Origin of the sequence: Corynebacterium mendelii (assembly GCF_017307055.1) — a bacterium.
In the GTDB taxonomy this organism is placed as follows: Bacteria; Actinomycetota; Actinomycetes; order Mycobacteriales; family Mycobacteriaceae; genus Corynebacterium; species Corynebacterium mendelii.
The window spans coordinates 190,910-248,580 of the sequence record NZ_JAFLEQ010000016.1 but is presented as its reverse complement, the minus strand read 5'-3'; the positions used below and the strand labels follow the sequence as shown (position 1 = coordinate 248,580).

At 64.0% G+C, this 57,671-nt stretch carries 49 protein-coding genes (1 of these 49 cut by a window edge); 24 read left to right on the top strand and 25 right to left on the bottom strand.

The window, feature by feature from the left end; genetic code table 11:
• Positions 1-150, top strand: partial view of a helix-turn-helix transcriptional regulator gene (locus JZY06_RS09535; protein WP_207279309.1) — the 3' portion only. The gene continues 81 nt to the left of window position 1, outside the view; the window shows 150 of its 231 coding nt (coding positions 82-231); the start codon falls outside the window, past its left edge; it ends in the stop codon at positions 148-150.
• 51 nt (positions 151-201) lie between these two features.
• Positions 202-675 (top strand): hypothetical protein, encoded by a 474-nt coding sequence (locus tag JZY06_RS09530; protein WP_207279308.1) that lies wholly within the window; start codon positions 202-204, stop codon positions 673-675.
• An 86-nt stretch (positions 676-761) separates the two neighbouring features.
• Here the strand turns inward: JZY06_RS09530 and JZY06_RS09525 are convergent, their stop codons facing one another.
• Positions 762-1,295 (bottom strand): GtrA family protein, encoded by a 534-nt coding sequence (locus JZY06_RS09525; protein ID WP_330617243.1) that lies wholly within the window; start codon positions 1,293-1,295, stop codon positions 762-764.
• 114 nt (positions 1,296-1,409) lie between these two features.
• Positions 1,410-2,285 carry a pseudouridine synthase gene (locus tag JZY06_RS09520; RefSeq protein ID WP_207279307.1) on the bottom strand — a complete coding sequence of 292 codons (876 nt, stop codon included), beginning with the start codon at positions 2,283-2,285 and terminating at the stop codon, positions 1,410-1,412.
• 210 nt (positions 2,286-2,495) lie between these two features.
• Between JZY06_RS09520 and JZY06_RS09515 the strand changes: the two genes are divergently transcribed.
• Together JZY06_RS09515 and JZY06_RS09510 are read left to right on the top strand one after the other, a co-directional pair.
• On the top strand, positions 2,496-3,149 hold the full coding sequence (locus tag JZY06_RS09515; protein WP_207279306.1) for a LuxR C-terminal-related transcriptional regulator: 654 nt from the start codon (positions 2,496-2,498) through the stop codon (positions 3,147-3,149).
• Positions 3,142-5,490: a sensor histidine kinase gene (locus JZY06_RS09510; protein ID WP_207279305.1), complete on the top strand. Its 2,349-nt coding sequence runs from the start codon at positions 3,142-3,144 to the stop codon at positions 5,488-5,490. Before JZY06_RS09515 ends, JZY06_RS09510 begins: the two co-directional genes overlap by 8 nt.
• Here JZY06_RS09510 and dapC read toward each other — a convergent pair whose 3' ends face one another.
• From dapC to typA, 6 genes are all read right to left on the bottom strand, one after another.
• Positions 5,491-6,615 (bottom strand): succinyldiaminopimelate transaminase, encoded by a 1,125-nt coding sequence (dapC, locus tag JZY06_RS09505; RefSeq protein ID WP_207279304.1) that lies wholly within the window; start codon positions 6,613-6,615, stop codon positions 5,491-5,493. It abuts the gene before it with no gap.
• Between the two features lie 63 nt (positions 6,616-6,678).
• Complete coding sequence (fdxA, locus tag JZY06_RS09500; RefSeq protein WP_207279303.1) at positions 6,679-7,002, bottom strand: ferredoxin; 324 nt, start codon at positions 7,000-7,002, stop codon at positions 6,679-6,681.
• Between the two features lie 290 nt (positions 7,003-7,292).
• Positions 7,293-7,724 (bottom strand): hypothetical protein, encoded by a 432-nt coding sequence (locus tag JZY06_RS09495; protein WP_330617242.1) that lies wholly within the window; start codon positions 7,722-7,724, stop codon positions 7,293-7,295.
• Positions 7,717-8,676, bottom strand: coding sequence for an N-acetyl-1-D-myo-inositol-2-amino-2-deoxy-alpha-D-glucopyranoside deacetylase (gene mshB, locus JZY06_RS09490; RefSeq protein WP_207279472.1), 960 nt, complete (start codon positions 8,674-8,676; stop codon positions 7,717-7,719). The genes JZY06_RS09495 and mshB overlap by 8 nt, the downstream gene beginning before the upstream one ends.
• A gap of 232 nt (positions 8,677-8,908) precedes the next feature.
• The gene (locus tag JZY06_RS09485; protein ID WP_207279302.1) at positions 8,909-11,014 is read right to left on the bottom strand and encodes an ABC transporter family substrate-binding protein; all 2,106 of its coding nucleotides are present in this window, start codon (positions 11,012-11,014) and stop codon (positions 8,909-8,911) included.
• 150 nt (positions 11,015-11,164) lie between these two features.
• Complete coding sequence (typA, locus tag JZY06_RS09480; protein ID WP_207279301.1) at positions 11,165-13,075, bottom strand: translational GTPase TypA; 1,911 nt, start codon at positions 13,073-13,075, stop codon at positions 11,165-11,167.
• 654 nt (positions 13,076-13,729) lie between these two features.
• On the opposite strand from typA, the gene JZY06_RS09475 reads away from it, so the two are divergent.
• The 5 genes from JZY06_RS09475 (at position 13,730) to JZY06_RS09455 (ending at position 20,059) form a co-directional block, all read left to right on the top strand.
• Positions 13,730-14,446 carry an Rv1157c family protein gene (locus JZY06_RS09475; protein WP_330617241.1) on the top strand — a complete coding sequence of 239 codons (717 nt, stop codon included), beginning with the start codon at positions 13,730-13,732 and terminating at the stop codon, positions 14,444-14,446.
• A gap of 176 nt (positions 14,447-14,622) precedes the next feature.
• Entirely contained in the window at positions 14,623-15,165 is a 543-nt protein-coding gene (locus JZY06_RS09470) for a DUF402 domain-containing protein (RefSeq protein WP_207279300.1), read from the top strand.
• 551 nt (positions 15,166-15,716) lie between these two features.
• Positions 15,717-17,804, top strand: coding sequence for a histidine-type phosphatase (locus tag JZY06_RS09465; RefSeq protein WP_207279299.1), 2,088 nt, complete (start codon positions 15,717-15,719; stop codon positions 17,802-17,804).
• Between the two features lie 263 nt (positions 17,805-18,067).
• Positions 18,068-18,895: a formate/nitrite transporter family protein gene (locus JZY06_RS09460; protein ID WP_207279298.1), complete on the top strand. Its 828-nt coding sequence runs from the start codon at positions 18,068-18,070 to the stop codon at positions 18,893-18,895.
• 309 nt (positions 18,896-19,204) lie between these two features.
• Complete coding sequence (locus tag JZY06_RS09455) at positions 19,205-20,059, top strand: S1 family peptidase (RefSeq protein ID WP_207279297.1); 855 nt, start codon at positions 19,205-19,207, stop codon at positions 20,057-20,059.
• Between the two features lie 119 nt (positions 20,060-20,178).
• Here JZY06_RS09455 and JZY06_RS09450 read toward each other — a convergent pair whose 3' ends face one another.
• The 9 genes from JZY06_RS09450 to JZY06_RS09410 form a co-directional block, all read right to left on the bottom strand.
• Positions 20,179-20,784, bottom strand: a complete 606-nt coding sequence (locus JZY06_RS09450; RefSeq protein ID WP_207279296.1) for a nucleoside/nucleotide kinase family protein — start codon at positions 20,782-20,784, stop codon at positions 20,179-20,181.
• Between the two features lie 10 nt (positions 20,785-20,794).
• Positions 20,795-21,652, bottom strand: a complete 858-nt coding sequence (locus JZY06_RS09445; protein WP_207279295.1) for an energy-coupling factor transporter transmembrane component T family protein — start codon at positions 21,650-21,652, stop codon at positions 20,795-20,797.
• Positions 21,649-23,199, bottom strand: coding sequence for an ABC transporter ATP-binding protein (locus JZY06_RS09440; protein WP_377769041.1), 1,551 nt, complete (start codon positions 23,197-23,199; stop codon positions 21,649-21,651). The genes JZY06_RS09445 and JZY06_RS09440 overlap by 4 nt, the downstream gene beginning before the upstream one ends.
• A gap of 176 nt (positions 23,200-23,375) precedes the next feature.
• On the bottom strand, positions 23,376-24,020 hold the full coding sequence (locus JZY06_RS09435; protein WP_207279293.1) for an ECF transporter S component: 645 nt from the start codon (positions 24,018-24,020) through the stop codon (positions 23,376-23,378).
• 546 nt (positions 24,021-24,566) lie between these two features.
• Positions 24,567-26,297 (bottom strand): dipeptide ABC transporter ATP-binding protein, encoded by a 1,731-nt coding sequence (locus JZY06_RS09430; RefSeq protein WP_207279292.1) that lies wholly within the window; start codon positions 26,295-26,297, stop codon positions 24,567-24,569.
• The gene (locus JZY06_RS09425; protein WP_207279291.1) at positions 26,298-27,299 is read right to left on the bottom strand and encodes an ABC transporter permease; all 1,002 of its coding nucleotides are present in this window, start codon (positions 27,297-27,299) and stop codon (positions 26,298-26,300) included.
• A complete protein-coding gene (locus JZY06_RS09420; RefSeq protein ID WP_207279290.1) occupies positions 27,292-28,218 on the bottom strand; it encodes an ABC transporter permease in 927 nt (308 codons plus the stop codon). Before JZY06_RS09420 ends, JZY06_RS09425 begins: the two co-directional genes overlap by 8 nt.
• Before the next feature lie 327 nt (positions 28,219-28,545).
• Complete coding sequence (locus tag JZY06_RS09415; protein ID WP_207279289.1) at positions 28,546-30,153, bottom strand: peptide ABC transporter substrate-binding protein; 1,608 nt, start codon at positions 30,151-30,153, stop codon at positions 28,546-28,548.
• A 749-nt stretch (positions 30,154-30,902) separates the two neighbouring features.
• Positions 30,903-31,412: an NUDIX hydrolase gene (locus tag JZY06_RS09410; protein WP_330617239.1), complete on the bottom strand. Its 510-nt coding sequence runs from the start codon at positions 31,410-31,412 to the stop codon at positions 30,903-30,905.
• Between the two features lie 186 nt (positions 31,413-31,598).
• On the opposite strand from JZY06_RS09410, the gene JZY06_RS09405 reads away from it, so the two are divergent.
• Positions 31,599-32,207 carry a DUF4232 domain-containing protein gene (locus JZY06_RS09405; RefSeq protein ID WP_207279288.1) on the top strand — a complete coding sequence of 203 codons (609 nt, stop codon included), beginning with the start codon at positions 31,599-31,601 and terminating at the stop codon, positions 32,205-32,207.
• 57 nt (positions 32,208-32,264) lie between these two features.
• On the opposite strand, the gene JZY06_RS09400 is transcribed toward JZY06_RS09405, so the two are convergent.
• A complete protein-coding gene (locus JZY06_RS09400) occupies positions 32,265-33,254 on the bottom strand; it encodes a lactate/malate family dehydrogenase (protein ID WP_207279287.1) in 990 nt (329 codons plus the stop codon).
• Between the two features lie 235 nt (positions 33,255-33,489).
• Here JZY06_RS09400 and JZY06_RS09395 point away from each other — a divergent pair, with 235 nt between their 5' ends.
• The gene (locus JZY06_RS09395) at positions 33,490-34,428 is read left to right on the top strand and encodes a DUF808 domain-containing protein (protein WP_207279286.1); all 939 of its coding nucleotides are present in this window, start codon (positions 33,490-33,492) and stop codon (positions 34,426-34,428) included.
• An 87-nt stretch (positions 34,429-34,515) separates the two neighbouring features.
• Positions 34,516-35,424 (top strand): patatin-like phospholipase family protein, encoded by a 909-nt coding sequence (locus tag JZY06_RS09390; RefSeq protein WP_207279285.1) that lies wholly within the window; start codon positions 34,516-34,518, stop codon positions 35,422-35,424.
• A 255-nt stretch (positions 35,425-35,679) separates the two neighbouring features.
• Here JZY06_RS09390 and ahpF read toward each other — a convergent pair whose 3' ends face one another.
• Positions 35,680-37,245: an alkyl hydroperoxide reductase subunit F gene (gene ahpF, locus JZY06_RS09385; RefSeq protein ID WP_207279469.1), complete on the bottom strand. Its 1,566-nt coding sequence runs from the start codon at positions 37,243-37,245 to the stop codon at positions 35,680-35,682.
• Positions 37,246-37,308: 63 nt separating this feature from the next.
• Positions 37,309-37,872, bottom strand: a complete 564-nt coding sequence (gene ahpC / locus JZY06_RS09380; protein ID WP_207279284.1) for an alkyl hydroperoxide reductase subunit C — start codon at positions 37,870-37,872, stop codon at positions 37,309-37,311.
• A 1,234-nt stretch (positions 37,873-39,106) separates the two neighbouring features.
• Between ahpC and JZY06_RS09375 the strand changes: the two genes are divergently transcribed.
• Positions 39,107-39,382 (top strand): metal-sensitive transcriptional regulator, encoded by a 276-nt coding sequence (locus JZY06_RS09375; RefSeq protein WP_207279283.1) that lies wholly within the window; start codon positions 39,107-39,109, stop codon positions 39,380-39,382.
• A 982-nt stretch (positions 39,383-40,364) separates the two neighbouring features.
• On the opposite strand, the gene ychF is transcribed toward JZY06_RS09375, so the two are convergent.
• Entirely contained in the window at positions 40,365-41,444 is a 1,080-nt protein-coding gene (gene ychF / locus JZY06_RS09370; protein WP_207279282.1) for a redox-regulated ATPase YchF, read from the bottom strand.
• Positions 41,445-41,981: 537 nt separating this feature from the next.
• Here ychF and JZY06_RS09365 point away from each other — a divergent pair.
• From JZY06_RS09365 to JZY06_RS09350, 4 genes are all read left to right on the top strand, one after another.
• Positions 41,982-43,592, top strand: a complete 1,611-nt coding sequence (locus tag JZY06_RS09365) for a sodium-dependent transporter (RefSeq protein WP_207279281.1) — start codon at positions 41,982-41,984, stop codon at positions 43,590-43,592.
• 21 nt (positions 43,593-43,613) lie between these two features.
• Complete coding sequence (metS, locus tag JZY06_RS09360; RefSeq protein WP_207279280.1) at positions 43,614-43,778, top strand: methionine/alanine import NSS transporter subunit MetS; 165 nt, start codon at positions 43,614-43,616, stop codon at positions 43,776-43,778.
• A gap of 279 nt (positions 43,779-44,057) precedes the next feature.
• Complete coding sequence (locus JZY06_RS09355) at positions 44,058-45,248, top strand: DNA recombination protein RmuC (protein WP_207279279.1); 1,191 nt, start codon at positions 44,058-44,060, stop codon at positions 45,246-45,248.
• A 342-nt stretch (positions 45,249-45,590) separates the two neighbouring features.
• Positions 45,591-46,715 carry a DUF6542 domain-containing protein gene (locus JZY06_RS09350; RefSeq protein WP_207279278.1) on the top strand — a complete coding sequence of 375 codons (1,125 nt, stop codon included), beginning with the start codon at positions 45,591-45,593 and terminating at the stop codon, positions 46,713-46,715.
• A 285-nt stretch (positions 46,716-47,000) separates the two neighbouring features.
• Here the strand turns inward: JZY06_RS09350 and JZY06_RS09345 are convergent, their stop codons facing one another.
• Entirely contained in the window at positions 47,001-47,978 is a 978-nt protein-coding gene (locus JZY06_RS09345) for a 4-hydroxy-3-methylbut-2-enyl diphosphate reductase (protein ID WP_207279277.1), read from the bottom strand.
• 314 nt (positions 47,979-48,292) lie between these two features.
• On the opposite strand from JZY06_RS09345, the gene xseA reads away from it, so the two are divergent.
• A complete protein-coding gene (xseA, locus tag JZY06_RS09340; protein ID WP_330617238.1) occupies positions 48,293-49,537 on the top strand; it encodes an exodeoxyribonuclease VII large subunit in 1,245 nt (414 codons plus the stop codon).
• 100 nt (positions 49,538-49,637) lie between these two features.
• Positions 49,638-49,913, top strand: coding sequence for an exodeoxyribonuclease VII small subunit (locus tag JZY06_RS09335; protein WP_207279275.1), 276 nt, complete (start codon positions 49,638-49,640; stop codon positions 49,911-49,913).
• A 41-nt stretch (positions 49,914-49,954) separates the two neighbouring features.
• Here the strand turns inward: JZY06_RS09335 and JZY06_RS09330 are convergent, their stop codons facing one another.
• Both JZY06_RS09330 and JZY06_RS09325 read right to left on the bottom strand, forming a co-directional pair.
• Positions 49,955-50,284, bottom strand: a complete 330-nt coding sequence (locus JZY06_RS09330; RefSeq protein WP_207279274.1) for a hypothetical protein — start codon at positions 50,282-50,284, stop codon at positions 49,955-49,957.
• Positions 50,281-50,904, bottom strand: coding sequence for a DUF4245 domain-containing protein (locus tag JZY06_RS09325; protein ID WP_207279273.1), 624 nt, complete (start codon positions 50,902-50,904; stop codon positions 50,281-50,283). The genes JZY06_RS09330 and JZY06_RS09325 overlap by 4 nt, the downstream gene beginning before the upstream one ends.
• A gap of 615 nt (positions 50,905-51,519) precedes the next feature.
• Here JZY06_RS09325 and glpX point away from each other — a divergent pair.
• From glpX to JZY06_RS09300, 5 genes are all read left to right on the top strand, one after another.
• Complete coding sequence (glpX, locus tag JZY06_RS09320) at positions 51,520-52,533, top strand: class II fructose-bisphosphatase (RefSeq protein WP_207279272.1); 1,014 nt, start codon at positions 51,520-51,522, stop codon at positions 52,531-52,533.
• A gap of 224 nt (positions 52,534-52,757) precedes the next feature.
• Positions 52,758-54,158, top strand: coding sequence for a class II fumarate hydratase (locus JZY06_RS09315; protein WP_207279271.1), 1,401 nt, complete (start codon positions 52,758-52,760; stop codon positions 54,156-54,158).
• A gap of 327 nt (positions 54,159-54,485) precedes the next feature.
• Complete coding sequence (locus tag JZY06_RS09310; RefSeq protein WP_207279270.1) at positions 54,486-54,926, top strand: hypothetical protein; 441 nt, start codon at positions 54,486-54,488, stop codon at positions 54,924-54,926.
• A gap of 231 nt (positions 54,927-55,157) precedes the next feature.
• On the top strand, positions 55,158-55,829 hold the full coding sequence (locus tag JZY06_RS09305; RefSeq protein WP_207279269.1) for a TetR/AcrR family transcriptional regulator: 672 nt from the start codon (positions 55,158-55,160) through the stop codon (positions 55,827-55,829).
• Positions 55,826-57,391: an MDR family MFS transporter gene (locus JZY06_RS09300; protein WP_207279268.1), complete on the top strand. Its 1,566-nt coding sequence runs from the start codon at positions 55,826-55,828 to the stop codon at positions 57,389-57,391. The genes JZY06_RS09305 and JZY06_RS09300 overlap by 4 nt, the downstream gene beginning before the upstream one ends.
• Before the next feature lie 144 nt (positions 57,392-57,535).
• Here JZY06_RS09300 and JZY06_RS12635 read toward each other — a convergent pair.
• Positions 57,536-57,671, bottom strand: a 136-nt coding sequence (locus tag JZY06_RS12635) for a DM13 domain-containing protein (RefSeq protein WP_207279468.1), incomplete at its 5' end; no start/stop codon positions are given.

Here is a 57,671-nt window from a genome sequence, read left to right as displayed (position 1 = left end):
GCCGGGGTGTCCCGGCAGACAATCGCCAATATCGAACGCGGCAACTATTCACCGTCGGTGCATCTGGCATTGGATGTGTGCCGGATTCTGGGCGCGAGCGTCGAGGAAGTTTTCGGCGACGACCAGGACCGGCTCAACCCTGCCGGATGACAGCGCACAGCAACCGCAAACCACGAATTGAACTGACGCAAGGAGAAAACAATGAAACTTTTCGACCGGGAACTCGCCCGCATCGACGCCCTCATGGACGACGAATACCAGCAGGCCATGTACTACCGTTCCATGGCTATCAACACCCAGGTGCAAACTCTGGCGGTGTATGTGACCGCCGCTGTCGTGACCTGGTTTGTTCCCGAATCGGTGCCGTTGATTGTCATCGTGGTGCTTGCACCGCTGGCTGGTTCATTGGCCGGAAACCAGTGGCTGAAACAGCACACAGCCCGGCCGAAGGTGCAGGCGAAACACTATTCTCCGGTACTGATTGCCGCCGCGGTCGTGGTGGTCGCCTTCTGGATGGTCGGCATGTTCCGCGCCAATCCGACCGACAGTTTCGGTGGCGGGCTGCTGGTCGGGTCCATTGCCGGAATCGTCGGGGTGCTGTTGTTGGCACCGTACATCACCGCGCGCAACAACCGTAAAGACACGGCCCGGCTCAACAGCCGACTGGATGACTGACCCACCCCGGCCCCCCCGGGCCGGATTATCGGGCCGTTTTTTAAAACCCGCTGTCAGCGGCGGGCCGGGCGGCCTTCTTCTGCCGGTTATTTGGCCCGGAAGGTCCACAGCTTGTTGACGATGAAGTTCACCGGGGTGGCCACCGCGATCGCAATCAGCGACGCCCAGTACAGCTTGGTGCGGAAGCCGGTGGAATCGTCGAAAACATCGGCCGGTAACGCCAGCGGCGAGTTGGGGTTCATCAGCAGGGTCATCACCACCAGTGAGACCATCAGTGCCCCGATGCCGGTAAGCAGGAAGGGGAAGAATTCCCGCCACCATCCGCGACGGTTGCCGCGGAAGGTCCACATCCGGTTGAGCTGGTAGTTCCAGGTGTTGGCCACCAGGAAAGCAATGGTGAAAAACACGTGGTGGTAGCGGATGTTGTAGGCGGTTCCCAACAGGTTGACGAAAGCATCCTGTTCGTGCACCCCGAAGCCGGAGCCAACCTTGTTGCACACCACCACCATGAGCAGGTTCACGATAGTGCCGGAGCCGCCGACGATGCCGAATTTGAGGAACTGGCGGAAGTTGTGCCGTTGCCACGCAAGGTGCGATGCGGCCGATGGTTGACGGGTCACGGTTTCTCTTGACGGTTGTCGGGCGGGGAAACAATTCGACGATTCTAGTTCACCGGCCGCCGTGAACGACAAAAGGTCTGGGTTGTGCCCCGCTTTTTCCGGTGGGAATATGCGCTATCTCACATTCGGAGGGCAGACGAGGGGGTTTGCCGGGTCCCGGCGGGAGGTAAACGACAGCGTTGTGCCGCCGATGGGGTCGGGCATGCTGAGGGTTTGGGCCACCAGTGCCAGCGGGGTGCGGAAATCGTACAGATCCAGTCCTTTGTCCCGCGGGTAGGTGTCGTCACCGGTGACCGGCATTCCCAGATGGTTCATCACCACCCGCAGCTGGTGGGTGAAACCGGTGCGCGGGCGAAGCTCAACGGTGTGGTCGCCGGTCCGCCGCACGGCAGTAATGGTCGGGGTTCCGGTCGGCTCGACGGTCACGGCCCGGGCTCCGCGGATTTTACGCAGCGGCAGGGTGATGGTCTGCCAGCTGGTGCCGATGGCACCGGGCAGATCGGCGCTGGTGATGGCCGTGTAGGTTTTTTCCACCCGCCGGTCACGGAAGAGGTTCTGCCACATCGACCGGTTGTCCGGGTTTTTCGCGCACACCACCAATCCGCTGGTCAGACGGTCAAGCCGGTGGCAGCACACCAGGTGCGGGTTGCCGGTTTCAATGCGCAGCCTGGTCAGCAGGGTGTTTCTTATCAGCCGCCCGTTGGGGGTGGTGGGCAGAAAAGGGGGTTTGTCGGCGATGAGCAGTTCGTCTGTTTCGGCGACAATGGTGTGGGTGAACGGAATCTCACGCTCCGGGGGACAGACAGGCTGGAACCAGGCGGGCTGCGGCCGCTGCAGAGGGGTGTTCGGCGCCAGCACGGTTCCCGGGGCATAGGGGCTGTCCCCGGCGCGGCCGGCCACGTAGCGGATACCGTCATCCGGCACGGCGCCGGTGAGCACTACCCGCCTGGGCGAGATGCCGTCGACGGCTGCAAGTGGTGGATGGCACATGGTTGACAAACCTAGTCGAAACCACCGGCTGCCAGGTAGTACCGGGGCAGCACCAGCTGCAGATCCGATGTATTATCGTTGAAGGTATTCAATGTGCTTTCCGCTGCGCTGCCCTGCACCGGATTGCTACGTTGGGTGGCAGGCGGCTGGTGCGGCCTATCCGGCGGCCGTCGGACCGGGAAAAATTCGTAATATGTGAAGGGTGTGCCCATGAGCACCGGAACGTTGACGGTTGCCGCAGTCGATGACCATGCGGTTTCGCTGGCGGGTCTGTCGGCGATGCTGGCCCCGCACCCGGAAATACAGCTGGTGGCTTGTGCGGGCACCGTCGTGGACTTGTTTGCCGGCTTGTCCAGCACCCCGGCAGTGGTGCTGGTGGATTTGCGGCTGGCCGATGGCTCGGATCCTTTCGACAATGTCAGTGCCATCAAGGCTGCTGGCGCGGCGGCACTGGTGTTTTCGGCCCTCGATTCGCCGTATCTGATCAGGCGTGCCCTGGCTGCCGGGGTACACGGCCTGGTCAACAAGGCGGCGCCGGATACCGAATTGGTGGATGCCATTGCCCATGCGGCCACGGGGGCGACCTACGCCACCGCTGATTGGGCGTCACTGATTGATTCGGATCCGTTGACCGGCCAGGTGGATTTGACCGACCGGCAGCGCGACATTCTGGAGCTTTACGCCATGGGTGAGCCGGCGAAACGGGTAGCGACACTGTTGGGGTTGGCGAAAACCACGGTGCAGGATCATGTCGACCGGATTCGGGCGAAGTATGCGGCCGCCGGCCGCCCCGCCTACACCAAAGTGGATTTGCTGCGCCGCGGCATGGAAGACGGTTTCATCAAAGGCCCCGGCGATGGGTGATTCGCGGCTGCGGCCGGCCCGGTGGCGGCCGACGGATGCCGGTTTTTTCGCCGAGTCACCGGCCCGTGGTGACGGCGGCGGCACCGATCCGCTGATCGGGGAGCTTGCCCGCACCGGTCATGCAGGCACGGTGGTGGTGCATATCGCCAGTGGTGTGTGCGGCATGGTGTGGCTGGTGACGCTGCTGGTGTCCCGGGCGCTGTCGAATGTGGCTGCTTCTTTTGCGGCCGGTCACCCGGAATGGCCGTCGGCGGTCGCGTTGGCGGCCATGGCTGCTGGAGCGGCTGCACTGGTGGGGGCGGCGCTGATACCGGGCGCGCGGGCCGGGCAGCTGGTGGGCCGGGTTGTGGGGACTCTTTTCGCGGTGGTGAGCCTGTTTCAGCCGGTGAGCATCCTTGTGTTCGGGGACAATGTCTTCGAGCCGTTGAAGATGGGGGACTTCTGCGGCTATCCGCTGGTGGTTTTTGCCCTGGTCAGCCCGCCCAGGATGGCGATTGTGGTGGCGGCAGCGGTCATTGGGGTGGATGGGGCTGTCACCAATGGTGCCGACACGGCGGTTGTTGCGCTGCTGTCGGCCGCCCACTCCTGGATGGTGAGTATGCCGTTCATTGTGGTTGCCGCGTTTTCCGGACATGCGGGACGGATCCTGGACCGGCATGCCCGGCTGGCCGCCCGGGAGCTGGCCCAATCAGAGTCGTCGGCGGCGGTCACCCGGGCGGATTCGTTGTTCCTGAGTTTCGTCCACGACCATGTGCTCAGCCTGTTGAGGTCACTGTGGCGCGGCACCGGCAACCCGTCTGCCGCTGATTTCCGGGCTGTCATCGACAGTGCCGACCACCAGCCGGCCGCCCGGGTGCCGGTGGCCGGGGCGGTTGACACCTGGGTGCGGACGGTGCGCACCCGGGCGCCGGACACGGAGATCGACTGTGTGGTTGACGAGCGGGTTTCCGGGTGCAGCCTGCCCGGCACGGTGCTGGCGGTTTTCGCCGACGCCCTGGCGGAGGCGGCAGGCAACAGTGTGCGCCACGCCCCAGGGGCCGGGCGCCGGCTGATTGTCCGGCTGGAGCCCGCCGCCGACCCGGCCCGGGACGGCGGCGCCGCACCTGTGGTCACACTGCAGTTGTGTGATGACGGGCCCGGTTTTGATCTGCACCGGGTCAGCCACGACCGGGCGGGGGTGCGGTTGACGATTCTGGAGCATTCCCGCATGGTGCCCGGCTGCGGCGCGACGGTGACGACCCGCCCCGGCGACGGGGTGACAGTCACCCTGGTGATGGATCCGGCCGACCGGGCGGGCCAGGTCGGACAAGCGGGCGGCGCCGGGATGTTCGACGGCCCGGAGGCGATCCGCCGCCGGCTCGGCGGCACCCAGTTCACCCACAGCCCGTGGACCGGGGTGGGGGTGGCGGCCACTTTCACCGGGCTGGCCATTCACTCCAGCGGTTCGGTGCAGGCTGTGCCGGATGTCTGGTGGGCGGCGGCCGCTGCGGTGGCGGTCGGCGCGGGCGCGGTGGTGGCCGGCTCCACCAACCGGCTGGCGGCGGCACCGACTGCTGTGGCCGGCACAGCCCTGGTGGTGGCCAGCTGCTGCGGGGCGGCGGTGACGGATTTTCCGCCGTTTGCGTGGCCGTACAACTGGTGGTTCCAGAGCATCCAGGTGATTGGGGTGCTGATGGGGATGCGGCGCCGCCCGGTGGCGGCGCTGCTGTTCGCCATCGCCGCCCTGCAGGCGCCGACGGCGCTGACGCTGGTGGGTTTGGCCGATCACGGCAGCCCGCCGTGGGCACTGCAGTTCCTGCCGCCGATTATCGCCGCCTGTCTGTTTCCGCTGCTGATCGACCAGGCGACCGCAGCACTGCCGGCAACCGAGGAAGCGATGCGCAAAAAAGTGGCCCGGCTGACCAGTTCCGCGGCCTCATCGCACCATGTGCGGCGGGTGCAGGGCTGGTTGAGCGGGCTGGTCGATCAGTGTCTCGACGATGGACTCGACGACGAGGTCAGGCGGGCCAACGCCCGGCTGCTGGAAGCCCGGCTGCGGGATTCGATCCGCTCCCCGGCGCTGCGGGATCCGGGGTTGACGGAAGCCGTGTGGTTCGCCCGGGACCGCGGCTGTGTGGTCCGGCTTTTGGATGACCGGTCCCCGGTTGTGCGCGGCCCCGGCGACACCGACGATCCGCGCGAGAACCCCCAGGTCGCGGAGCTGGTGCGTACCGCGGCCCGGGCGGTGTCGGGTCTTGACCGCGGGGAGGCCACCATCCGGTTGATGCCCGTCGGACGGCGCCGCACCGGTTCGATTCTTCTGGCCGGTGACGGCGAACCGGAACTGATTGTTGTCGACTGATCAGGCGGCGCGGACGATACGCCATCCGGCTTGTTCGCACTGCTGGTCGGTGCCGGTCAGGGCGATACGCACATGGTTGGTGCCCCTCGGGCCGTAGAAGTCGCCGGGGGCGACCAGAATCCCCAGGGAAGCAAACCAGTCCAATGTTTTCCGGCAGTCCTCCCCGCGGGTGGCCCACAGGTACAGTCCCGCCTCGGAGTTGTCGATTCGAAACCCGGCCTCCGTCAGGGCAGCGACAAGCATCTCACGGCGTGCCGCGTACCGCAGGTACTGCAGTTTTTCCTGGTCGGGGTTGTTCAGGGCGGCAATCATGGCCTGCTGCACCAGCCACGGAACCATGAAGCCGGTGTGCTTGCGCACCGCCAGCAGTTCACCGATCAGGCTCCCGTCACCCATCAGCCAGCCGGCCCGGTAGCTGGCCAGGTTCGACGACTTCGACAGTGAATGGATTGCCAGCAGATTGCGGGTGTCCCCGCCGCAGACTTCCTCGTCCAGGATCGACACCGGCGGATTGTCCTTGTTCCAGCCCAGTCCGATGTAGCATTCGTCGGCGGCGACGATACAGTCGCGTTCCCGGGCGAAGTCGACGACTTTTTTCAGGTGGTTGACGCCCAGGACTTTGCCGGTCGGGTTGCCGGGCGAGTTGATGAACATCAGGGTCGGCGAGGAGGGACCCAGCTGGGTCAGGGAATCGGCCCGCACGCACCGTGCCCCGGACATGATGGCCGACACCTCGTAGGTGGGGTAGGCGATCTCCGGGATGACCACCGTGTGCCCGGCACCGATCCCCAGAAGACTCGGCAGCCCGGCGATGAGTTCCTTGGTGCCGATGACAGGCAGGACCGCATCGGTGGTGCAGCCGACCATGTTGTAGCGGCTGCGGCAGTGGTTGACTATGGCGTCGCGCAGCGCATCGGTGCCGTGGGTGGTGGGGTATCCGGGAAAACCGGCGGCTTCGGCCACCGCCAGCTGGATGATCGGGGACACTTCATCGACCGGGGTGCCCACCGACAGGTTGATCAGGCCGTCCGGGTGGGCGGCGGCGGTTTTTTTCGCCTCCGCGATGGTGTCCCACGGAAAATCGGGAAGGTTCGCGCCGGCTGGTGTCCTGGGTGGGTGGCTCATAGCAGTTGTTTCTACCATCCCCGGCCCGCCGGGGATCACCCCAGGGGCGTTTTCCCGGTGCCCCTACTCCTGGTTCTGCGGCGGCAGCTCCGCGACGAACGCCGGATCGAAGTCCTGCGGCCCGAGCCGGGCGGCGCCGCCGGGAGAGCCGAGCACATCGAAAAACGCCGCATTGGCGTCGTTGTAGTCGATCCACTCGTCGGGCACATCGTCTTCGTAGAAAATCGCCTCGGTCGGGCAGACGGGTTCGCAGGCACCGCAGTCCACGCATTCATCCGGGTGGATGTACAGGGAGCGTTTGCCTTCGTAGATACAGTCGACGGGGCATTCCTCGACGCAGGCTTTGTCCATGATGTCGACGCAGGGCTGTGCAATCACATAGGTCATAGGTTGAAAACAATCGTCGTCGGTGGGCGGTCACGGGTTCTGCCCGGCCCGGGTGGGGTGGCACCCGGATCAGGCGGCCGGTATCTCTTGCGGCGGTTGTGCGGGTGGCCGGGGCCGGAAAAATACTGTTCTTTTTTTGAAAAAACGGTGCCCGCACCTGGTGGGCAACCGGTGGCCGCATGGTGTGGGCGGGGTGAACCACCCAGCTCAGCTGTCCCCGGGCGCGGGCTGGCGCCGTGGGGGCCGGGCCGGTTGGGCAAGGGCGGGAAAAAATATTCCCCCCCATTGTGTCACTTGGGCGTCCACAACGGAAAACAGCCGCCCGCCACCCCGCACATCAACAGCAGAACCGACCGCAGATCGCCGAACATGTGGATGTGCCCGCCCAGGGCGGGGGCCAGGGCGAACAAAAAGTAGCCGGCCAGCCACACCCCCACCGGAATCGCGGCGATCGCCGTCACCGGGGTCCACAACAGCGCCGTGCGGCTGATAGCCAGGTTGAGGGCGAACGCAACCACAATGGCCACCGGAAAAACGACCGAATGACCCCCCGGCAGCGGCAGCCGGGCAGTCAGGTAGACGATTTCCATCAGCACCGACATCAGCGAGCCGATGGACAGCCACACCAGCCCCAGGGCCGCTTCCCCGCGGGAGGTCGGCTGGCGGGGAATGCGCACCGGCTTGGCGGTGGTTTCTTCCCGAGCCCTGCGGTGTTCAGCCACGGCACTGACCTTCTTTCCCCGACAGGCCACCGACAAGACCGTCGGCCGGATGGGTGGCCCCGGCCGGATATGCCAGGCCCGCCGGATGGCAGCTGTAGTGTTCGACGTTCAGCAGCGGCTGGGCGATGAGATTGGACAGGGCGAACACCCCGGATGCGGCGGAGAAATCACCGATTGTGGCGCAGGCAGCCCGCGGATTGGTGGGGGTGAGTGACCCGTCGGCGATCCACAGTTGGGTGGCGTGGGCTTTCATCGCCGCTTGTTTGGCGTGGCGGGCTGCGGCATCCAGGTGGACCGCCACCACTTCCCCGGCGGGCCGGCGGTCAAGATGATGGCAGGCGAGTTCCCCGTCGGCCGCGCGGCGCCAGCCGGGCGGAATCGTGGTGATCGCGTCCAGCCCACGGGCCAGGCTGTCATGGTCGGTGACACAACAGACAAGACGGCGGGGGGTGGTGTGTGTGTTTTCCGCCGCAATGACCGCGGCGGTGATGGCATGGGCCTGTTTGTGGTCCGGGTGCCCGTAGCCGCCGTCAGCTTCGTAGGTGACAACCAGCTGCGGGTCGATGTCGGCCATGACCGCCGCCAGGTCGGCTTCCGCTTCCTCGCGGTGGCGGATAAAAGCCCGCGGGTGCTCCCCCGCCGGATCCCCCGCCATCCCGGAGTCCCGGTATTTGCCGGCGTAGCCCAAAAACCGTCCCCGCGCATTCAGTGCGGCCAGGGATGCGGACAGCTCCCCGATACGGAAACCACCGAGCTGGTCGGCATGGTGACTGTCCAACCCGGCGAAGGTGTCGCCGATGACCTCACCCTGTTCACCCAGAGTGCAGGTGACAACAGTGACATGGGCGCCGTGGCGGGCCAGATCGGCCAGCAGCCCGCCGGTCCAGATCGCCTCATCGTCGGGGTGCGCGTGCACGGCCACGACTTTCAGTCCCGCATATTTCGTGCTGATCGGTCTCACCGGGAAATATCCTTTTGGTCTCTGGTGGTTTCTTGGAAGTTGTGTTGTCACGGACGGGATTCGCCCGCCGCGGGGCAAAACAGGAGATGGGTGTCGTATGTTGTGACCCCGCGGCCCGCCCGGCTGCCCCGCCGGTTGGCCGCGCGGCCGACGGTCTGTTTTCTCCAGGGTATACGCCGGGCCGGGACAGCAACCGGTGGCCCCGCTGCGCAGTGTGTGGCGCCTACTGCTCGTTGCCGGGAACGGGGAAAACCGACGGTTGTTGCTCCGGTTGTGTGGTGGTCCAGCGGGCCGCGGTGGCCAGCAGGGTATCGCCCAGCGGCGGGAACGGATCCATGCCGACAATATCGCCGGATTTCACCCACAGGCGGGTATCGGCCACCAGCGCTACGGTGAGTACTTGTTCCGCTTCGATTTGGCGTGCTTTCTCCCGCAGCCGGGCGAAACTGGATGATCCGGCGAGCATCGTCGAAATCTCCCGGTCCATCGCCGGATCACACAACCCGGACAGATTCCCGGCCCGCGGGTGCGCGCCCGCGGCCTGACGGCCGCGCCCGCCGCCGGGCCGGGCGGACGGATCGGCTGACGGTAAACCGACACCAGTGCTACTGCCGGCAGACACCGTCGCTGGTGTCCCGGTGGCCGGCGGGGTAGTTGCGGCAGATCCGGTCACCGTCGGCCGGTTGGTGGCTGTGGCGGTGGTGGCCGGTGCGCCACTGCCGGTTGTTGTGGTGGTGGCACCGGTGGGTGTCACACCGAGGGTTGCGGCAGTCGACGACGGGGACACCTGGACCGCGTCTTCCACCGAGGGGCCTGGGCACAGGTAGCGGTCAGCCAGCAGATTCGGGCTGTCGGCCACCGGCTGCCAGCTGACGTATCCGTCGGCATCGCCGGTGGGAAGCAACTGGCCGGTGGCGGTATCAGCGGTGGCGCGCACCACCGTGGCCGCAACCCCGGCCCGGGCCAGCTGGTCGACGATGATGCTGGCTGCCGCGGTGGCGGTATCGTCAGTGGCTTCCGCGGCAATAACCAGCGGACGACCGGCGGCCTCCACCGCCCGGTGCACCAGCTGCGCAGTGGGATTGCTGTTGTCGTTGATCGGCAGCCGAAGCCCGGTCACCGCGGGGGATTCCCCGGGTGTTTTTTCCGGTGGTGAGTCCCCGGCCCGGTGCCCGGTGGTTTCAGCAGGGCTGACGGTGGGCTGCGGGCCGGTGGTATCGACCGGCACGTCCGGGTCGTTGCCGGAAGGTTCTGCGGGCGGGCCGCCGAAGGGATCGGCCGGGCGGGAAAGCATGGTGGTGCGCCCGGTGGCCAGGCGGGCAACCTGGTCGGCGTCGATCAGTTCTGTCACCGCCCGGCGCAGCCCGGCATCGGATAGCACGGGGGAGGTCACCGACAGCGACAGGTTCAGCTGCATGCCGATGCCGCGGGCGGTGGCCACCGTGGTGCCGCCGATCAATTCCAGTTCCTCAGCTGTGGTGTGCCCCGGGGTCAGGTCAGCCGCCGACATCTGGCCGGCCCGCAGCATTGATGCCGCGGTGGTGGCGTCCCGGATTTCCACAAAGTTCAGGGTGTCGGTGGTGGCGGGAAGCTCCCCCCAGAAACGGTCGTTGCGGTTGACGGTCACATTGCCACGCAACCGGTCGACGGAGGAGACCGTGTAGCGCCCCGCCGAGGCGGGTATCCCGTCGGCCAGTACCAGCCCGAACTGCGACGGTGACTGCGGCAGCAGGTGACTGGGCAGAAGATGATTGAACAGTTCCTGCCAGCGGGCGATGCGGTGGGCGAAGTCGACGGTGACGGTCAGCCCGCCGTCGCTGGTGGAAATCGACTGGATCGCCCGGTAGGCGGCACTGCCCACCGCATCCGGGCTGGCGGTGATCCCCCGCCACAGGTAGATGAAATCACTGCCGGTCACAGGTGTTCCATCCGACCATTGGGCCTGCGGATTGAGGATGTAGCGCACCGACTGGGCCACCCCCGGCCGGGGGGCGACCTGTTCCGCGGACACCAGCAGATCGGTGTCCATGCGCCCGCCGACAAAGGGACTGGGCAGCACCAGATCAGCCAGGCCGACGACGAATTCGGTGCGGTTACCGGCCAGGTGCGGGTTGAAGCCGGCGGTGAGCGGATCAATGCCGATGGTGATCGTGCCACCGGATACCGCCACCGGTGTGCTGGTCGTGGTGGTCACCACAGTCGGTTCCGGGGTTGGGCTGGTGTCCTCCACCAGGGGAAGCTCCGGGGTGGAGCAGCCGCACACCAGGACCGCCACCGCGGCGGCACTGACAAGGCCGGTGGGCACGACGGGCAGGCGACGGGTGTTCACGGGTGAAAATGTTACCGCCTCACCACCGCCGGGGGCGGACGCTGTGATGGTAGGGGAAAAACACCCCGTACTTTCCCGGGCGGACCTGACAGGCACGGCCGGGGCGGGGAAACACATGTTGTCTCCCCGCCCCGTTTTGTGCTGCTGAATTTAGCTGTTGCGCTGCTTTTCGCGTGCCCGGGCACGGCCGCGCTCGGAGGCGGACAGGATCACTTTGCGCACCCGGATAATGTCCGGGGTGACCTCAACGCATTCGTCCTTGCCACAAAATTCCATGGCTTCTTCCAGCGAAAGCACCTTGGCTTTGGCCAGGGTGACCGTGGCGTCGGCGGTGGCCGAACGCATATTGGTCAGTTTCTTTTCCCGGGTGATGTTGATGTCCATGTCTTCGTCGCGGTTGTTCGCGCCGACAACCATGCCCTCATAGGCCTGGTGTCCGGGTTCGACGAAAAACGATCCGCGGTCGGCCAGCTGCTGCAGGGCGTAGGCGGTGATCTGCCCGGTGCGGTCAGCCACCAGGGAGCCGGTGGCCCGGTCCTTGATCTCCCCGGCCCACAGGTCGTAGCCGTCGGAGTAGTGGTTGGCGATACCGGTGCCACGGGTTTCGGTCATGAAGGTGGTGCGGAAACCGATCAGGCCGCGGGCGGGAACCCGGTACTCCATGCGCACCCAGTCACTGCCGGTGGTGTCCATCGACAGCATGGTGCCTTTCCGCGCCGCCATCAGCTGGGTGACCGCACCCTGGTGCTCGGAGGGGATATCGATGACCATGTGTTCGTAGGGTTCGTGGATTTTACCGTCGATGGTGCGGGTGACCACCTGCGGTTTACCGACGGTCAGCTCGAAGCCCTCGCGGCGCATGGTTTCCACCAGCACCGACAGCGCCATCTCGCCGCGGCCCTGCACTTCCCAGGCGTCGGGTCGCTCAGTGGGCAGCACCTTGATCGAGACGTTGCCGATCAGTTCCTGGTCCAGGCGGGCTTTGACCAACCGAGCGGTGAGTTTCTTGCCGCCGCCGCGACCGGCCATCGGGGAGGTATTGACCCCGATGGTCATGGCAATCGCCGGTTCATCGACGGTGATCCGCGGCAGGGCCTGCGGGTTGTCCGGATCAGCCAGAGTGTCACCGATCATGATCTCGTCGATACCGGAGATCGCCGCAATATCACCGGCAATGATTTCCTGGGCGGGAACCCGCTCCACGCCCTCGGTACGCAGAAGCTCCGCGATTTTCGCGGTTTTGGTGTGCTGGTTGCCCTCGTCGTCGTAGTGGATCCAGGCGACCTGCTGGCCTTTTTTCAGTGTTCCGGCATACACCCGAACCAGGGCGATACGGCCCAGGAAGGACGAGGAGTCAAGGTTGGTGACGTGGGCCTGCAGCGCGCCGTCCGGATCGGAGGCGGGTTCGGGGATGACGTCGTAGAGCACGTCGAACAGGGCCTGCAGATCCTCGGTGTCGGGCACGTTGCCGTTACCGGGGTTTGTCGTCGACGCTTTGCCGTCACGGCCGGTGGCATACAGCACCGGCAGGTCAAGCAGATGTTCGGCGGCGGCCTGGGCGTCCGGGTCTTCCAGGGTGGAGGCCAGCTCCAGGAGCAGATCCTGGGATTCCTCAACGACTTCGTCGATGCGGGCATCGGGCCGGTCGGTCTTGTTGACCACAATGATCACCGGCATTTTCGCTTCCAGGGCTTTACCCAAAACGAAACGGGTCTGCGGCAGCGGCCCTTCGGAGGCATCCACCAACAGCACCACACCGTCGACCATGGACAGGGCGCGTTCGACCTCACCGCCGAAATCGGCGTGGCCGGGGGTGTCGATGACGTTGATGATCAGATCCCGGCCGTCTTTGGCCAGGCCCTTGCGGTGGATGGCGGTGTTTTTGGCCAGAATGGTGATGCCTTTTTCCTTCTCCAGGTCACCGGAGTCCATCACCCGGTCAACGGGTTCAGTGTGGGAATCGAAGGCACCGGACTGACGCAGCATGGCGTCAACAAGGGTGGTTTTGCCGTGGTCGACGTGGGCGACGATGGCGACATTGCGGAACTCGGGGTGGGACACGGTGTAGATCTAAACTCCTGGACAAAGCCCCGGCACCTACCGGGCACATGGCGCCGGTGGGGGGCTTGAAAGAAAAAATGGATGGCTGATGGTTTTTCAAAAGAGCCGGCGCCGGCAACTCTGTTTACACGGTGCAGCCGACAGCGGCCGCCGACTGGGGAAAAGAACTTTTCCGGCACGGCGACGGCAGGTATGGCACAGGTCAGCTGGCCTGCTGCCACAGCCGGTGGACCAGAGTACCCGCTGACGGTGATAAAACCCACCCGCCAGCCGGCAACCCTCAGATTCGAAGCCACCCCACCCCTGCTGCGCGGCCACCGGGGCGGCCGCTGCGGGGCGCGGCCTCCACTGCCTGTCCCACCCCGCCACACCCCTTATCGCGACCGTTTTGTAACACTACCGTGATACTGAAGCGACATACCGGGCAGAACAGCCCCTCCAGCCACCTGTCACCCGCCCGGGGCAGACGGCAGGTGGAGGAAGTTGCAAGAAAAAACTTCCGGGTTGTTACTGAAATGAACTAAAGTGGCCTGTGTGGCAGCTGTGCATTCACCGTGCACTACCTGCCACCGGCCACCCGGCGGCCGGTGTTTTCCCACTGCCCCGCCCCGTTGACGCCCATCCCCGATTTTTTGGACAAAGGACCCCATTTTCGTGCGACACCGTCTGGTTTTTTCGGCGATAGCCGCGGCACTGTCTGTTCTCGCCGGTGCCGCGACCGCTGCCGCCGCCCCACCACCCCTCGGGCAGCTGCCGTCCCCGGCGGCGATATCGTCGCCCCTCACCGGCGGCCCACTGGTCGATCCGCTGGGACGGCCCACCCCGCAGGTCATCGAAGCCATGCGGGTGGCATCCCGGGCACCGGCATTGTCTGACCGGGTCAGCGGGATGCTGGAAGCCGCCGCCGGTTTTTTCGAAGGCTCCGGCACCCCCGGTGTCCCTCTTCCGGACAATGCCCCGCGGTTCGCACAGTTCGGCTGGCCGAGTGTGGCCGACAACTGTATCGGCGGCAGCCTGCGGTCGGTGGGCACAGCCATCGCGGTTCCCGGACCTGCCGATCTGCCGCTTCCCGGGGTTCCGGCCGGGCACACCGCTTTCGTGTTCACCGCCCTGGGAACCGGCACCGCGACTGCCACGCAGCCAGAGCCCATGGAAGTCACCTGGGTCAATCTGGCCAGCTTCCGCAGCGGCACCACGCGTTTGACCTACAACTCCATCAACCCGGACGGCCCGGCGACACTCAACGGACTGGCCGACACCGGATCCGGCCCGGTGGTGGCGCTGCTGCAGGGAGCAGTGACCACAACCTCCGACCAATCCCAGTTCACCTGCAGATTCTTACCGACTGTGGGATTTTTCACGGTCCGGTGACGTAATACCGGCCCCACCGGGCGGCGATGGAGAAAGTGACAGCCGCCTGGTGGGGGCGAACCCACAACCGAAGATTTTTTCACACACAACTCCATCCATTCACACACCCGTTGCGGGTGCACCGGTGGCACCGACGCTGCGACAGCACAACCAGCCCCACGGATGAAAGACATACGATGACTGATCTGCATCCCGTCAAACAGGAGTCCTTCGACACCTCGACGAAGACGAATATTGACCCGAAGGGTTTTACCCGCCGGGTCGACACGTACACCATCACCGATTTCGGCCTGTACATGGCCCGGCAGGCCGACCACCCGAAATTCGGCTACCTGGAATCGTGGCTTCTGCCGGATCTCGGGCTGCGGGCGAATATTTTCCACTTCCGTGACGGTGTCGACACCCGGCAGGACTACTACATCGATGTCGTCCAGATAAACCGGGACGGCGCAGTGTGGTCGACCAGGGATTTGTATGTCGATTTGGTCAACATCACCGGCGAGCCGATCGAGGTCCTCGACATCGACGAACTATCGGCGGCCACCTCGGCGGGCCTGATCACCGCCGATGATGCGGAAGCAGCCATCGACGCCACCCTCGCCGCCGTTGAGGGCATCACCCGCCACGGTGATGATGCCATGCGCTGGCTGGCCACCAAAGGCATCGATTTGTCCTGGGCCGATCCCGACAGCCTCGTCTTCGCCCCGGTGGGTCACTGAACCACACTTCCACCTTGACCCGGCCCCACCGGGCTTTTCCCGCGGCAGCCCACCCGCGCCAGTGGTGTTGGCCCGCAAGACAATAACTGGTGCACCACCGTCCCCACCCCGGAAACATCCGGCCTGTGTTCCCGCCTCTTTTTGCGGGCAGGCCCGCCGGATGACCCGGGGTGCAGTTGTGTCATCACCAAAGCTCCCCCATGTTTTTCATCGCGCACCATCCCCGCACCGTCATGGCCGCAGCCTGGGGCGGGGACAACATGCATTCTCCGGATGCCCACCACGGCAGCAGATGCCGGTGGGAGGTTGTTTGTCTTTTCCGGCCCCCGCAGACACATGCGTCGGTAACGGCCGGGAAAACACACGGCAACGCACGCTCCCGCCACTTCAACAGTTGGTGAATTTTCTTCGACAACGCTGTTGTCGATGACCACACCGGACAACAGTTACCGGTGGAACACCTGTCGCGGGCATTGATCGACGCCACGGCGGCGGTTTTTTCCGCTTTCCCCCTTTGATCCTTCCCCCCACCTTCTGCCGGAGCTTTTTTAATGAACACGTTTTCGCGTTCTGTCGCAGCCACGGTGTCCGCGCTGGCGCTGTGCACCGCCGGTGTGGCCGTTCCCCGGGCAACAGCCGACACCACCCCCGATGATCCCCAGTACGGATTCGCCCAGTACTACATTCCCCAAGGCCAGCCGGAGGATGTCTCCCAGCCGCCGGCCGGGTTTACGATGGCCTACACCACGCTGCTCGGGCGCCACGGCTCCCGCACCAACGTGAAAACCAAACACTACAACTCAATCATCAAGGTCATCGACAAGGCCGAGAAAGCCGACCCGGCCAATGTCACCGACCTGGGCCGCCAGGTCCGCGAGGACACCCGGAAGTTAACCGAGATCACCGACAGTATGCCGGCCGACGACAAGCTGGAGCCACCGGATTCCGGCGCTACCGGCACCCTGACCGAACTGGGCAAACGTGAATGGCAGGACATCGCCAAACGCAATTACACCAGAAACCAGGACTTCTACGAAAAGGTCGCGCAGGTAAACAAAGAAAACACCCTGCAGTGGTATTCCTCCCCGAAGGGCCGCTCGCAGCTGTCGGGCATCAACTTCGCCAAAGGCCTGCACAAAGCCAACCGCAACCTGGACGATGCCATGGGCTACACCTCCCGACACGTGCACGTCGACCCGCACGTTTACGAGGGAGACACCAACGATCTTTCGTGGCGTTCGACGCTGATGGTCATGTACAAAAACGAGAACGCGGCAGGCTACGAGGCCTACCACCGCGCCCGGAAGCTTCCCGACCGGACAACCGCCTACGACAGGATCAAAACCTCCGATGCGGTCAAACAGGCCGCCAGACACGTCGCGCTGAAGGTGCTCAGCGAAGACTACGTCGATACCATGGATGAACGCGAGATCCGCCACCTGGCCGAGGATCTGCACGGTGCCGACGGCTATTCACGCTTGTCGTCGATGAACAAAAAAGCCCCCTCATCCTGGAGTTTCGCGCAACTGTTCAGCAACGAGACAGCCAAACAATTCAGGCTGATCGACGACGCGAAAAGCTTCTATACCTTCGGCCCCGGCCGCGCAACCTCGACAGACGGCTACCGAATCTACGAGCCGCTGGTCACCCAGCTTTTGACCGATGTCAAACAATCCACCACCGGCCAAAGCGACATCAAGGGCAGGTTCTACTTCACCCACGGCGAAACCATCGGCCCGGTGCAGTCGATCCTGCAAACCCCCGAGACCTGGTTCCCCACCGCCCCCGGCGAGGTGTACACCCCGGACAACGGCTGGAACTCGTCGGTTGCGGTGCCGATGGCCTCCAACATCCAGTGGGACGCATTCACCAACGAGGCGGGTATCATCCTGGTGCGCATGCTGCTCAACGAGAAGGAAACCTTCTTCGGCAAAAAGTGCCTGCCCATCGCCGACGGGTCGCACTTCTACACCCTGGAAGAACTCCAGGCCTGCCTGCCGTTGGACGGGACATCCGACCATGCTGATGCCCGCCCGAACGAAATCTGGACACCGGTTGTCGCAACCGAACAGGTCTCGGTGTGCACCGGCGAGACAGTAGCCGCCGCACAGGGTGTCACGGGGCTGCCGCACGGCAGCACCCCGGTCATCACTGAGCCCGCCGACACCTCCAAGCCCGGCGGCACAGTGCAGAAAATCGCTGTCACATTGGACAACAATGTCGTGCGCCACCTGAAGGTTCCGGTTATGGTCAAGCAGTGCGTCACGGAGACCACAACCACCACCGTGACACCGGCCACCAAGACGGAGACTGAAACAGTCAAGCAACCTGCCCCGACAGTGACCGTCACCCATGAACCCGCACCGCTGACATCCACTGTCACCGCCACCCCGGCCCCGGTTGTCATCACCCGAGCGCCGAAACCCGAATCTGATCTTCAGGCGGGACTGAAGACTGCTGCGGTGGCAGCACCTGCTGCACTTGCGGCAAGCCTGGTTCCTTTGGCGGCCGTCCCCTCCCTGATTGAGATGGGTGTGATCAACCTGCCCGCGGTCCAGGCTGTGGTTGCCCCCTTCCTCAGGCTGCTCATCGCACTGCTTGGCCGCTACGGGATTGCCGCTTCCTTCATCGGACTCTAAAAACCTGCGGGTCTGGTGTTCTCCCCCACCCACGGGCCGGGCTGCGCTGTCAGGTGGCAAACCCGGCCCGGTGGGTGCTGCAGTATTTCTTTTTTAACCATCGGCCGCCACCGGGTCTACAATCCCCGCAGTGCATCCGCGCGGCAGTGACACACACAATCGCCCCCTTTGCCCGGGCGAGACCGTACGGTGCGCGGTGACCAGTAAAAAGCCAAAAACTCCGTGATGCGTGCTCCACCAGCAGGACGGGAAAGATCAGGACCATGACCGAAAACAAGTCCACGGCACCGGTTGTCGACGAGGAAATCTCGGCGTCCGCGGCCCAGCAACTCAATGAGGGAGTCACCCGCCTGTCCAGGCCCCCGCTGGTGCTGCTTCTCACCGGGATTATGGGGTCGTTGGAAATCGGTGTGGGACTTTTGGCCGAATACTCCGTCTATGAGGCCACCGGGTCTGCGATGCTCGGGTCGATGGCCTTCGCCATCGGTCTGGTCATTATTTTCCTGGCCGGTTCAGAGCTTTTCACCGAGGGTTTCCTGGTGCCGGTCACAGCAGTGGTGGCAGGCAAAATGCCCGGCCGGTCGCTGCTTGCTTTCTGGGCTTTGACCTTTGCCGGCAATGTCATCGGTGCGGCGATCATCATGTGGCTGCTGGCGGTCGGCTACCCGGACATGCACAGCTATCTGATCGACAAAGCACTCCACTACGCGCACATGAGCCCGGAACCGGAATACTTCGTCCGGGCTGCACTGGGCGGGATGATTTTGACCCTGGTGACCAGGATGCACCAGCACGGCAAAGAAACCACCCCGAAGATCATCGCCAGCGCCATCGGCGGGTTTTTGCTGTCGGCAACCGGCATCATCCACTCGGTGCTGGACACCCTGTTCATTTTCGGCGGCTTATTCGCCGGGGCGGAATCGATCACCGTGATCAGCTGGCTGGCTTTTGTCTGGTGGGTGGCGCTGGCCAACCTCATCGGCGGGCTGCTGCTGGTCAGTTTCTTCCGCTTCGCCCGCTTCAAGGGGCTGTTGAATTCCCGGGCGGTAACCACTGCCAGCAGCACAGGTGGCCACCGGAACGAGAAGTAGAGACCACCGGAGTTTTTTCACGGTGGAAGCCACCGGCCCCGACAGGGTAGTGTTGCACATGATGCACGTGATGGCTTGTGTGACAGGTGTGCCTGGTGTTGTGTTTTTTCACTGTTGTTCCTGACCGGCCACCCGGGCGCCACTGTCTGCGGCCGGCATGCCACGGTGCCGACCTGCAGTAAGTAGCATCCCGGGTGACAAGCGCTATGTACAGGCGTAGACACCCCGGTGCCCGGCCGGGGTCGGCGTGGGCGGCACCCATTTGTTTTTTCCGTTTGTTTTTTTCATTGTGAAGGCACCTTACTGATGTTGAGTTTTTCCGATAAGACGCGCTACCGGATCGCTGCCGCGGGCACGGCCCTGGCTGTGGCAGCAGGTCTCGGCGCCGCCCCGGCGGGTGCCCTGATCAAGGCCACCAATGCGGTTCCCGGACCGATGGCCGATTCCTCGGCGCATATCGCCATCGGCAATATGAGCTGTACCGCCACCTTGATCACCCCGGACACACTGCTGACGGCGAAGCACTGCATCGGGCAGGGCAACCGGTCGTTCATCTCCATCGGGGGCCAGCATTTCGGCGAAGCCCACCAGGCAAAATCGGTGATTTTGCACCCGAGCGTCGATTTGGCCCTGGTCAAGCTCTACGAGCCGTCCCGCATGCCGACGGTCCCGATCTCCGGGGTGCATCTGGCCCAGGGGATGACAGGAACCATCATCGGCTGGGGCGGGGCGGTCAACACCCCGTTCATGCCGGTCCAGCAGGCCACCGCTGAGGTGCAGCGGCGCGTTGTCCATGTTCCGTCCCCGGAGCCGGATGCCGTTTTGATCGAAACCTTCATCAAGGGTGGGCTGATCCAGCGGGGTGATTCCGGTGGCCCGCTGTTCATCGACGGCCAGCTGGCCGGTATCGCCTCCATGAGCAATGCCGGGGACAACAATTCCGTGGAGGGAACCATCGGCTGGTATGTGCCGGTGGCCGAATACCTCGACTGGATTCGCCGCCACTCCGGTGCCCCTGTTCCAGGCCCCATCGGCCAGCCGGCCCCGCTGGTTGACGCCGAGAAGTTCCCCACCTACGCCCCGCAGCCGGCTCCGCCGACCCTGGGCGACACGCTGCGCCGGATGATCCCCGGGCTTCCCTACATTCCGGGTTTGAGCAGCTGACGCGGCTGCCGGCCAGTCCTGTCGGCGCTGTTTTGCGCGGCACCGCCACCCACGTGTGAGCAGCAACGACCGCCCCACCCCCTGCCCGGGGTGGGGTGAAGTGAAAGAAACAGGGTGGGTTAGTTGTCGACGGTGATCTCTTCAACGGGGCTTGTGGCCAGGTGGATGTCTTCCTGGGCGGCCCACATATCCCAGTAGGGCTGGTAGCCCGGGTCCCGGCTGAGCGCGCGGGTGGCCCGCACCGTGTCGTCGGCTGTCACCCGCACAGTAACTACTTCTCCCCTGGCAGCGGCCGCCGTGACCGTGGCCGGGGTCAGCGCCCCGGAGCCTTCCACCACCAGGTCGGCTGCCGGATCAAGATCCACCCGCCCACCGGGGCAGTCCCTCATCCAGTCCCACCGGATGAAGTGGGGGTCGTGCCGGTTGAGGATCTGCCGGGCAATCATCCCGGATCCGGCTGTCAGCCCGGCCCAGCCGGGATAGAAGTCATCCATGTGGATGACGGTGATACCGGTTTGTCGGCCCAGGCGGTTGGCCAGGGTGGTTTTACCGGCCCCGGAGCGGCCGTCAATGAGCACTGTCACCGGCACCGATGGGCTGTTCCTGCGGCGGGTGGCAACAGTATCGGCGATAAAGTCCACCGCGTTATCCGCAGTAACTTCAACCCGCGCGGTGGACGGGTCGGGCTGTCGGCTGCCACCGCTGGTGGCGTCAGTAGAGGACATGGAAAAAAACTCACACTCCCAGAAACTTGAAGTAGCCGGTGGCCACAGCCACCCCGATGGAAACGGCAGCGGCGGTTGCAGCCAAAAACATCAGCAGCCAGTCACGGCCGTGCAGCCGGGATATGCGGGCGAAGCTGCGCTGTCCCGGCGCGCCGAAACCGCGGGCTTCCATGGCGGTGGCAAGTTTGCCGCCGCGCCGCAACGCCACCACCAACAGGGCGAAAAACATTCCGGAAAAACGCACCAGGGCACCATCGTCGGACAGTCCCCGGGAGCGGCGGGAGCGTCCCAGTGCTTTCCAGTCCCGGGTAAACAGGGTACCCAGCCGGAAGGCGGCCACCGCCCCGATGACGAACCGGTTCGGCAGTTTCGCCACCTGCGCCAGGCCATCACCCAGGTCTGCCGGGTCCATATGTCTCAGGAAAATAATGGCCGGAAACGCCACCGCCAGGATGCGGATCATAATGGCCGCGGCCAGGACAAGTGAATTGTCGGTGACATGGATCCAGCCCCACCGGAAATAGCTGGTGCCCTCCGGGCGGCCGTAGAGCGCCATGGAGAGACCGGAAAAAGGCAGGGCGATGAAGATGGGTATCCCGCGGTAGAGCAATTCTTTGACCGGGGTGCGGCACAGCCAGGCGAACAGGACGGTAAAACCGACGGCCACGGTGGCGCTGACCAGATCAATGGAGATGAACAGCGGGGTGGTGAAAATCGCCAGGGCGGCGATACGGGCCACCGGGTTGGTGCCGTCAAGCAGGTTGAAGCCTTCTGATCTGCGCGGGGTGTTTTCCCGGGCGTGCGGCGGGATGACGGTGGCCGGTGCTGTCGCCCCGTGCGGGTCAGCCGGGCGGATGTGACTGTTCATCGGGCGGTGATCTCCAGTCGGTAGTCGCCGAGGGCATCGGCGTACAGATGGTCGTGGGTGACAGAAATCAGCGACACCCCCTGGTCGGTCAGCTCCCGCAGCAGCACCACCAGTTCGGTGAAGGTGCGGCGGTCCTGTCCGAAGGTCGGTTCGTCAAGCACCAGTACCCGCGGGGCGGTGACAAGCGCGGTGGCCACCGACAGGCGTCTTTTCTGCCCGCCGGACAGGGTGAACGGGTTGGCTTTGGCCAGGTGGTCAAGACGCAGCCGGGCCAGAAGCTCGTCGATTCTGTCGCGGTCTTTTTCGTCGAGTTCACCGGTGCTGTGCCGCCCGAGAATCCGGTCTGTCAGGCTGCGCCGGTCCGCCCCGCCGATGATTTTCGGCCCCAGCTCCAGTTCTTCTCTTACGGTCCGCGCCACGAACTGGTGTTCCGGATCCTGGAACACCACCCCGATGCGGCCGGCCAGCTGCCGGGAGGACCAGTCATGCGGGCTGCTGCTTCCGGTTCCGTGGGACAGTGCGGGGCTTGCCACCACACGCCCGTCCAGCGGCGCCAGCAAACCGGCCAGGGTCAACGCCAGGGTGGTTTTGCCGGCCCCGTTGTCGCCGGTGATCACAGTTGAGGCCCCGGCGGGAATGCTCACGTTGCGTGGCGGGGACACCGGCTCGTCCATGTTCCAGCCGACCACCAGTTCTTGGCCACCAAGCACTGCATTATCGTCGGTGACCGGGGTGTCGACCGGGCGGGCCGCCGGCAGCTGGGGGGTGATACCGGGTATCCACACCCCCTGGCGGGCCAGCCGGGCGCCTTGGGTGTCGATGACGTGCCGGACCGGGCCGTGGGCGATGATGCCGCGCTCCCCGGTGCCCAAAACAATGGCGGTATCAACATCATCGGCCCAGATACCGACCCGGTGTTCGACGACCACCAGGGTTGCACCGGTGCGGTTGACGGCATCGATGACCGCCCGGCGGACCTCGTCGACACCCTCCGGATCCAGGTTGGCGGTCGGCTCATCGAGCAGGATGACTTTCGCCCCCATCGCCAGAACCCCGGCCAGTGCCAGGCGCTGTTTCTGCCCGCCCGACAGTTTCGCGGTGTCATGGTCCAGCGGCAGTTCGAGTCCCACCACATCCAGCGCCCAGCGCGCCCTGGCCCACATGGTCTCGCGGTCAACACCCAGGTTCTCGCAGCCGAACACCACATCATCGCCCACCCGGGAGGAGATCACCTGCGAATCCGGGTCCTGCAGCACCAGACCCGCCACTCCTTTGGTGTGCCGCGGATCGATCCCGCCGACAGTCAGGGTGCCGGTGGCATCGCCGTCCTCGTCACTTCCCAGCACCCCGGCGATCGCGGCCATGAGGGTGGATTTCCCGGCCCCCGACTCCCCCAGCAGCAGCACCTTCTCCCCCGGTTCAACGGTGAAACTGACATTGTCCAGGGTCGGATTGATGCGGCTGCCGTGCCGCCAGCCGTAGCCGGAGGCGTGGATGGGTGCTCCGCCGGCGGGCGGGGAGTCACTGTGTCCGGGGATGGGTGTCACGGGAAAACCTTTGTGTGCGTGTTGTGCCTGCCCCTGTACCGCGCACGGGAGCGGGGATAAGAAAATCGGTTCCGGGGTCGTTGTTGGAAAGACCGGGCCGGGGTGAAGAAAAAAGACAGCCATCTGATCGGCCGACCCGATGGCTGTCTTGTCGTCGCTGCGTGCTCCCGTGCGTCCTAGACCCGCTGCCGGTTGGCGCGCCCGGCCCGGACTTTATCCAGCGCACCGGTCTGCACCAGGGCTTTGACCATGAAGTAGACGGCCACACCGGCGATCACGGCCCCGGAGATGATCAGCGACACCAGGTAGACGGTATTGAACTCGATGCCTTTGGCGGCGTTGCCGCGGAAAAATTCCAGCACCCAGGCACCCACACCGGCACCGGCACCGGACAGCACCGCCACCGGCAGGCCGAAGCGCTTGTACAAAAAGACCGCCAAAATAATTTCCGCGCCCAGCCCCTGGGCGATCCCGGAGTAGACCGTGGGCAGTCCCCACTGGTTGCCCAGGGCGGCCGACAGGCAGGCGGCGATGACCTCGCAGTAGATGGCGGCACCCGGCTTGCGGATGACCAGACCACCCAGCGGCCCGGCGAACAGCCACGGGCCGACGGTCAGCCCCGCCAGCCCCGGGGTGATGGCGTTGAACGCCTCCCACCACGCGCCGCCGGGGCCGTTGTAGAGCCAGAACACCAGCCCGCAGACCAGGCCGAGGACGGTGCAGATGAGAATATCGGCAACCGTCCAGGTGAAGGTGGGGGCAGATGAGGGTGCGGCGGAATCCGCCGGTGTGGAAGCAGTGTTGTCCTGCGTGTGAGTCATGGGGAAATAAACCTTCTCTCTCCCTAGCGCCGGCATTACCCGGATCAGGTGGTTACGGTCACCGCGACCATCGCCTGTGTGCTGGCTCAACCGGCGCGGCGTGCTTTTAAAAAAGAAAAGGCGGATGCGCGGAAAAACCAACCCCGTGGCGGCCTTGGCGGTGTCTCAGCCCGGTGGCTCCGTACAGCCGGTGACCCGGTGCGCGCAGTATGTGCGTACACCGTCACCGGCCCGACTGGCCCGAACTCCCGTGGGACGACACAACTATACACACCCTAACTTCCCCGGCGGTTTCCCCCTGCCGCACAGGCAACCGACCTGGCCGCCCCGCCCGAACGGGGCGCCGGACGGCGGAAGGCCCGCCGCGACCGCATCCACCGGACACACTGCCCCCGGACCACATCCACGGATACCGGGGGCGGGACAGCAAAAACCCGCCCCCTTTTTTGTCGCTTGTGCTGACACAGCCACGTAAAAGAGGGCGGGTGGTCACCTGCCGCCGGCAGGGCCGGTGTGTTCCGGTCCTGCCGCGCAGAGGCGGATCGTCTAGCCGTCGAGACCTTCGCCGGTACCCAGTTCGATACCCAGGCCGGGCACCGATTCGATGAGGGTCCGGGTGTAGTCCTGCTGCGGGTTGGCGAACAGCTTGTCGGCGGTGTTGTGTTCGACGAGTTTGCCGTTTTGCATCACCACGATCTCGTCGGCGGTCTGCCGGACCACCGCCAGGTCGTGGGTGATGAACAGGTAGCTCAAATCGAGCCGTTCCTGCAGGTCGGCCAGCAGCTGCAGAATCTGGTTCTGCACCAGCACGTCCAGGGCGGACACCGCCTCGTCGAGCACAATCACTTCCGGGTTCAATGCCAGTGCCCGGGCCACCGCGATGCGCTGGCGCTGGCCGCCGGACAGCTCATTGGGGAAACGCCGCATGGTCGACCGGGGCATGGCCACCATGTCCAGCAGTTCACCCACGCGTTGCTCGCGCTGCTTTTTGTTGCCGACCTTGTGCACCCGGAGGGGTTCTTCGATGCAGCGGAAAATCGAGTACATCGGGTCCAGGGAACCATAGGGGTTCTGGAAGACGACCTGCAGTTTGCGGCGCATCTCGAACAGCTCTTTGTTTCCCAGCGTCGACAGGTCGGTGCCTTTGTAGTACACCTTGCCTTCGGTGGGGTCGAGCAGGTTGAGGATCATATTCGCCACGGTGGATTTACCGGAGCCGGATTCACCCACCAGCGCCAGTGTGGTGCCTTTTTTCAACCCGAAACTGACATGGTCGACGGCGACGAGTTTCTTTTTGTCGCCTTTGGCCCCGCGGATATCAAACACCCGGGTCAAATCCTCGACACGGATGACCTCCTCGCGGCCTTCCAGGCTGCGGTGGGTGAGCAGTTCGGAGGTTTCCACGCCTTTTTGCTGCGCGGATTGGATGCGGGCCGAAGCCAGTGACGGGGCGGCTTTGACCAGACGTTTGGTGTAGGGGTGCTGGGGGGCGCGCAAAATATCGAGCGAATTGCCGGATTCGACGACCCGGCCGCGGTGCATGACCACCAGATGTTCGGCACGCTCCGCCGCAAGCCCCAGATCGTGGGTGATGAACAACACCGCGGTCCCCAGTTCCTCGGTCAGGCCATCCAGGTGGTCGAGGATCTGTTTCTGCACCGTCACATCCAGCGCGGAGGTCGGCTCATCGGCGATCAGCAGCTGCGGGCGGGCCGCCAGCCCCATACCGATCAAAGCCCGCTGGCGCATACCACCGGAAAATTCGTGCGGGTACTGCTTGGCGCGGCGCTCCGCATCGGGAAGACCGGCTTCGCTGAGCAGCTCGGCCACCCGCTGGTCGGCCTCGGAGCCTTTGACGATGTTGTTGGCTTTCAGCGACTCTTTGATCTGGGTGCCGATACGCCACACCGGGTTGAGGTTGCTCATCGGATCCTGGGGAACCAGGCCGATTTTCGAACCCCGGTAACCCACCATCTCTTTTTCTTTGAGATTCGTGATGTCCTGGCCCTCGAAAAGAATCTGGCCGCCGGTGACTTTCCCGGTACCGGGCAAAAGACCGATCACCGCCATGGCGGTGGTGGATTTACCGGAGCCGGACTCACCGACGATGGCCACCGACTGTCCGGGGTAGACGGTCAGGTTCACATCGCGGACAGCTTCCACGGTGCCGGTGGTGGAGGTAAACGACACGCACAGATTCTTCAGCTCAAGCAGCGGATCGGTGCCGTGTTTACGCTGACTGCGGTCGGGGCCGGGGGTGGTTGTCTGCTCGGACACTTAACGTTTCCTCGCCTTCGGATCAAGGGCGTCGCGCACGGCGTCACCCATCATGATGAATGACAGCACAGTCAGCGCCAGTGCGGTTGCGGGGTAGAACAGGACCATGGGGGCAGTACGCAGGGACGCCTGCGCCTTGGAGATGTCGCCGCCCCAGCTGACGATGGTGGGCGGAAGCCCGATACCGAGGAACGACAGGGTGGCTTCGGCAACGATGAAGGTACCCAGTGCCACGGTGGCGTAGACGATGATCGGGGCTGCCGCATTGGGCAGAATATGGCTGGCCAGCATACGGAAGCGGGAGGCCCCCACCGCGCGGGCGGCGGTGACGAATTCCTCGTTTTTCACGCTCAACACCGCGCCGCGGGTGATGCGGGCAATCGAGGTCCAGCCGAATACGCCGAGCACAACGACCACGGTGATCAGGTTGCGGTGGTCCTTGAACATCTGCATGACAACGATGGCGGCCAGAACCAGCGGGATGGCGAAGAAAATATCGGTCAGACGCGAGTTGATGGCATCAACCCAGCCGCCCAGAAAACCTGCCAGGGAGCCGATGATGGTGCCGAGAATGGTCACCATCAGTGTGGAGAGCACACCGACTGTCACCGAGGCCCGCGCCCCGTAGATGGTGCGGGCGTAGATGTCACAGCCCTGCCGGTCGAATCCGAAGGGATGGCCCTTGCTCGGCGGCTCCAGGGACTGGATCAGTTCACAGTGCGTCGGATCGACGGAGGTAAACAGCTGCGGGAAGGCGGCCAGGGCCACCGCCAGCGCGATCATCGCCCCGGAGACCCAAAACAGTGGCCGTTTGCGCAGCTGCAACCAGGCTTCGCCCCATACGCCCCGGGGCGCGGATTCATCGGCGACCGCGTCCACGGCCCCCAGGCCTGTTTCATCTGTGGCCGCCACATAGCGGTGCTGGCCGGGAAGCTCCCCGTCGGGGCCGAGGCCTGCAGCCGGAGAAGTGTTGTCCTTGTCGAATGTGTGTGTCTCAGGCATAGCGGATCCTCGGGTCCAGGACAGCGTAGAGCAGGTCAACGAGCAGGTTGGCGACAATGTAGACGATCACCAGCACGGTGGTGAAACTGACCACCGTCGACGGCTCGCCCTTGATGATCGCCTGGTACATGGTGCCGCCGACACCGTTGATGCCGAAAATGCCTTCGGTGACGATCGCGCCGGTCATCAACGCCCCGAGATCGGCCCCCAGGAAAGTGGTGACCGGAATCAGGGAGTTACGCAGGACATGCCGGCTCATCACCTGGGTGCCGCCCAAACCTTTGGCCCGGGCGGTGCGCACATAGTCGGCGGTGAGGTTCTCACTGACCGACTGCCGGGTCAGCCGCAGCACGTAGGCAAACGACACCGCGCCCAGCACAATGGCCGGCATGAGCAGTTTCTCGAAACTTTCATGCGGGCCGACTGTTGCCGGGAGCAGCTGCCATTTCAGACCGACGAAAAACTGGAAGACGAAACCGATGACAAATGACGGGACGGCGATGACGACCAGGGACATCACCAGCACGGTGGAGTCGAAGAAACCGCCCCGGCGGACGCCCGCGAGCACACCGAATGCCACGCCGAACACGGCCTCGAAGATCAGGGCCATAAAGGCCAGTTTGATGGTCACCGGGAATGCCCCAGCCATCACCTCCCGCACCGGCTGGTGGGAGAAGGTGGTGCCGAAGTCGAGCGTGGCCACACCTTTCAGATACAGCAGGTACTGGATGATGAACGGTTTGTCGAGATTGTATTCGGCCCTGATGCGGGCGGCGGCCGCTTCAGTGAGACCCCGGTCACCGCCGAGGGCCTGCACCGGGTCACCGGGCATCAGGAAGACGAGGGCGTAGATGAGAAACGTCGCTCCGAAAAACACTGGAATCATCTGGAGCAGACGACGCCCGACATAGCGCAGCATGGTCAGAAAGTCCTTATCGGCGTCGGGGGCTTAAAAAAATCCGGGGCCGGGGCTGGAGAGAAAACAGCCATCGACCGAAAAAAGTCTATGAAAAAAATAGGGAAAAATTGCACAAACCGCGGGAAAAGGCGGACCCGGGGGTAAGGGGGTTTACACACACGATCAACCGTTGGGCGTCCCGGCACGCAGACAAGCTCCGGCACCGCGGGGGCCGGATGGCGCCCGCCCCCACCCGAACCGACCCGGTCCCCGCGGGGACCGGGTCTGTCCCGCCGGGGGTTGTGCCCCAGGCCGGCGGGCGGTGGTGGTTGTTGAAAAAGGAAGCGGTTACTTCTTTTCCACCATGTAGTACAGCGGGACAGAGTTCCAGCCGAACTTGACGTTGGACACCGACTCACCGTAGCCGCCGGTGACATTCGAGTACCACAGCGGGATGGCCGGCAGGTCCTCGAGCAGGATTTCCTGCGCCTCGTTGTAGGTCTTGATCGAGCTGTCCAGATCGCTGGCTCCGGCACCCTGCTCGAGCTTGGCGTCGAACGCCTCGTTGGAGTAGTCGCCGTCGTTGGAACCGGCACCGGTGCCGTACAGCGGGCCGAGGAAGTTGGCCAGGGCCGGGTAGTCGGCCTGCCAGCCGGTACGGAAAGCACCGGTGATCGTCCGGTTGGTCACCTCGTCACGCAGGGACTTGAAGTCCGGGTACGCCTTGCCGTGGGCATCGATGTCAAGAGTGTTCTTGATGTCGTTGGCCGCGGCATCGACCCAACCCTGGTGGCCACCGTCGGCGTTGTAGGCGATGGTGAACTCACCGCTCCACGGGCTGATGGCATCAGCCTTGGCCCACAGTTCCTTGGCCTTGTCCGGGTTGTACTCGAGAACCTCGGCACCGGTCAGGCTGTCGGAGTGTCCGGCAATGACCGGGGAGGTGAAGTCGGTGGCGGGGGTGCGGGTGTCCTGGAAGATCTTTTCACAGATCAGCGGGCGGTTGATGGCCATGGACAGGGCCTGGCGGCGCAGGTTGCCCTCTTCGCCGTTGAAGTGCTCGATCTTTTCCGGGATGGTGAACGACTGGAAGATCGCCGACGGCTGGTTGATGGCCCGGTCACCGAGTTCATCACGGAAGGTCGACAGAGCCGAATCCGGGATCGTGTCGATGATGTCCAGGTTGCCCGACTGCAGGGCGGTGTAGGCGGCATCCGGCTTGGAGTAGAAGACGAACTCGACACCGTCGTTGGCGACCTTGCGCACGCCGGTGTAGTTCTCGTTGGGAACCACCTTCAGCGACTTGTTGTGCTGCCAGTCACTGACCTTGTACATGCCGTTGCCGACCGGTTTTTCACCGAAGGCGTCCATGTCCTCGAAAGCGACCTTGGGCAGCGGGTAGAAGGCCGAGTAGCCCAAGCGCAACGGGAAGTCGGCTTCCGGCTGGGTCAGGGTGACCTTGAAAGTCAGGTCATCGACTTTCTCAAGACCGGTCAGCTTCTCGCCGCCGTCGTTGTAGCCCTCGATCGGCTCGAAGAAGTAGTTGCTCAGCAGAGCGTTTTCGACCGCGTAGTTCCAGGCGTCGATGAAGCTGTCGGAATCCACCGCGGTACCGTCGGCGAACTTCATGCCGTCTTTGATTTTGATGGTGAAGACTTTGTTGCCCTCGGAAGGCTCGATGGACTCGGCCATCTCGTTGTGGACCTTGCCGTCTGCGTCATAGTAGACCAGGCCGGCGAAAACGGAGTCAATGATGCGTCCGCCACCGGTTTCGTTGGTGTTCTGCGGATTCAGCGGGTTCTGCGGTTCGGAACCCCAGGCGGTCACAATAGCGTTGCCGCTGCTGCTTTCCCCGGCGGAGGAATCAGTGGCTGTGTCATCCGAGCCGGAGCATGCGGCCAGGCCGAGCGCCAGACCGGTGGCGCTGACGACCGCGAGGGTCTTGGTGAACTTCATATGGATTGTTGTCTCCTGGTATTGAAAATGGACGGTACCGCGGGGAGTGGAAAAAACGTGTCATGGGTGATGTGCAACCACCGGTGGGCGGACATTCCGGAAGTCTCTTCCGCGACAAAATCACGGAAAAACAGCCGGGCCGTCACCACACCGGACCCCGCCCGATGGGCGGGGTGGCACTCCCATAACGGGAGGGTGTCCGGTGGTCTCAAGCCCCCGGGACCGTTGTATGTTCAGTTACCGCCAGCGACATGACCAACCCGGTGGGACCGGTCACCTGTTCACGGACAGTTAACGAGAGTCTAACTGTGAGGGGCGTATTTTTTAAGTTGGATACGTGGCGGGAATCACGAATCCCCCACCCAACAGATGTTCAGCACCCCCTGACCACCACGTTTCCAGAATCCCCATTTACGGACCCTCAGAACGTGGCCAAATTGTTACCCAATTCCCAGTTTCGGCAATACCAATCAATGAACAGGGAGCATGCTTGTAGCCCGCTCCGGCCTGACAAAACCCGCCCATCAAAGACCATCCGGTCCACCCCGGGCGAACCTGTGTGTTTGACATGCCGCACACCGGATGGACCAGCCCACTATCCTGCCGTTTATCCGGCGGGTTAGTGTCACCAAAGATTGCCCTGCTGCGGGGGTGATCCCGTAAGCCTCCCCCACACCACCCCCGCAGACACACATCACCCCGCCCCGGCCATGCCTGTCCCACCCACCGGCCGGGGGATTATGCCGCATTCACCGGCCGGGTGCCGGTTCAGGTGGACTTGTGTCGACGGTTACCCGTTGATTCCCGACCGGTTGTGGCACTGCCGCCGACGGGCCGGGAGCTGTGGCGGCCAGGGCGGGAAAGATCACTTCCCGTGACAGCGGGGCAAGCACCGGGTCGGTGGAGTCGGGGCGGAAAAACCGGGCTTCGGCAATTTCCCGGTCCACAGCCACCTCATCGCCGTCGATCGGCCGTGAAAGCACAAACAGCTCGCACTCGACGGTGCAGCCGGGTTCATTGGCGGCGGGGGCTGAAAAGCGGCCGGAGTAGCTCAGATCACCGGCCCGGGCGGTGATGCCGGTTTCTTCCGCCAGCTCTCTCGCGGCAGTGTCGCGGGGCTTTTCACCGGGTTCCGGTTTACCGCCGGGAAGCAGGAAATAGCCGGTGTGCGTCTTGCGCACCGACAGGATCCGGCCCCGGGCGTCCAGGGCCACCACGGCTGCAACCTCAATGGTGTCCGGCAGCGGTTGGTCAGTCACAGTTTGTCATCCTAGAGCGTGGTGCCGGTTGCCACGCCGCTGTCCCTTGCGACCTGGACCGGGGAGGGTCGTGCGGCAGGTTGCGGCAACCCGGGAATACGGGCCGGTTTCAGCCGCATAACGGTTTGGCGGCTACCACGGCTTCCGGCCGGTTGCCCCAGGGGCTGTTCCGATAACATCACTGCCATGGATGTCATCCACCGTATTGTCGTGCACCGGTTACCGGTCGCCGTACTGGTGGCTGCGGGAGTTGCCTGCATCTCCTGCAGCGCGGACCAGGCGAGTGTCCAGTCACCGGCTTCGGTCACCGAGTACCAGACAACAAGTGGCACCGCCCCCGGGGTGCGGGAAACCCCGCAGCCGGCCGGCGGTGACGCCCCGACCTGCCGGGCCGGAAATATCGACGGAACCATCGACTCGACACAATCCGGCGCCGGATCGGTCATGCGGACTGTCCGGTTGACCAACCGCGGCCCCGCCTGCACCATGTACGGCTATCCGGGAGTCTCCGTCACTGATGCCGGCGGCAACCAGCTGGGTGCGGCCGCGGAGCGGGAGGGCGCGCTGCAGCCGGAGTCGGTGCGCCTGGACACCGGTCAATCAGCCCACTTCCACATGCGCATGTCCAATGCCCGGATATTTGACCCCACGGTCTGCCAGCCGGTGGACACGGTGGCGTTCATCAAAATTTATCCGCCCAACGACACCGGATCGTTGTCGCTTCCGGCCACCGGTGCCGCCTGCGCCGATCCGTCAACACCTTTTCTTTTCACCGGCGCAGTCAACCCCGGCTGATCCACGCACCGCACCATCTGCCGTGAAAGCAGATGGTGCGGCGGTCGTTTCAGTGCGCTACCGGCGACGGAAAGCACCGGCCTGCGCGTCTTTCATCGCCTGCCGGATCGCGTCAGCCGATGCCATGAGCATGGCGTGCTCGGTGTCATCCAGCGGCGGGGCAACCCGCCGGGTGGCACCGGTGCGGCCGATGACACAGGGAAGTGACAGGGCCACATCGTCGATGCCGTATTCACCGTCGAGCGGCATGGCCGCCGGGTGGACACTGTTTTCGTCCAGCAGCACAGCCCGGGCCATGGCGATCGCCGACTGGGCGACCCCGGCATTGGTCCAGCCTTTGGCATTGAACACCTGGTAGGCGGCATCGACGACATCGTCGGCCAGTTCCCGGACTTCGTAGGGCCTCCCGCCGAAAGCTTCCCCCAGCTGGTCGTTGCGGAAACCGGCCACCCGCACACAGCTGAGCGCCGGAACCGCGGACAAACCGTGCTCGCCGATCATGAAACCGGCCACAGACTTCGGGTCAATGTCATGCCGGGAAGCGATCAGACGCCGCATGCGGGCCGAATCCAGCATGGTTCCGGTGCCGAAGACCCGTCCCGGCGCGAAGCCGAATTCGGTGGCGGCAATATAGGACATGGTGTCGCAGGGGTTGGTGATGACAATGACCACCGGATCACGGGTGACAGCCGACAGATTGCCCATCACTTCCCGGATGACCGCGGCATTGGTGGCCGACAGGGCGGCCCGGTCCGGCTGGCCGGTGGGATTGTCCGGGTCGGGCACCATCGACGGCCCGGCGGCAATGATGACAATGTCGGCGTCGGCGCAGTCGGCGTAACCGCCCGCCCGGATCGTGGTGTTGGTGCGGGTGGGCACCCCGGTGGCCTGGAACTGGTCGAGGGCTTCACCATGGGCGACACCGCTGTCGGTGTCAATGGTGATGATCTCCCCGAACAGCCCCGAGGCCGCGCCATCGGCCAGCACATAGCTGCCGACGTGCCCGACACCGATGACGACCAGTTTATTGACGTGGGTTCCAGCCATGGCGGTGGCGGCTCCTTAAAACATAGATATTCGTGGTTTTCTTTTCGTGGCATCCCGCCCTGCCCGCGGCACAGACAACACCACAACCGGTATGGCGGGGTATCGACTGGGTTGCACCGGAGGATTGGGCGGTGTGCGGCTTCCACTCTAGGACGTGCCCGCACCCGGCGGGTGTCGCCCGTGCGATACTGGATGCCATGGAGATGACGAACACAATGTCTGCGGTGGTCCGCTAATGGCCGGCGGATTGGCGGCGCTGCTCGACGATGTGGCCCTGATCGCCAGAAAAGCCGCCGCCCAGGTCGATGATGTGGCCGCGGCCGCCGGACGCACCAGCGCCAAAGCAGCCGGTGTGGTTGTTGACGATGCGGCTGTCACACCCCGGTTTGTGCGCGGGGTCAGCCCGAAACGGGAGCTGCCGATCATCTGGCGGATCACCAAGGGATCGTTGTTCAACAAACTCGTCATCATCCTTCCCCTCGCCCTGCTGCTCAGCTGGATCGCCCCGTGGGCGTTGACACCGCTGCTGATGATCGGCGGAACCTATCTGAGTTTCGAGGGGGCGGAGAAGTTTCTCGAGATGGTCGGCGCCGGCCACCATGAGCAGGCCACCGCGGCAGAAAAAGGCGCCCAGTCCGAAGACCAGCTGGTGCGCGGGGCGGTGACCACCGACCTGATTTTGTCCGCCGAAATCATGGTGATCTCCCTCAACGAAGTCGCCGACCAGCCTTTCACCACCCGCTTGTCGGTTCTGGCGGTGGTCGCGGTCGCCATGACCGCCCTGGTCTACGGGGCGGTGGGACTGCTGGTCAAAATCGACGACATCGGATTGAGACTGGCCAAACGCCCAAGCAAACAGTCGAAAAAGATCGGCCTGGCCATGGTCGACGGCATGCCGAAGATCCTCAACGCCATCGCCGTGATCGGCACATTTGCCATGCTGTGGGTCGGCGGGCACATCATGCTCGTCGGTGTCGGTGAACTTTTCTGGGCTGCACCGGTTACCGTCGTGCACCATCTGGCGCACACCGCCGGCACCATCCCGGGAATCGGCGGGCTGGCTGCCTGGTTGACCGAGACCGGTTTTTCCATGGTCGCGGGACTTGCCTGGGGTGTGGTCATCGTCGCGGTGGTGGCGGCGGTGCGCCGCACCAGCGCCAACCATCCGCGCTAGACACCCCCAAAGCACCGGGCCGGATCCCCGCCCGGACAGCGCGCCGGTAAACCCCCTGCATCCACCTCATTTGCCATTGGTGTCCCCATGAACCATTCTTTCCGCCCGTCAAGCCTGCATGCCGGCTCGGTCGCCCTGGTCATCGAGGGCGGCGGCATGCGGTGCGCCCACACTGCGGCACTGATCGACAAACTCGTCGGCGAACATGTCAGTTTCGGCTGGGTCGGCGGAATCTCGGCAGGAGCGGCGCAGGCGGTGAATTTCCTCACCGGCGACCGGGAGCGGATCAGAAGCTGTTTTCTGGACTTCGCCTCTGACCGCAAAGGCGCCGGCTGGTGGCCGTTTTTGCAGGGCCGCGGCTATTTTGATGCGGAGTACATCTACGAAACCGCACCGCTCAGCGGCAACTATTCTTACGATTTCGACGCTTTTTTCACCAATCCGACGCCGGTGAAAATCGGCGCCACCCGGGCCGATACCGCGCAACCGGTGTGGTGGGGCCGGGAAGAGATCACCAGCGCCAGAGATTTGACCACCCGGGTGCGCGCTTCATCGACAATGCCGGGTCTCATGCCCGAAACCGTCATCGACGGGTTGGCCTACTTCGACGGGGCGCTGGGACCCGACGCCGGTATTGCCGTTGATGCCGCCCGGGCCGACGGGTTCACCCGGTTTTTGGTGGTGTGCTCCCAACCGCGGGACTACATCAAGTCGCCGCTGAAAAACAGCTGGATGATCAAACAGGTGCTGCGCAACTATCCGTTGGCCGCCGAAGCGTTTATCGACTGGCCCAAACGCTACAACAGGGTCCGCCGTTCACTGATCCCGCTGGAACGCACCGGGCACGCCTACGTCTACTACCCCGACGAGATGCCGATCACCAACACCGAACTGAACCTGACGAAACTGAAACACTCCTTCGACAGCGGTGTCGAACAATCCGACCGCGAATGGCCGTTGATCAGGGACTTCCTCGAAAAAAACGCCACGGTCTAGCAGGGTCCGCGCCACGTTTTTGCACCTTTCCCGCCTTCTTGACCGACCCCAGTGGCGGCATCCTTTTTCCGCCGGAAGCGTCCGGTGCGCTGCTGCCGCACCCGTGCCGGCCGACAGCGGGACGGTGACAGGTGACAGACGTAGGTGAAGCAACAGACAAAAACCACCGGCTCTTGCCGGGTTTGGTGCACCCGACAAGAACCGGTGGAGGGTTTTTGTCGCCTGTTGTTTTTCCCGCTGCCGGGCGGTGGTGTTTTACCTGCCCAAAGCGATGTATTCGTAGGCCGACAGCGCCGCTGTGGCACCGGACCCGATGGCGGTGACGATCTGCTTGTACGGGGTGGTGGCACAGTCACCGGCGGCGAACACGCCCTCCACGTTGGTGGCGCCACGGCCGTCGATGGTCACCTCACCACGGTCGGTCAGCTCAACCGGGGAGTTTTTCAGCCAATCGGTGCGCGGGATCAGACCAATCTGGACGAATACGCCCTTCACGTCGATGGTCTTGTCTTCCCCGGTCTCCCGGTCGGTGTAGACGATGCCGGTGACCTCTTTGCCGTCGCCGGCGATTTCTTTCACCGCGGAGTTGGTGAAAAAGTCGATGTTGCCGGTCTTGGCCGCGGCATCCATGAGAACCTTGTCCGCCCGGCATTCCGGCAGAAACTCCACCACAGAGACCTTGCCGGTGATGCCGGCCAGGTCGATGGCGGCTTCCACACCGGAGTTGCCGCCGCCGATGACAGCGACATCCTGCCCCTTGAACAGCGGCCCGTCACAGTGCGGGCAGAAGGTCACGCCCCTGGTGCGGTATTCCTCTTCACCGGGAACACCCAGGCTGCGGTAGGCCGCACCGGTGGCCAGCACCAGGGTTCTGGTGGTCAGCACCACATCGGCCGCGCAGGTAAGAGAGATGTGGCCGTCGGCGTCTTTGTCCGACATGGAGATAATCTCCAGCGGCTCCATGACAATGACACCGGCCTGCTCGGCGGACTGGCGCAGCGAATCCCCGAGATTCGGCCCTTCGGTATGGGGAAGGGCGATCAGGTTTTCAATCGCCGCGGTATCAAGGACCTGTCCGCCGACGCGTTCACCGACCATGCCCACCCGCAGGCCTTTGCGGGCCGCGTAGACGGCTGCCGCCACACCGGCGGGACCGGCACCGGCGACCAGCACGTCGAAGGGATCCTGGTCTTTGAAGCGGGCCGCCGATTTCGCGGCTGCACCGGAATCAATCTTGCCGACGATATCGGCCACACCCATCCGGCCGGAGCCGAATTCCTCACCGTTGAGCCACACCGACGGCACGGATTTAATGCCTTTGGCATCCACTTCGTCCTGGAAGGCGCCACCCTCGATGGCGGTGTGACGGATCTTCGGGTTGAGCACCGCCATAATGTTCAGCGACTGCACCACCTCGGGGCAGTTCTGGCACGACAGCGACATGTAGGTGACGAATTCAAGCTCCCGGTCAATGCCTTCGATGGCCTGCCTGGTGGCGTCATCGACTTTCGGCGGGTGGCCGCCGGCCTGGACCAGCGCCAGCATGAAACTGGCGAATTCGTGGCCCAGCGGCAAACCGGCGAACCGGATGGAGATACCGGTGCCGGGACTGGTCACCAAAAACGACGGGGTGTGGGCATCAGTGTGCTCGTCGAAGGAAATTTTCTCCGACATCCCCGCCACTGAGGTTAAAAGCTCACGCATTTTGCCGCTGCGCTCATCATCGCCGAGGGATGCGGACAAGACCACGTCCCTTTTCAGCAGGGGCATGAGGGATTCGATCTGCTTTTTCAGATCATCGGTCAAAACAGCCACGGTTATCGGTCACCTTTTCAAAGCGGATTTATCTCGGTCGGTCATCTGGGACGGGACAGCGGTGTTTTTCTACAGCTTGCCCGACAGATCGAAGGACGGGGTCAGGGTATCTTCGCCCTCTTCCCACTTGGCCGGGCACACTTCACCGGGGTGGTTGCGCACATACTGGGCGGCTTTGATCTTGCGGACCAGTTCGCTGGCGTTGCGGCCGACACCCTCACTGGTCATTTCCACGAACTGGATGACACCATCCGGGTCAATGAGGAAGGTGGCGCGGTCGGAGGCGCCTTCACCTTCGCGGAGAACACCAAAGGCCTCGGAGATTTCGGTGGTGGGGTCGCCGACCATGGGGAAACGGATTTTCCCGATGCGCTCAGACGACTCGTGCCACGCCTTGTGGGTGAAGTGCTTGTCGGTGGAGACGGAGAACACATTCACATCGAGCTTCTGCAGTTCGTCGTAGTGCTCGGCGAGATCCTCGAGTTCGGTGGGGCAGACGAAGGTGAAGTCGGCCGGGTAGAAGAACACGACGTACCAGTGGCCCTCGTAGTCACCGGAGGTCACCTCGACGAAATCACCGTTGTGGTAGGCGGTTCCGAACCACCGCGGTGCCTGGGTGTTGATGATGGACATGACTGTTCACCGGGCCTTTCTTTGGAAATAAGGGATTGTTCGTTCAGTCAAAAAAGCTTGGGGTCGCGGCCCCGGTACACGGGCCACTGAGAGGCGTTTGTTGGTCACGGGATCGCCCCCTTGGGGACTGTCGGCGCCAACCGCCACGGTCAAACCTATCACACGAACGCTTTTAATTAAGTGGCGGCTATCACCCATGGTGTGAACCCGCCGACCCACGCCACCACCACAACCGGCATCCACCAACGCAAAAGCCCTTTTTACCGACGCCACACCACACGGGCAGCCCGCAGTTGCCGGTACCCCCTCCGGCAAACACCCACCTATAGAAGGGTGCACACCCGCCGAAAGTTTACACCCTTATGGAGGCATTAATTAATAAAGCAAGCGCTGCATACACCGGAAAACTGAACCGTTGTTCATTCCACCCCTCCGCGACCGCCCGTCATCACCCCTGCAAAAGGGGTATGCACCATGGCCGCGCAGCGCCCGGATATGACCAGTTCGATACCCCACGGGGGTGTCGCCCAGGCACCTCACACCCCTTCATTGCTGTGTTCAGTATCACACCTTTACCCATGCCCGCCCCCCATCACCATCACTGAAGCCAGGGGGAGACACCACTCCCCCGTATCCCACATTTGAACCACTTTTGACGCCTGCCACCACACCCCGCCCCCTTTTCCCCGCCGTGGTGACCCCACATCGGAAGCCACGAGCTGGCATTATGCGAAACCCCGGCGCCGCAGGAATCACCCCACCCCACCCGGACGGACCCCGCACCGCCGACACCGCTCCCCCAGGAGTCAACCCCGAACAGCTACGGTATTGAAGAATCCGTTACGCACACCGCCCATACCAGTCACGGTATACGGATTCGCTGTTGTCCCGGTTTCATTTCATCTTCCCGGCTTCGCCTGCGCCCCAGAGTTGCCCGCACCCCCTGCCGCGGCCGGACCGGACCGGAAACGACCCACCCCGTATGTTTTTAGACACGTATTAACGTGGGGAAATAGCAGGCTCCGCCGCCGCCACCGGTTAACGGGGTGCGATCTGCCACCATAAATTCCGCCACCCTATAGCAATCAATGTCTGTTGCACCATCACCCCGGCGGCAGCCGGTGCCCGGGATCACGGTCCCCGTGGCACCTTTCCCGCATGACCCGAGTTTCCAGCCATTCCCGGAATGAACCGGGTTTGGTGCTGGGCAACGTGTTGAGGGAGTCTTGTACGTATGAGTGACTACACGCTGTTTCTCGATGACGAGAGCAAGAGAGCCGTTCGGAACCGGCTGTCGCGTGCCCGCGGCCAACTGGAGGCCGTTATCCGACAGATCGATGAAGGTGACGCTTGTCTGGACATTCTCCCGCAGATGGTTGCCGCTGATAAAGCCGTCAACCGCGCAACTTTCGCGATGCTGCTCGCGGCCATGCGCAACTGCGCAAAAGACCCGGAAAACCATCCCGAGGAGTCGGAGCAGCTGCAGAAGATTTTCCTGTCCCTCGCGTAAGTGACTCCCTTGCCGACACCCGGCCGATCGACCGGGTTTTTCATCGCCGACAACCCGGTCCTGTTGTTGGGCCGGGTTGTCATCTGACTGTGAGCCGCGTGATGGCTTGCAGATCCCGTCGGCACCCCGTGTCGATCCGTCACATATGACTTCCCCGCCCCGCCTCACTTACCGGGGATAACCAGACGAGGGGAAGCAACAACAAAAGCGAATACATCCATCTCCGCCAGCAACGCCACCAGAATGCATGTGTTGCAGGAGATCGGCGTCCGGCACATCACCGCCCGACTTCAAAATTCCCAGACCCACACCACCGGAACCCGCACCAGACCGACGGTGACACCCGTGCCAGCGGCTGGTTGAGGGGGACACCATCGGCCACCGGCCGGTGTGCCGGTGTGGTGTCCGGCTGGGTGATCACATAAGTCGCGGCTGACGTACCCACACACAACGGCAACGCAATCGTCTACGGTCGACTTGTCCCGCACGCGCCCAATCCGGCCCGGGCGCTCCAGTGCCCCAACCATCCGAGAAAACCAATCCCCCACAACAGCACAGACCCCATCAGGGGTTGGCTGTCGACAAAAACATGCCACCGGGCGGTGGTCGGCAATTCTCCCGTGTAACAGCCCGCGGCAGTGTGAACGGGAAGCCTTTTCAGCTGATCGGTCGTTATCCCGCCGAGATTGAACGGAGGGGTACTGATCACCGCCATAGCCGTGGGCCACCGAGGCCGCCAGAAACTTCCGTGGAAGGCACGGCTGTTCCCGCCACGTCGAACGCAGACCCTTCGAGACTGGTAAGCAACGCGCAGCGACAAGCCTCAGCGAATTAATGAGGCTCGAGCGCTGCGCGCTTCGCCGACCGTGCGGCAATATCTCGTGGCCGGCATTGGCGGACAACTGACCGGAGGCAGCCCACAACGGGGCGTACCCCGGGAAAGATCAGCTGTCTTCAATTCTCCCCCTAAGGGGTCATTCCACTAGACGTTGAACTTGAATTCGACGACATCGCCGTCGACCATGACATAGTCCTTGCCTTCCTGGCGGACTTTGCCGTGGGCGCGGGCTTCGGCCATCGACCCCAGTTCATCAAGGTCGTCGAAAGCGACGACTTCGGCTTTGATGAAGCCGCGTTCAAAGTCGGTGTGGATCACACCGGCGGCTTTCGGGGCGGTATCGCCCTTGTGGATGGTCCAGGCGCGGGCTTCTTTCGGACCGGCGGTCAGATAGGTCTGCAGTCCGAGAGTATCGAAGCCGGCTTTGGCCAGCGAATGCAGGCCCGGCTCGTGCTGGCCGACCGATTCAAGAAGCTCGGCTGCTTCGTCTTCGTCCAGGTCAAGAAGCTCGGTTTCTGTTTTCGCATCCAGGAACACAGCTTCGGCCGGAGCCACCATCTCACGGAGCTTCTGCTTTTTGTCCTCGTCGGTGAGCACCCCTTCATCGGAGTTGAACACATAAAGGAACGGCTTGGCCGTCATCAGGTGCAGTTCCTTCAGCGCATCCAGATCTATTTCATCCTGGGCTTTGAACAGGGTGCGGGAGTCTTCCAGAATTTCCTGCGCCTTCTTGGCGGCTTCCAGCTCGACCTTTTTGTCTTTGTCCTTGCGGGATTCTTTTTCCAGGCGCGGAATCGCTTTTTCCAGGGTCTGCAGATCAGCGAAGATCAGTTCGGATTCAATGACCCCCATATCCGATTCCGGATCGACTTTGCCGGCCACGTGGATGACATCGTCATCGTCGAAGGCCCGGACCACCTGGCAGATGGCATCCGAGTCGCGGATATTGGCGAGGAATTTATTGCCCATCCCCTCACCTTCGGAAGCACCCTTGACAATGCCCGCGATGTCGACGAACGACACGGTCGCGGGAAGGATCCTTTCCGACTTGAAGATTTCCGCCAGGCGTTTCAACCGTGCATCGGGCAGCTCGACCATTCCGATATTGGGTTCGATGGTGGCAAACGGATAGTTCGCCGCCAGAACGTCATTGCGGGTCAGTGCATTGAACAGGGTTGACTTGCCGACGTTGGGCAGTCCGACGATTCCAAGAGTAAGGCTCACAAGGGTTGATCCTAGCAACCGGTGTCCACCCGGCGGCTGACCCGGATCCCCTACCCCGACGGGGAAGGCTGTCCCCTGCGGCGAACCGGCACCGGGGAAGGCGCACGCGTATCCGCCCGAACAACAGCCTGCCGGATCAGGCCGTTACCTATATAAATAATGTCCGCTTGCTGCACGGCCCGGCAGACGGGCCACCCGGACGGCGTGCAGCCGGGTGGCGGGCGGTGCACCGGGAGGGGCTAAACCTGTCCACTGATAGAAACGGGGGTATGGCACCCACCCCCGGATGCCACAGCATCACCTCACCGCAAACCCCCAGCACAGAGACACAAAGAGATGATCATGATTTCCCAGACAGTGGATTGCGTGTTCCATTGTGTGAAACTTATTTGCTAGCCTTTAGCTGTCTTTAAGTGAGATCCGTGTCATACGGCTCCAATGACGCTGTGTACAACACTCCCCGGCCCACCCTGGTGCCGTCGGCTTCGTGCACACGATCAACTTCCCACCTACCGATGGAAAGGTCTAGTAAAGCCCATGGCAACTGAGACTCCCGTACGTCGCGAGGTATTCTCCACCCGTATCGCGTTCCTTTTGGCCGCGATCGGCTCCGCCGTGGGCCTGGGCAATATCTGGCGTTTCCCTTATGTCGCCTACGACAACGGCGGCGGCGCATTCCTCCTCCCCTACATGGTGGCACTGTTGACCGCCGGTATTCCGCTGCTGTTTCTCGACTACGCGCTGGGACACCGTTTCAACGGCTCCGCGCCACTGGCCATGCGCCGGTTCAAACAGTGGGCCGAACCGATCGGCTGGATCCAGCTCGGCATCTGTTTTTTCATCACCATCTACTACGCGGTGATCATCGGCTGGGCGGGTCTGTACACCGTCAAGTCTTTCAACCAGGCGTGGGGCGATGACCCCAACGCCTACTTCTTCGAGGACTTCCTGAAGTTCGATTCGGCCCAGGTGTTCTCCTTCGACTTTGTCCCGGCGATTGCCGTGGCCACCGCCCTGGTGTGGATTGTCTGCATCGTGGTGCTGTCGATGGGTGTCGATGAGGGTATCGGCAAAATGTCGAAAATCTTCATGCCGATCCTGACGGTCCTGTTCATCATTGTGGTGATCCAGGCTGTCATGCTTCCCGGTGCCGCCCAGGGCCTGGATGCCTTCTTCACCCCGAAGTGGGGCGCCCTGAAGGATCCGGGCGTGTGGATCGCGGCCTACGGCCAGATCTTCTTCTCCCTGTCGATCTGCTTCGGCATCATGCTGACCTACTCGTCCTACCTCAAGCCGCGCACCAACCTCACCGGCACCGGTCTGGTCACCGGTTTCGCCAACTCCTCCTTCGAGGTCCTGGCCGGTATCGGTGTGTTCTCCGCCCTGGGCTTTATGTCCATGCAGCAGAATGTCCCGGTCGACGAGGTTGTCTCTTCCGGTATCGGACTGGCGTTCATCGCCTTCCCGACGATCATCTCCCAGATGCCCCTGGGCGCGGTATTCGGTGTGCTGTTCTTCGGCTCGTTGACAGTGGCCGGTTTCACCTCGCTGTTTTCCCTGCTGGAGGTTGTTGTCTCCGGTGTGAAGGACAAGTTCGACCTCCAGCGCAAGCCCGCCGCCATCGGTGTTGGCGTGGTCATGGCGATCATCTCGATTTTCTGCTTCACCACCACCTCGGGTCTTGCCACCCTCGACATCATGGACAAGTTCACCAACAACATCGGTATTGTCGCCATTGCGTTGATCTCGATCATCTGCATCGACTGGATTTGCCGCCGCATCAATGAACTGGCCCTGCATCTCAATGCCGTGTCCAGCTTCCGGGTGGGCACCATCTGGCGCATCTGTGTCGTCAACGTCACCACCATCGTGTTGGGCTACACCCTGCTGCAGGAATTGATCTCGCTGATCTCCGAACCCTACGGCGGCTACACCCAGACGCAGCTGGCCCTGTTCGGCTGGGGTGTGCTGGCGGTCATCGTCGGTGTCGCTTTCGCCATGACGGTCGTCCCCTGGCGCGGCAGCATCTCCCTGGACGGTCCTCCCGGCTCCGACTTCGGTGTCGACCCGGATGTGCGCCGCACCATTGAGACCCCGCAGAAATACGAACCCGCCCGCCACGCCGGCTTTGCCGCCGAGCAGAAATAAAGTAAAGGAGGCACCGATCCTATGAGCGGAATCGCAATCATGATGATGGTGCTGTTCATCGTCATCATCTGGGGCGGGCTGCTGGTCAGCATTCTGGCGCTGCGCCGCCACCCCGACGAGATCTCCGGTGTGCTCGGCCAATCCGAGGATGCCACCGATGATGTGCTGATCAGCCACCAGGACTGATTAGGCCATCACGCCCCGGCCTTGCCACAAGGCCGGCCCCGGATGATCCAGACCCCGCCTGCCCCGTCTTTTGGTGTCGGCGGCCGGTCCGGACCACCACCAGACAGCTGTCGCTTTCGGCTGTGTTTTCCCCGAAAATCCGTCCCTTTTGTTTTCCGACGGTCCCGGGGAAAAGACCCCGGGCGGCAGCTTCTTTTTTATGTGTTGTCCTTGCTGTGTCCCGCCCGTCGGGTCCGCGGGGCGACAGTGATCTGGCGCCTGTGTGGCAGTGTGGGCGGCATGACTACTCTTTCCCCGATCGCGGTCATCATGCTGGTGATTGTTTCCGCCCTGCTGGGGGTGGCCTGCGGCTGGTTTGCCCGGGCGGCCACCCACCCGGCGGCCGATGACCGCGATGTTGACCGCACCGCTGATCTTTTGGCCCAGACAGTGAGAGCCGACCGGGCGGAACTGGCGGCGCAATCAGAGCGCAGTGTCACCGGCGCGGTGGACCGGTCGCTGAAACCGCTGAGCACCACCGTGGCGCAGTTGACCCAGAAAATCGCCGACCTTGAGCTGGAAGGGGCACGTTCCCACGCCCGGCTGGCCCAGCAGGTCGACCACATGGGCCGAGTGTCGTTGCATCTGGGCGATACCACCCAGAAATTGGCGCAGGCGCTGTCTGCCCCGACAGTCCGGGGACGGTGGGGAGAAATGCAGCTTGCCCGTGTCGTCGAATTGGCGGGCATGGTCGAACACTGTGATTTCGACCAGCAGGCAACCACCACCCGGCAGGGGCACACCCAACGCCCAGATATGGTCATCCGCCTGGCGGGCGGGCGTTCGATTGTGGTGGACGCGAAAGTCCCGCTGGTTGCCTATCTCGATGCCCTGGACACCACCGACCCGGAAGAGCACCGGGCGTATCTGACCCGGCACGCCAACCATCTGCGCGGCCACATCAACACCCTGGCCGCCCGCGACTACCCGGAGCTTGTCAGCCCCAGCCCGGAATTCACGGTGCTGTTCATCCCCGCCGATCCCTTCCTTGACGCGGCGCTGTCGGTGGATCCGGAGCTTCTCGACGATGCGTTTTCGAAAAACATTGTGCTGGCCACCCCCACCACGTTGATGGCGCTGCTGAAAACAGTGGCACTGTCCTGGCGGCAGGAAGCGGTGACCGAACAGGCCAAACAGATCGCTGCCCTGGGAACCACGCTGTACAAGCGGCTGGCCACCGTCACCGGGCATCTCAACCGGCTGGGGGGACAAATCAACAAAACCGTCGACACCTTCAACAAAACCGCGGCCTCCATCGACAGCCGGTTGACCGTCACAGCCCGGCAGCTGGCGGACATGGGTGCCGTCACCGCGCAGGGCGCGCTGGACATCGACCCGGTGTGCCGGACCACCGTCCCGGTGACAGGCCCCGGTGCTGACACCGCCCCCGGCACCACGGACCGCCCCACCGGCGGGGAGGGTGACATCTAGCGGGGGTTGTCTTCTGATACCCGCCGGCACTTCTCCCGCCCCCATTTATTTGTCCCCCGTGGGGACAACAGGCCGCTGCCATCCCCGCCTGCCACCGGTGAACGAGACACCCACCCGCTTCTGTCCGGCCGCAGGCTGCACCGGTGGGATACCCGCCGGGCTGAATCTTTCCGGCGGCAACCGGTGTTCAGCCGGGGTGATCATGACAGACAACAGGCAGGTGATCACCGTTTTTCGCGGTGTCTGCCGGGCCTGGACCAGAGGGTGGGGTGTGATCCGTTTTCCATGGGGTGTGAATGTCGGTTCGTGGTCACAGGCCACAGTTCGGTAAAATAACCGCCCGTGACGCACTCCGATCCCCAGCGCCCCCCTCAGGCACGGCCGTCCGCGGCCGTCGCCGATGTCGGGGTGTCCCCGTGGATCGCGGGTGTGATTCTTGTTCTGGGCACCATCGCCGCCGCCGGGATGGCCGTTTCTGCCGGACAGATCACCACCACCTACCCGATCGTGTTCGGCTGTGTGGCCGTCGGCTGCGTGCTGATCACCAAAACCCGGGCAGTGACCCTGCTGACCGCCCTGGTGCCGATCCTGTTCGGTATCGCCACCCCGTGGGCCGCCGGGATCATCGGCCGGGCCTACGAGATCGGCGATACCACCGGGGTGTCGAAAACACAGGTGCTCACCGCCTTGTACCCGCTGGCCCAGTTCTTCCCCGCCCTGTGCATCATCACCTTGTCCGCGGTGCTGGTGGCGGTGGCGAAATACGTCTGGGTCACCAGCCGCTGGCAGTCCACCGTCGCCAGGCTCAACAGGGCCCGGGCCGGCAGAGCCAGCAGTGACCGCGCCACCGTTGACACCGCCCGCCGGGCGCGGCGCACCGCCCCCGTGCGCGCGGCCGCCGGCACCCCGCCGCAACCGGTGCAGCCTTCGGCGGCAGCCGATGCGCGCCGTGCCCGCGACCGCCGTTTCCAGACCATGGAGCAGCTGGCCCGGGAACGCGCCGCCCGCCAGGAACGGGCGGCCCGCCGCCCGGCCGCCCCGGGCGGTTCGGTGCCGCGCACCGCGCCCCGCCCGGCAGGCCCGCCGCTGCCCGGTGACGGCAGCATTCCGCAGGCCCGGTTCACCCAGCCCGGTCCACGGCACCAGAAGCTGGATCCGCGCGATAAGCGGCGGATCGACCACGACGCCCGGCAGCGCCGCTACCCGGTGCGCCCGGTGGTGCGCGGTGAAACCGACTATCCGGCGCGCAACGTGAGGACGGGGGTCGGCCGCCCCGACCCTGACACGCATGCCCGCCGCCCCGGCAGCCACCGCCGCCCGGAACCGCCGCAGGCATCCCCCCGCGTGGGCGACCGGCCCGCTGATCCCGCCGACAACACCCCGCGCCACCGGGCTTCCGCGCCCCAGCCCCGCCCGGCCCGCAAACATTCCTGGCTGGATGAGGATCTCTACGGCGACGGGCAGTAAACCGCCCGGACAGTCGGCCCTGCCGGATACCGGTGTTGCGCCACCCCCCGTGCCCGCCGCGGGGATAACCGGGACACCGGCTGGTTGCGTGCCGGCCGGATGTGACGGTCGATGGTGCCGCAGCTTCGACGGATGTGCCCCTGCCTCGGCGCCGCAGCTGTTGTTGCGGCCCGCACAGCCACCCCGCGTCCGGGACTGCCTGACAGTCCCGGGTGCGGGGTGGTTTTTCTTTGTGCCGGGCAGTGGTGTTTTGCCCGTATTTTCTGCCGTGGGCTGGTGTGCGGGTCAGCGGCGGGCGCGGTCGGCGGGGCGGACTGCCCGCGGCAGCGCGAAGACGAGTTTCTCGTCGGCGGTGGTGACTTCCTCGGTGCGGCTGTAGCCGTGCCGGTCAAGGTAGTCCAGAACTTCCCTGACCAGGATTTCGGGCACCGATGCCCCGGAGGTCACACCCACCACAGTGACCCCGTCAAGCCAGGCGTCATCGATCTGGTTGGCGTAGTCGATCAAATGGGCGGCGTCTGCGCCGTGCTGCAGGGCCACTTCCACCAGGCGTTTGGAGTTCGAGGAGTTCTGGGAGCCGACCACAATCATCAGCTGGCAGCGTTGCGCAATCGCTTTGACGGCCACCTGCCGGTTCTGGGTGGCGTAACAGATGTCGTCGCTGGGCGGGTTTTCCAGCTGCGGGAATTTTTCGTGCAGGAGCTTGACCATGGTCATGGTCTCATCGACTGACAGGGTGGTCTGGGACAGCCAGATCAGTTTTTCCCCGTCATCGAAGGTGAGGTTGTCGATGTCTTCTTTTTTGTCGATCAGGTGCACCACATCCGGGGCCTCGCCCATGGTGCCTTCCACCTCTTCATGCCCGGTGTGTCCGATCAGCAGAATCTGGTAGCCCTGTTTGGCGAAACGTTTGACCTCGTTGTGGACTTTGGTCACCAGCGGGCAGGTGGCATCGAGGGTGTTCAGGCTGAGCTGTCTGGCTTCCCGGTGCACTTCCGGGGAGACACCGTGGGCGGAAAACACGCAGTGCGCGCCTTCCGGGACCTCGAAAGTCTGGTCGACGAAGATGGCCCCCCGGGCGGCGAGAGTATCGACCACATAGCGGTTGTGGACGATTTCTTTGCGCACATACACAGGTGCGCCGTACTGCTTGAGGGCACGTTCGACTGTCTCGACGGCACGGTCCACACCGGCGCAGTAGCCGCGGGGGGCGGCCAGCAGCACCAGTTTGTCATCGGGGCGGGCAGTTTCGGGGCTGGTCATGGCACACACATTAACCGACCGCGCCCGGTTTGCCCCCATCCCCGTCCCGATTGTGGTCCGCCGGGGGCCTGAAAAACCTCCGGTGCGCTGCGGTTATGGCACGTGCCTGTGGACAACCTGTTGCAAGTGGCCGTGGTCGTGGTGACAGCGGTACCGCCGCCGGGGCGGGGGCGGTTACAGTGGTGGGAAGATGCCATCCCACCGGCCGGGGCGGCGGGGAGGAACCGACTGCGGTTTCCTGTTGTTTTTTTTCGTGGCGCTGTTGTTCCCGGCCCCCGCACCGTGATGTGCGGCAACCATCGCAAGGAGCCGTCGTGACTGTATCCGCCGCCCCCACCGTCGAATCCCCGTGGTCTGTCGGATATTTGAACAACCAGATCAAAGGCTGGATTGACCGGTTGGGGTCGGTGTGGGTGGAAGGAGAGATCACCCAGGCCAAATCGCAGGCCGGGTGGAAGTGGGCGTATGCCACGCTGCGCGATACCGGCCAGACGGCGTCGATCAGGATGATGGTGCCGAAAAATCTCATGGCCGCCGATCCGTCGCTTCTGGCCGGCGGGCAGCGGGTGATCGTCAACGGCAAGCCGTCGTTTTATGTCGGCCGTGGTGAATTGTCGCTGTGGGTCAGTGATATCCGCCCGGTCGGTATCGGGGCGCTGCAGGCGAAAATCGACCGGCTGCGCGGCGAGCTGTCCCGGCAGGGTCTGTTTGATCCGCGGCGCAAAAAGCACGCCCCGTATCTTCCGGGGGTGATCGGTTTGATCACCGGTCGCGGCTCCCACGCTGAACGCGATGTCATGCAGATCGCCACCGACCGCTGGCCCGAGGTGTGTTTCCGGGTGATCAACACCCCGGTGCAGGGTGCCGACGCGGCCCCGGCGATCGTCGATGCGCTGCGGGTCCTTGACGCCGACGAGGAAGTGGAGGTGATCATCATTGCCCGCGGCGGCGGCTCAGTCGAGGATCTGCTCCCTTTCTCCGAGGAACCCCTGGTGCGTGCCGTCGCCGCGGCCGTCACCCCCGTGGTCTCGGCGATCGGCCACGAACCCGACCGGCCGATTCTCGACGATGTGGCCGATATCCGGGCCGCCACCCCCACCGATGCGGCCAAACAGATTGTTCCCGACGCCGCCGAGGAACACCGCCGTATCGCCGAGGCCCGCACCCGCAGCGCCGCGGCGCTGCGGGGCTGGGTGACAACCCAGCAGGATGTCATCACCGCCCTGCGCCAGCGGCCGGTGCTGGCTGATCCGCTCTCCCTGATTGACACCCAACAGGAGGTCATCGACCGCAACCGCACCGCCGCCCGGCGCTGCCTGCACACGGTGATCGGGCAGGCGGTGGAGGAAACCTCTTCCCTGCGGGCCAGGGTCGCCGCCCTGGGTCCTGCAGCCACCCTGGCCCGCGGCTATTCGGTGGTGCAGGTTCTCCCCCGCGACCATGGTGCACCGCAGGTGGTCACCACCATCGGTGAGGCACCGCCCGGAAGCCAGCTGCGCATCCGGGTCACCGATGGCTCGATCCAGGCGGCCTCCATTGCGGTCCATCCGGCCGATTGAGCAGACACGCCGGATCTTTTCCCCTCGTTTCTCTTTCCCCTGATTTTCCCGCCGGTGTGTTGACTGCACACCATGACAACCATCAAAGGACACCCCACCCATGAATCCCGATGTGATCGGCTCCGGTGAGCCCAAAGACAACGCCTTCACCCCCACCGAGAAGCTCAGCTACGAGCAGGCCCGCGACGAACTGGTGGAAACCGTCGGCATTCTGGAACGCGGCTCCATGGGGCTTGATGAGGCCCTGAAATACTGGGAGCGCGGCGAAGCACTGGCGGCCCGCTGCGAGCAGCACCTGGCCAATGCCCGCCATAAAGTCGAACAGGTCCTCGGTAACGGCGACAACGACCCTGCCACCGGCGACCACCGACAGTAGATCAAGCAGATGTTTTAGGAAAAAATGCCCCGCCCGCCGGTTCAGGTTGCGCTGCGGCCGGGTTCCCCGTCGTCGCCCGCGTCGCTTGTCCGCCGGATTTCTTCCAGCCGGGCCTGGCGCTGCCTGTCCAGCACCACATGCGGATCATCCTCACCGGTGGGCACATACAGCCCGGGGATACCACCGGATCTGCCGAGCATGCTGCGGGCAATGGCGGGTCCTTTTGTCTCGGCGGTGCTGTAGCCGAGGGCGAATACACCGGCGGCCGCGACAACCAGAATCCCGGCGGGCCACCACGCCCCGGAAAACACCGACAGCAGCGCGGCGACGGCCAGAAGGATCGCCGCACCAGTCATTTTCCGCCGTCTCATGGTGCCGGTGCCGGGGTGGTGACGGCCGGGGTGTCGGCTGCGGGGTGCGCCACCTCAATCGGGGTGGCGGCGGCAATGTTTTGCGCCAGCAGGCTAAATTCCTCCCGGCCGGCGGTGCCGGTGACAATCCAGGTCACTTCATCACTGCTGTACCCGTAGATGGTGTCTTTGACCGGCTGATCGACCGGGACGAAACGGCGCCAGGTGACTTCACCGACAACCACCGGGTCGACTTCCTCGCGCAGAACATCGTCGAAATCGTCAACGACGGCGTCAACTGTGGCGCGGGTCTGCAGAAACTGCAGGTACGCCTTGTTGGCGGTGACCCAGCCGACGATCGGGGCGCTGTCGCCATCAACATTGGTGCGGCGGGCCGCATTGGCCACCCAGCCGTCGGGCGTGTCGGGAAGCCGCACCGGAAACGGCATGGCCTTGGCTTCCATCCCGAGGATGGTCTCCGCGTCAACGGGGCGGACCGGACCGGACTCGATGGTCTGCCGCGGGTTGAAGGAACACAGCCCGGTAAAAGAAACAGCCAGCAAAATGACGGCGAAACACACCACCAGGGAGATGATCATGTCCCTGGAGTCCTGGAAAATTCTGGGTTTTTTCTCGGCCACGGCTCCCAGTATCGCAAAACCGGTCCCCCAACCGACAATCCCGCCCCTGTCACCGCCGCCACGGCCCCCGTCCGGCCGCCGCACCACACCCGGCCACACCCTATCGGGTGTGACACCCGGGGCGGTGACGGCCCGGCCCGGGTGGGCCGTCACCGCCCGGCGGGCACACCGGCGGCCCGGCCGACCCGCCGCGTCTTCAGCGTGTTGGCCCACCAGTGCATTGCCTGGCCGGGGATTTTGGGGCAATCATCATTTCAAAAACCCGCACGGCCGGGGAAGGCAGGTTGCCACCGGCCCCGGTGGCAACCGTTGCGGCCCCGGGTCAGCCCGCGGTGGTGCCGGGCGGGAAAACCCGCCCGAGCCCCGGGGAAAGTGCAACAATGGAACTGCTCCGTCGGCCCGGTCCACAGTCGAGGCCGGCGGGAACCATCCACACACTGTGACACCTTGTTTTTTTGGGTTTCCCGGCCTTCGGGTGCAACCGGTTGGTTGATTTTCCACAGAAAAACACCCGACCGTTGGCACCGGGCAAACACACCCGTTTGTTCCAACACTCAAGGTGAGCACGGTTTAGACGCTGTCACGAAAGGCTGTCCGCTCTTTTTAAGGACCACCATGAACGAATTAAGAACTCTTCAGCTCCCGGACCGTAACCTCGCCCTTGAACTGGTGCGCGTCACCGAAGCCGGTGCACTTGGCGCCGGCCGCTGGGTTGGCCGCGGCAAGAAGAACGAGGGCGACGGTGCCGCCGTCGACGCTATGCGCATGCTGGTCAACTCGGTGAACATGCGCGGTGTCGTGGTCATCGGGGAAGGTGAAAAAGACGAGGCCCCGATGCTGTTCAACGGCGAACGCGTGGGCAACGGCTACGGCAACGAGGTCGATATCGCCGTCGACCCGGTTGACGGCACCACCCTGATGGCTGAAGGCCGCCCGAACGCGATCTCCGTTCTGGCCGCCGCCAGCCGGCACTCGATGTATGACCCGTCGGCGGTGTTCTACATGAAAAAGATCGCCGTCGGCCCGGAAGCCGCCGGGAAAATCGATATCGAGGCCCCGGTCAAGCACAATATTGAGGTTGTGGCCAAGGCCAAGAAGATTCCGGTGCACGATGTGACCGTGGTGGTTCTCGACCGCCCCCGCCACGACCAGCTGCTGCGCGATATCCGGGAAGCCGGGGCGAAAATCCGTCTCATCCGTGACGGTGACGTCGCCGGTGCCGTGGCTGCCGCCCAGGACACCAACTCCGTCGACATCATGATGGGTATCGGCGGAACACCGGAAGGAGTGATCACCGCCTGCGCCATGAAGTGCATGGGCGGTGAAATCCAGGGTATTTTACACCCCACCGACGACAAGGAACGGCAGAAAGCCATCGACGCCGGACTGGATTTGGACACCGTGCTCGGCACCAACGACCTGGTCGACTCCGATGACTGCTACTTCGTGGCCACCGGTGTCACCAACGGCGATATGCTGCGCGGGGTGTCCTACCGTGACACCTCGGCGATCACCCGTTCGCTGGTGATGCGTTCACGCTCGGGCACCGTGCGTTTCATCGAATCAGTCCACCAGCTGGAAAAGCTGCAGAAATACTCCGTCGACGATTTTGAGAAGATGCAGCCCTGAGGCCGCCGATCCCACCCGCCGGACAGCCGCCCGGCGGGCAGCCGACGGTGTGACGTGACTGACACTCCCCCGATTCGGGCCTTCATGGCCCGGCGCGGGGGATTTTTTTGCGCCATACTGGGGCACGAGGTTCGTTGCCGTCACCGTGGTGCCTGCCGCGGTGGCGACCGGCCGACAAAACAACCGTCAGCTATCCGATTGATCCATACGAGGTGGATGAGTACATGAGTGAGCAGGAATACCGCATCGAGCACGACACCATGGGTGAAGTGAAAGTGCCCAAAGACGCCCTGTGGCGCGCCCAGACCCAGCGTGCCGTGGAGAACTTCCCGATCTCCGGCCGGGGGCTGGAATCGGCGCAGATCCGCGCCATGGGCCTGTTGAAGGCGGCCTGCGCGCAGGTCAACAAGGACCGGGGTCTGCTCGATGACACGCAGGCCGACGCGATTATCGCCGCGGCCAAGGAAGTTGCCGACGGCAAGCACGACAAAGAGTTCCCCATCGATGTCTTCCAGACCGGTTCGGGCACCTCGTCGAACATGAACACCAACGAGGTCATTGCCTCGATCGCGAAGAACAATGGTGTTGAGGTCCACCCCAACGACCATGTCAACATGGGCCAGTCCTCCAACGACACTTTCCCCACCGCCACCCATGTCGCCGCCACCGAAGCCGCCGTCAAACAGCTGATCCCGGGGCTGAAGAAGCTGCATGAGTCGCTGAGCAAAAAAGCCGCCGAGTGGGAGGATGTCGTCAAATCGGGCCGCACCCACCTGATGGATGCCGTTCCGGTGACCCTCGGCCAGGAATTTTCCGGCTACGCCCGGCAGATCGAAGCCGGTATCGAGCGGGTTGAGGCCTGCCTGCCGCGCCTGGGTGAACTGCCCATCGGCGGTACGGCTGTGGGCACCGGCCTGAACACCCCGGCCGATTTCGGCGCCAAGGTCACCGAGGAGCTGAAAAAACTCACCGGCCTGGACGAGCTGCGCGAGTGTGTCAACCACTTTGAGGCGCAGGCCAACCGCGACGGCCTGGTGGAATTCTCCGGGGCGATGCGCACCATCGCCGTCAGCTTCACCAAGATCGCCAACGACATCCGCTGGATGGGGTCCGGCCCGCTGACCGGCCTGGGTGAGATTCACCTGCCCGACCTGCAGCCCGGTTCCTCGATCATGCCCGGCAAAGTCAACCCGGTTCTGTGCGAGACCGCCACCCAGGTGGCCTGCCAGGTCATCGGCAATGATGCGGCTGTCGCTTTCGGTGGCGCGCAGGGTGCTTTTGAACTCAACGTGTTCATCCCCATGATGGCCCGCAACGTCCTCGAATCGGCCCGCCTTCTGGGCAACACCGCCGAAGTGTTCGCCGCCCGCCTGGTCGACGGCATCGAACCCAACCGGGAGCGCATGCAGACTCTGGCCGAATCCTCGCCGTCGATTGTCACCCCGCTGAACTCGGCGATCGGCTACGAGGCCGCCGCCAAGGTCGCCAAGACCGCGCTGAAGGAAAAGAAGACCATCCGCCAGACGGTCATCGACCTGGGTTTTGTCGACGGTGAGAAACTCACCGAAGAAGAGCTCGACAAGCGGCTGAATGTGCTGGACATGTGCAACACTGACCGCGACTAACACCAGGCCCGCCGGACCCGGCCGGGGTTTATCCCCGGCGGGCGCACAGTCGGCTGCCTGCTGCCGGCCCCGGCCGTCCCCTGCGGTGACGACAAGCCCGCGTACCCGATCCCCGATCGGGGTGGCACATCGCAGCGGGGACGGCCGGGGCCGGTAGTATTTTTTCCTGATGCATCCGGCCAGTGTCATCCCCCGGATGACGAAACAGCACCGGCCATACCGCCGATAGACAGGATGGAAGGCCGGATGACCGGCCCGTCCGCTGTTTTTTTCGTTTTCCCGCCCGGGCTACCACCGGGTCCCCCACCGTCTAGGAGCTTTTTCGCCGTGGTCCGTCCCCTCTCCCGCACCCGCACAACTGTTGTTGCCGCCACCACGGCCCTGTCCCTGGGGCTTGGCTGCGGTCTCGCCGCCGCCGATGAGCCGGAATTGAAGCCCAATGTGCCGCCGTACGCTTCCCCGGGACTGTCGTCGGCGCCGTCGTCGGGCCAGCCGGGACTGATCTGGAATGCCCGTGGCCTGTCGTCGAAGATGATCGACCCGATCAAAGGCTACAAAGGAGTGCTGATCGGGATTGCGGTCGCATATTTCAGTCTCTCCTACGCCCGCATCATCATCGATGCCACCAACCGGGAGCGTATTGCCCGCGGCGAGCAGCCGTTGCCGGTGCCGACCCTGGACACCGGCAGCGCCCGGGAAGCAGGCCAGGCCCTGTCCTCCCAGCTGACCCTGCCGCCGGTGAACCTTCCCCCGCTGCCCGGCCGCTGACACGCCGCGGGCAGGCGGTGTGCGCATGCCGCAGTCGACCTGTCTTTCATTCCCGCTCCCGCACTATCTGTGCGGTGGGGCGGGAATTATTTTTTTGCCCGCCCCTGCCCCCGATCCCGCAGGTGGTGTCCGTGCCCTGTGGCCCGCGGACCACCGGGGCAACCCATCACCCGTGAAGTAAACACAGTGCATTTTTGCACTGGGTGCATATTGGGGCGTAGCGTGTTGCCCATGTCATCTGCTTCGTTGCGCGAGCACAAACGCCGCGCCACCAAAACCGCCATCCAGGACTGTGCCACAGCCTTGGTGATGGACAAAGGCATCGACGCGGTCACCGTTGACGATATTTGCGCCGCCGCCGGTATTTCCCGCCGCACGTTTTTCAACTACGTCGATTCCAAGGAGTCGGCGATTCTGGGGGATGCGCCCCGGGAATTAACCGATGAGGAAATCGAATCCTTCGCCGGACAGATTCACCCCGATCTTCCCCGCGCCGTGGTGCGGCTGATCGGCATGACCGCCGGTTTCACCAGCGACGGTGCCGGGGACGATTGCCCGGTGGACTGCCCCGCCCAGGTGGCCATCCTGCTGCGCCGGCGCAAAATCATCATGCAATCCTCCCCGGCGATCTTCGCGCAGCGTTTCAGCGCCAAATTCCAGTCCATGACCTCCGTCACGCGGGCTGTCTCGGCATATCTTGGGGCCTGGCCCGACCAGCGCCTGCTGGCGGACACCGTGGAGCAGGAGGCACAGGCGGTGGTGTTTTTGACCGGTTCAGCCATCCAGATGGGTGTGCACGACTGGATGAAAGCCGCCGACTGCTCACCGCAGTCACTGGCTGATTCGATCACCGCCGCCCTGGACCGCCTGCGGACCCTGTCAGAAAGAAGTGCCACAGCATGACCGCCACCCATACCGGCACCGGTAGCCCGGTCGACCACGACAGTTCCAGCGCCCATCTTCCGCTGGTTTTCACCGCCCTGATCCTGTCGATGCTCATGAGTTCGCTGGGGCAGATGATTTTTTCCACCGCACTGCCGACCATCGTGGGGGAACTCCACGGGGTCAACCACATGACGTGGGTGATCACCGCCTATCTTTTGGGCCAAACCATCGCATTGCCGATCTTCGGCAGGATCGGTGACCAGGTCGGCCGGAAAAAACTGTTCCTGGGCGCGGTGGCCACATTCATGGCGGGGGCTGCCATCGGCGGTCTCGCCCAGAGCATGGGGATGCTCATCGTCTCCCGGGCTGTGCAAGGGGTGGCCGCAGGCGGGATGATGGTGCTCTCCCAGGCCATCACCGCCGATGTGGTGCCCGCCCGCCAGCGCGGGAAGTACATGGGCATCATGGGGGCCGCCTTCGCCATGGCGTCGGTGTTGGGGCCGGTGCTCGGCGGCTGGTTCACCGACGGTCCCGGCTGGCGTTGGGGGCTCTGGCTCAATATCCCGCTGGGCGTGATCACCCTGCTCGGCATCATGCTTTTGCTGAAGCTTCCCGACCGTGCCACCGGCGGCACGACAGATGTGCTCGGCATGGTGACCATGGCGATCGCCACCGCCAGCTTGATATTGACCGTCACCTGGGGCGGACACGACTTCGCCTGGAATTCGCCGGTGATCATGGGGCTGATGGGACTGACGGCGGTCGCCGGCGCGGTGTTCATTTTGACTGAAACCCACGCCGACAACCCGGTGATCCCGTTGAGTTTGTTCGCCAACCGCAACTTTGCGTTGACCACGCTCGCCGGGCTGATGATCGGTGTGTTCCTTTTCGGATGCCTGGCCTACATGCCCACATATTTGCAGATGGTGCATTCACTGTCGCCCACCCAGGCCGGCTTCATGCTCATCCCGATGATGCTGACGATGACAGTGGTCTCAATCGGCACCGGCCTGACGGTCACCCGCACCGGCCGTTACCGGTGGTACCCGGTTGCCGGCCTGTTGGTGATCTGCGGCTCGTTGTTTCTCCTGTCGAGGTTGTCGGCCGACACAACACTTGCCAAAGTCGGCGCGGCTCTGGCTGTTCTCGGGGTCGGACTCGGCTTGTCTTTCCAAATCCTGGTCCTGATCGTGCAGAACTCTTTTCCGATCACGATGGTCGGAACAGCCACCGCAGCCAACAATTTCGTGCGGCAAATCGGCGCGTCAATCGGCACAGCCCTGGTTGGTGGACTGTTTGTGGGCAATCTGCACAACAATTTGGCCGACCGTCTTCCCGCAGCCCTGACATCGATGGGCCCGGAAGGGCAGGTATGGGCGGGAAAGCTCACCGGCTCGGCTTCCGGCAGCTTCACCCCGTCGCTGGTCGACAGCCTTCCCGCCGTCCTCAATCATGCGGTTATCGCCAGCTACAACGATGCCCTGGCCCCGATCTTTGCGATCCTATCTCCGGTGGCCCTTGTTACCGCGCTGGTGCTGCTGTTCGTCCGCGAGGAAAAACTGAAAGACACCATCGAGTAAGACCCTCCTGAGATTGTCGATCACCACCGGGTGACGCCGCGTCGCCGGTGGGCTGCCCAGCCATGCCGGGGTGGATGACGCGCGCGGGTGCACCGCCCGGGTCACGGTGCCCCGGCGGCGCGGGGTGGCAACGCGGATACCCCCCTAGGCCAGCCGGGCCGCGCCGAAGGCCGACCGGAAACGTTCGCACCACACCACCACCGTGTAAACCGAGTCGGTGTCGACTTCGGCGGGCAGGTCGTAGTTTTGATTTCCGTGGGTTGCTTTCAGCGCCCCCAGG

Coding starts and splice junctions, on each gene's coding strand:
- JZY06_RS09435 (WP_207279293.1), bottom strand. CDS start 24,020: ATGACTCACACGCAGGACAACACTGCTTCCACACCGGCGGATTCCGCC.
- JZY06_RS09375 (WP_207279283.1), top strand. CDS start 39,107: ATGAGTGACTACACGCTGTTTCTCGATGACGAGAGCAAGAGAGCCGTT.
- JZY06_RS09330 (WP_207279274.1), bottom strand. CDS start 50,284: ATGAGACGGCGGAAAATGACTGGTGCGGCGATCCTTCTGGCCGTCGCC.
- JZY06_RS09445 (WP_207279295.1), bottom strand. CDS start 21,652: ATGAACAGTCACATCCGCCCGGCTGACCCGCACGGGGCGACAGCACCG.
- JZY06_RS09510 (WP_207279305.1), top strand. CDS start 3,142: ATGGGTGATTCGCGGCTGCGGCCGGCCCGGTGGCGGCCGACGGATGCC.
- JZY06_RS09355 (WP_207279279.1), top strand. CDS start 44,058: ATGACTACTCTTTCCCCGATCGCGGTCATCATGCTGGTGATTGTTTCC.
- JZY06_RS09460 (WP_207279298.1), top strand. CDS start 18,068: ATGACCGAAAACAAGTCCACGGCACCGGTTGTCGACGAGGAAATCTCG.
- JZY06_RS09395 (WP_207279286.1), top strand. CDS start 33,490: ATGGCCGGCGGATTGGCGGCGCTGCTCGACGATGTGGCCCTGATCGCC.
- JZY06_RS09305 (WP_207279269.1), top strand. CDS start 55,158: ATGTCATCTGCTTCGTTGCGCGAGCACAAACGCCGCGCCACCAAAACC.
- fdxA (WP_207279303.1), bottom strand. CDS start 7,002: ATGACCTATGTGATTGCACAGCCCTGCGTCGACATCATGGACAAAGCC.
- JZY06_RS09405 (WP_207279288.1), top strand. CDS start 31,599: ATGGATGTCATCCACCGTATTGTCGTGCACCGGTTACCGGTCGCCGTA.
- metS (WP_207279280.1), top strand. CDS start 43,614: ATGAGCGGAATCGCAATCATGATGATGGTGCTGTTCATCGTCATCATC.
- JZY06_RS09365 (WP_207279281.1), top strand. CDS start 41,982: ATGGCAACTGAGACTCCCGTACGTCGCGAGGTATTCTCCACCCGTATC.
- JZY06_RS09420 (WP_207279290.1), bottom strand. CDS start 28,218: ATGCTGCGCTATGTCGGGCGTCGTCTGCTCCAGATGATTCCAGTGTTT.
- JZY06_RS09515 (WP_207279306.1), top strand. CDS start 2,496: ATGAGCACCGGAACGTTGACGGTTGCCGCAGTCGATGACCATGCGGTT.
- JZY06_RS09470 (WP_207279300.1), top strand. CDS start 14,623: ATGACTGATCTGCATCCCGTCAAACAGGAGTCCTTCGACACCTCGACG.
- JZY06_RS09520 (WP_207279307.1), bottom strand. CDS start 2,285: ATGTGCCATCCACCACTTGCAGCCGTCGACGGCATCTCGCCCAGGCGG.
- glpX (WP_207279272.1), top strand. CDS start 51,520: ATGAACGAATTAAGAACTCTTCAGCTCCCGGACCGTAACCTCGCCCTT.
- JZY06_RS09335 (WP_207279275.1), top strand. CDS start 49,638: ATGAATCCCGATGTGATCGGCTCCGGTGAGCCCAAAGACAACGCCTTC.
- ahpC (WP_207279284.1), bottom strand. CDS start 37,872: ATGTCCATCATCAACACCCAGGCACCGCGGTGGTTCGGAACCGCCTAC.
- JZY06_RS09450 (WP_207279296.1), bottom strand. CDS start 20,784: ATGTCCTCTACTGACGCCACCAGCGGTGGCAGCCGACAGCCCGACCCG.
- JZY06_RS09530 (WP_207279308.1), top strand. CDS start 202: ATGAAACTTTTCGACCGGGAACTCGCCCGCATCGACGCCCTCATGGAC.
- JZY06_RS09315 (WP_207279271.1), top strand. CDS start 52,758: ATGAGTGAGCAGGAATACCGCATCGAGCACGACACCATGGGTGAAGTG.
- JZY06_RS09345 (WP_207279277.1), bottom strand. CDS start 47,978: ATGACCAGCCCCGAAACTGCCCGCCCCGATGACAAACTGGTGCTGCTG.
- JZY06_RS09415 (WP_207279289.1), bottom strand. CDS start 30,153: ATGAAGTTCACCAAGACCCTCGCGGTCGTCAGCGCCACCGGTCTGGCG.
- JZY06_RS09300 (WP_207279268.1), top strand. CDS start 55,826: ATGACCGCCACCCATACCGGCACCGGTAGCCCGGTCGACCACGACAGT.
- JZY06_RS09390 (WP_207279285.1), top strand. CDS start 34,516: ATGAACCATTCTTTCCGCCCGTCAAGCCTGCATGCCGGCTCGGTCGCC.
- JZY06_RS09465 (WP_207279299.1), top strand. CDS start 15,717: ATGAACACGTTTTCGCGTTCTGTCGCAGCCACGGTGTCCGCGCTGGCG.
- dapC (WP_207279304.1), bottom strand. CDS start 6,615: ATGAGCCACCCACCCAGGACACCAGCCGGCGCGAACCTTCCCGATTTT.
- JZY06_RS09425 (WP_207279291.1), bottom strand. CDS start 27,299: ATGCCTGAGACACACACATTCGACAAGGACAACACTTCTCCGGCTGCA.
- JZY06_RS09400 (WP_207279287.1), bottom strand. CDS start 33,254: ATGGCTGGAACCCACGTCAATAAACTGGTCGTCATCGGTGTCGGGCAC.